The organism is Achromobacter aloeverae (genome assembly GCF_004121055.1).
Lineage (GTDB): Bacteria > Pseudomonadota > Gammaproteobacteria > Burkholderiales > Burkholderiaceae_B > Bordetella_C > Bordetella_C aloeverae.
In genome coordinates this window covers 458,361-502,904 of sequence record NZ_PYAL01000006.1, presented here as the reverse complement: position 1 = coordinate 502,904, position 44,544 = coordinate 458,361, and the positions used below count along the sequence as shown (strand labels likewise).

The window sequence follows — 44,544 nt, the reverse complement described above, 5'->3', positions numbered from 1 at the left end:
CTGCAATACCTGCCCGGACAAGGCCGGCGTGTACTGGAAATTCAGCGTCGAGCCACCAAAGAATCGCGGATCTTGCGACGAAACCGGTTGGCCGAGCGCGTTGTGCGCTTGCGCGTCGACATACTGCGTCGCCACGGCGCCTTCGGCGTTGCGGTTGTACCGCAGCGTGCGCACGTCCAGCCCGCGATTATCTCGGACAGTAATCTTCGGGGTGCCGACACAAAGATTCGCCATGGGACTCCACGTTCGCTCAAGGCGATTCCAGGATGGACCCTTGCGTTATATCCCTGTGTGGCCAGGGACGCTTTCCAAAGAACGCATTACCGTTTTGAAATTCCGTACAGGCTTGCCGGTGCAAACCCGCGAGACAGGATCCTTACCACTCCCGGCGTAGCGACGCGTCAACGGTTCACCAGGCGTCGGGGCAAGCGATACGCCAGGACCGCCCCCACCACGGCAACGCCGGCGATGAAGTAGATACCGCCCGCCGTGGATTGGGTCGCGTCCTTCACCATCCCCATGAGATATGGGCTGACGAAGCCGCCCAGGCCGCCGAGCGAGTTGATGATGCCGATCGCCGCGGCCATGCCGACGCCGCCAAGGAAGATGCTGGGCAGCATCCACATCATGGTGGTGGCCATGTAGACACCGGCGGTACCCACCGTCAAGGCAGCCAGCGCGAGCATCGGACTCGCGTGCAGCAGCGCGCTGGCGGTCAAGCCCGTGGCCGATACGAGGAAGCCCCCTATCAAGTGCCAGCGCCTTTCAAGACGCCGGTCCGACGAACGCGCGACCAGGTTCAATGCGATCGCGCCGGCCAGAAATGGGATCGCCGATAGCAGGCCGATGATCAAGGGATCCTGATATCCAAGGTCCTTCACCAGGGTCGGCAGCCAGAAGCTGACCCCGTAGTTGCCGATAGCCTGGCAGATGCACAGCGCGACCATGGCCCACACGCGCGCGTCGCCCAGCATCGCCAGGATGGAAGGATGAAAGCCCCCCATGGCGTCCTTGGCCTTCGCGTCGGCATCCAGGTCCGCGTGCACCTGCCTTTTCTCGTCATCGGTCAGCCAGCTGGCCTGCGCCGGCACATCGGTCAGCATCCACGGCACCAGCAAGGCCAGCACCACGGACGGGCAGCCTTCCATCAGGAACAGCCACTGCCACCCCGCGAACCCCGATTGATCGTGCATGCTGTGCATGATCCAGCCGGACAGCGGCGCGCCGATGACGCCCGACAAGGGTATCGCCGCCATGAACAAGCCCAGCATGCGTCCGCGCACGCGCGACGGAAACCAGAACGTCAGGTACAGGACGATGCCGGGAAAGAAACCGGCTTCGGCCGCGCCCAGCAGGAAACGCAACACGTAGAACTGCACGGGCGTCTGCACGAAGGCGAAGGCCATCGACAACAAGCCCCACAGCAGCATGATGCGCATGATGGTCTTGCGCGCGCCCACCTTCATCATCCAGACATTGCTGGGCGCCTCGAAGATCAGGTACCCGATGAAGAACAACCCGGCGCCAAAGCCATAAGCCGTCTCCGAGAACTTCAGGTCCTCCAGCATGCGCAGCTTGGCGAAACCCACGTTGACCCGATCGAGGTACGCGAAGAGGTAACAGATGATGAGAAACGGCAGCACCTTCCACGCGATCTTGCGATACACGGCATGGGAGGTCTGTCCCAATGCATCGGCGTGCGTAGCGGCGGCCGGCTGCGCAATGGCCGCGGGTTCGGGAGACAGGATGGAATTTCTCATCGGGCGCCTCCAATCCGCCGGGACCTCGATCGCGCGAAGGCTCGCACGGGACGTGAATTTCCGTGTGGCATGTCATTCCCCTAATGACGATCCGTGACCGCCGGCCCGCCACCGATGACGAGACGCGACCCGATCCGGATATTGATCCGACGCCGCGGGGTGCTTTGCCGCGCGGCGCATAACTGACGATGCGTGTTCGATTATGCCGCGCGAGGAGACGCGGCACCGACTGTCATTTTTTATCGAATGGATCAAAAAACTGGATCGCGTCACCGCTGTGGTGGCATCGACGCATCAGCCCGGACCAGCGCGGACGGGCATCGCCCCGGCGAGGCGCTCAGCCCGCCGTGGCCCCGCCGCAATGGCGCGCCGCGGCCTCCTGCGCCAGGACGCAGATCGAACGCTTCAATGCGTTGTTGGACGTGCCGTCCAGGTAGACGGCGTAGTAATCCAGCCGCGGCAGCGCCACGGAGGTATCGAGCACGCGCAAGGCGCCGCTATCGATGGCGCCCTGCACCAGCACGGACGACAGGGCCGCGATGCCACGGCCGGCATGCACCATGTCGATGATGGTCTGCACGGAAGAAACGCCCCAGATACGTATATCGGACAAGCCGAGGGCTTCCCGTATGCGCGCCAGGACATTGGTGCTCAGCAGCGTATACGCCGGCCACGTGATGATGGGATAACGCGAGAACAGCTCGTCGTCCGGCCGTTGCGCATGGTCGCCCTCGCCCCCGTGGCAGGACGCCGCATCGCCGGGTGGGGGCGTCACCGGCGGCAGGCCGCGCGCGACCACGAAGCACACTTCGTAGTCGCAAAGCTTGACGCCGTGCACGCCATCATTCGGGATGGTCTCCGTCATCAAGGCCAGGTCGATATCCTGCGCAAGCAAGCGCTGGCGCAACTCCGGCGAATTGTCGACGGCGATGTCGATGATGAGGTTGGGATAGCGTGCGTTGATGTCCTCGATCAGGCTGGATAGCCAGGTCCGCACCAAGGTCTCGGACGTCCCTATCGTGAACTTGCCGCGCAGGGCGGCGGGCTGCGCCACCGCCGCCAGCAATTCATCGCGCACCTTGAGCAGCCGCTCGGCATACTCGACCAGCAAGGCGCCGCGCGCCGTCAGCGTGGCACGGCGGCGATTGGCGTCGAACAGATCCACGCCCAGTTCCTGCTCCAGCTGGGCGATGCGAGCGGAAACCGCGGGCTGGGTGGTGTGCAACTTGGCCGCCGCCGCGCGAAAGCCGCCCAGCTTCGCGACCCAGTAGAAGGTTTCGAAAGTCCGCAAATCCCGCATATCGCCCACAACCCCCAATAAGTGCGCGCCGCCGGCACGCAGAGGCATGCCGGCGGCGCGCACTCATTCTAGGCAATAGCCGCGCGGGGCTACAACACGGCGAAGTCCGAATTGCGTAAATCGGTAACCAGCATATGGGCCGGCGCATGCGTGATGCAGAAGTCCAGCCGCGCCGCCTCGACCACGGCCTGCGGCGTGACGCCGCAGGCCCAGAACACGGGCAACTCGCCGTCTTCCATGGGCACGGCGCTGCCATAGTCCGGCTTGTCGATGTCCGCGATGCCTATGCTTTCCGGCAGGCCGATGTGCACGGGGGCCCCATGGACCGCCGGCATGCGGGAAGTGATCTGGATCGCCCGTATGGCGTCGGCGGGCTTGAACGAACGCATGGACACCACCAGGGGACCGGAAAAAGGTCCCGCCGGCGTTGTCGGCACCGACGTGCGGTAGACCGGGACGTCACAGCCGCGCTCGTGGTGATGCAGGGTCAGGCCAGCCCGCAGCAATTCATCCTCGAAGGAAAAGGAACAGCCCAGCAGGAAGGCCACGAGATCATCACGCCAGTAATCCTTGATATCGGGCACTTCCCGCTCCAGCGCGCCCTTGCGCCAGATCCGGTACTTGGGCAGGTCGGTACGGATATCGATGTCCTTGCCCAAGGTCGGCAAGCGCCAGTCGCCGGCGTCGGAGCTGGCCAGCAAGGGACACGGCTTGGGATTCAGGGAGCAGAACCGCAGGAAGTCGGCAGCCTGCGCGGACGGCAGGATGGCCAGGTTGGCCTGGACATAGCCAGGCGCCAGCGTCGACGTCTGCGTGGCGTGCTTGCCCGCGCGTATCAGTTGGCGTGCCTCGTATCCCGTGCTTGCGGCGGTGCTCAAGTCGTTCCCCTTTGCTTGAATGGAGAAATGATTATGAGCAAGCCTCCATCCCCTGGGCCAACTGTGATTTTGGATCGCGGCAATTGGAAAAAATGATCAGGCGCGCGACCCGCTCTGTCGCATAGCGCCGCCAGCCGCGACGCACCGGCGTGGCGCAGAACCCTGGGCATGACCGCACCACGATGCAGCGGGGCGCCGCCGGACCCGCGCACCCGCCAAGACCGAAAGAAATTTTCCGTCGCAAAAACAATAACTTATGGCCGACCCAGCAGCGCCGCAAAAGTTGGCATATCGATTGCTTTAGCCAGGAGGACGGCCCACTCATCTTGATCCACGACAGGCCGTCGCCGCCATCGACGATCGCGGCACATGGAACAAAGGCGTTCCGCGGCACCAGGCCCTGTCCTGGCGCGCGGGACGTTTTTTTTTTGCCCGGCCCGTGGCCCTCAAGCCCCTAGCCCCTTTGCCGCCCTGCCCCTGGAGCCCTGGAATGAAGCCCGTAGACTCGAAGACATCCCCGACGACCTCCACCCCGGCCGCCGCTGCCATCGACCTAGGCCGCCGCGACTGGCTGGGCAAGGGCGCGCGCGGCCTCGCCGGCGCCGGCCTGCTGACGCTGGTCGATCCGCTGGTGCGCGCGGGAGCCTGGGCCGCCGGCTCCGACGCGCCGGAAAAAACCGAGGTCAAGATCGGTTTCATTCCTCTCACGGACTGTGCGTCCGTGGTCATGGCGTCCGTGCTGGGCCTGGACAAGAAATACGGTGTCAAGATCACGCCTTCCAAGGAAGCCTCCTGGGCCGGCGTCCGCGACAAGCTCGTCAACGGCGAACTCGACTTCTCCCATGTGCTGTATGGCCTGGTCTATGGCGTGCACCTGGGCATCGGCGGTCCCAGGAAGGACATGGCCGTGCTCATGGGCCTGAACCGCAATGGCCAGGCCATCACGCTGTCCGAAAAACTGAAGGAAGCGGGCGCCACGGACGGCGCGTCCCTCGCCAAGGTCATGCAGAGCCAGAAGCGCGAGTACACCTTCGCGCAGACCTTCCCCACGGGCACCCACGCCATGTGGCTCTATTACTGGATGGCGGCCTACGGCATCAACCCCATGCGCGACGCCAAGGTGATCACCGTCCCGCCCCCGCAGATGGTCGCCAACATGCGGGTCGGCAATATGGACGGCTTCTGCGTCGGCGAACCCTGGGGCGCCCGCGCCATCGCCGACAAGATAGGCTTTACCGCCGTTACCACCCAGCAGATCTGGACCGACCATCCGGAAAAGGTGCTGGGCACCACCGCCGACTTCGTCAAGGCCAACCCCAACACCGCGCGCGCCGTGACGGCGGCCGTGCTGGAAGCGGGCAAGTGGATAGACGCGTCGGCCTCCAACCGCCGCCAGACCGCCGAGACCGTCGCGGCGAAGTCCTATATCAATACCGACATGAACATCATCGTCGACCGCATGCTGGGCCGCTACAGCGACGGCCTGGGCAAGACCTGGGACGATCCGCACGCCATGCATTTCTACCAGGACGGCGAGGTCAACTTTCCTTACCTCAGCGACGGCATGTGGTTCCTCACCCAGCACAAGCGCTGGGGCTTGCTGAAGGAGCATCCCGACTACGCAGGCGTGGCCACGCAGATCAACCGCATGGACATCTACAAGCAGGCCGCCACCGCCGCCGGCGCAACCCTGCCCAAATCGGAGAACCGCTCGTCCACGCTCATCGATGGCGTGGTCTGGGACGGCAGCAACCCGGCCGCCTATGCGGACGGCTTCAAGGTCAAGGCCTGAACCTGGAGATCGCGCATGGACACGCCCGTCACCCCCATCATGGCCGCCGCCGCGCCCCTGCGGCGCGTGCGCGCGCGCATCGACGCCGCCTGCGGCGCCCTGCTGCGCGCGCTGGTCGGCCCCGCCGCCGGCTTCGCCATCTTCGTGCTGGTCTGGCAGGGAATCGCCCTGCTGGCCCCGGCCATTCCCACACCCGGCAAGACATGGGATGCCGCGCGCGAACTGTTCGCCCATCCCTTCTACGACAACGGCCCCAACGACCAGGGCATAGGCTGGAACATCCTGGCGTCGCTGCAGCGCGTGGCCACCGGCTTCGGCCTGGCCGCCGTGATCGGCATCCCGGTCGGTTTCGCCATCGGCCGCTTCAAGGCCTTGAATGCCATGATGTCGCCCATCATCAGCCTGTTGCGGCCGGTCTCCCCGCTGGCGTGGCTGCCCCTGGGACTGCTCCTCTTCAAGGCCGCCAATCCCGCCGCGATCTGGGCCATCTTCATCTGCTCGATCTGGCCCATGATCGTCAACACCGCCGTCGGCGTATCGCGCGTGCCCCAGGACTACCTGAATGTGGCGCGGGTGCTGGACCTGTCGGAATGGAAAGTCCTGACCCGCGTCCTGCTGCCGGCCGTGCTGCCCTACGTCCTGACGGGCGTGCGCCTGTCCATCGGCACCGCCTGGCTGGTCATCGTCGCGGCGGAAATGCTGACGGGCGGGACCGGCATCGGCTTCTGGCTCTGGGACGAATGGAACAACCTCAAGGTCGAGCACATCGTCATCGCCATCTTCGTCATCGGCATCGTCGGCCTGTTGCTCGAAGTCCTGCTGATGCAGCTCGCGCGCCGCTACACCTATACCGAGGAATAAGACCATGCAGAAATTCGTACGCATCGAACGCGTGGGCCAGGTTTTCGAGACCCGCAACGGGCCATTCGTGGCGCTGCGCGACATCGACCTGACGGTGGCGCAGGGCGAGTTCATCAGCCTGATCGGCCATTCCGGCTGCGGCAAGTCCACGCTGCTCAATCTCGTGGCCGGCCTGGCGCGCCCCACCTCGGGCGTGCTGATCTGCGCGGAGAAGGAAATCGCCGGTCCGGGTCCGGAACGCGCGGTGGTCTTCCAGAACCATTCCCTGCTGCCGTGGATGACCTGCTACCAGAACGTCTACCTGGGCGTGGAGCGCGTGTTCGCCAAGACCGAGGGCAAGGCGCGGTTGCAGGCCCGCACCCTTGCGGCCCTGGAACTGGTGGGCCTGGCGCACGCGCAGGCGAAACTGCCCCGCGAGATCTCCGGGGGCATGAAGCAGCGGGTGGGCATCGCCCGCGCCCTGGCCATGGAGCCCAAGGTGTTGCTGATGGACGAGCCCTTCGGCGCGCTGGACGCGCTGACCCGGGCGCACCTGCAGGACGAGCTGCTGAAGATCGTGGCCCAGACCCGCAGCACCACCATCATGGTCACCCATGACGTGGACGAGGCCGTACTGCTGTCGGACCGCATCGTCATGCTGACCAATGGCCCGGCGGCCACCATAGGCCAGGTCCTGGACGTGCCGCTGGCCCGTCCGCGCGACCGGGTCGCGCTGGCCAATGACCCGCGCTACCTGGCCTGCCGGGCCGCGGTCGTCGACTTCCTGCATCGGCGCCACGGCAATCCGGCCGCGTCGGCGGCGCTGGAATCCGCCGCGCCGGCGCGCGCCGCCGCGCGCGAGGAGCAGGCCGTCCCAGCCGGCCTGCACGTGGTGGCCAGCACGCCCGCCATCGGATCGCCCGCCGCCGGCGCCTTGCGCCGTGTCGGCTAGCCCTCACGGAGACACGCAGCGATGGACAAGCCGAAACTGGTGCTCGTCGGCAACGGCATGGCGGGCGCGCGGGCACTGGAAGAATTGCTGAAGATCGCGCCCGATCTTTATGAGATCACGGTGTTCGGCGCCGAGCCCCATCCCAACTACAACCGCATCATGCTGTCGCCCGTGCTCACGGGCGAGCAGACGGTGGATGACATTGTGCTGCATGACGTCGGCTGGTACGCGGCCCACGGCATCCGCCTGCTGCTGAACCGCACCGTGACCCGCATCGACCGGGCGCGCCGCCTGGTCCACGCCGACGACGGCACGGTCGCGCACTACGACCGCCTGCTGTTGGCCACGGGTTCCACGCCCTTCATCCTGCCGGTGCCGGGGCATGGGCTGGACGGCGTGATCGGCTTTCGCGACATCCAGGACGTGCAGCGCATGATCGCGGCCGCTGCCCAGGGCGGCCACGCCGTCGTCATCGGCGGCGGGCTGCTGGGGCTGGAAGCCGCCAGCGGCCTGGCCGCGCGCGGCATGCGGGTCAGCGTGGCGCACCTGGGCGCGACCCTGCTGGACCGCCAGCTGGATGACGCGGCGGCCAACCTGCTGCGCGCCACGCTGGAAGCACGCGGCCTGCGATTCCTGATGGCGCGCCAGACCGACGCCATCCTGGACGACGGCCACGGCCGCGTCCGCGCCGTACGCTTCCAGGACGGCGCCGAAATACCCGCCGACCTCGTGGTGATGGCGGTGGGCATACGCCCGAACGTGGCGCTGGCGCGGTCCTGCGGCCTGCACGTCGACCGCGGCATCGTGGTCAGCGATACCCTGCAGACCTACGACCCCTGTATCTACGCGGTGGGCGAATGCGTCAGCCATCGCGGCGTGGCCTATGGCCTGGTCGCGCCCCTCTACGAACAGGCGCGCGTGGCCGCGAACCACCTGGCGCGGGTCGGCGTCGGCCGCTATCCCGGCAGCGTGCTGTCGACCAAGCTCAAGATCACCGGCATCGACGTTTTCTCGGCCGGGGATTTCATCGGTGGCGCGGACACCGAGACCATTACGCTGACCGATCCCCTGGCCGGCATCTACAAGAAACTGGTGCTCAAGGCCGACCGCCTGGTGGGTGCCTGCCTGTATGGCGACACCGCCGACGGCGCCTGGTACTTGCGCCTGATCCGCGAGGGCCGCGACGTGGCGGCCCTGCGCGACCGCCTGATGTGCGGCGAGGACGCCGCCAACGATGCCGGCGCTGCGAGCGATGCCGGCCACGAGCCCGGCCACGCCCATGCCGCGCGGCAGGCTGCATGACAAAAGACGGGACGATGAACATGGACAGCCCGTTATTCCGCCATCCGGCGCCGCCGGCCGCCACCACGGCATCGATCTGCTGCTACTGCGGCACCGGCTGCGGCGTGCGGGTGCACACCGAGGGCGGCCGCGTCACCGGCGTCAGCGGCGACGCCAGCCACCCGTCCAGCCTGGGCAAGCTGTGCAGCAAGGGCCGCGCCCTGGCCGATACCGTGCGCGACGACGGCGCCCGCGTCCTGCGCGCGCAGTGGCGCGACAGCCGCGCGGCGCCCCGCCGCGACATCGCGCTGGACGCCGCCCTGGACCTGGCCGCCGACCGGCTGGCCGACATCATCGGCCGCCACGGCCCGGATGCCGTCGCCTTCTATCTTTCCGGCCAGTTGCTGACGGAGGACTACGCGGTTTTCAACAAACTGGCCCGCGGCCTGGTCGGCACCAACAACATCGACACCAATTCGCGCCTGTGCATGTCCAGCGCCGTGGCCGGCTACAAGCTGACCCTGGGCGCCGATGCGCCGCCCGCGTGCTACGACGATATCGGCCTGGCCGACACGGTGCTGATCGCGGGTTCCAATGCCGCTCATGCGCACCCCATCCTGTTCCGCCGCCTGGAGGCCGCGAAACAGGCCCGGCCGGACATGAGGATCATCCTGGTCGACCCGCGCCGTACCGACACCGCCGAGCTGGCCGACCTGCACCTGCCCATCCTGCCCGGCAGCGACGTCGCGCTGTTCCACGCCATGCTGCACGTGATGCAGGACGAAGGGCTGCTCGACCACGCCCATATCGCGCGCCACACCACCGGCTTCGCCGCCCTGCGCGAACGGATCGCCGCCTGCCCGCCCGCCCTGGCGCAGGATATCTGCGGCGTCCCGGCCGCCGACATCGCCACGGCCGCACGCTGGTTCGGCCGCGCCGGCGCGGCGCTGTCGCTCTATACGATGGGCTTGAACCAGTCCAGCAGCGGCACGGCCAAGAACGCCGCGCTGATACACCTGCACCTGGCGACGGGGCAGATCGGCAAACCCGGCGCCGGGCCGTTTTCGTTGACCGGCCAGCCCAACGCCATGGGCGGCCGCGAAGCCGGCGGCATGGCTACCCTGCTGCCGGGCCACCGCGACCCGGCCGACGCAGGCCACCGCGCCGAGGTGGCCGCGCTGTGGGGCGTCGAACAGTTGCCGGTGCGGCCTGGCCTGCCCGCCCTGGAGATGTTCGAGGCCCTGCACGACGGGCGCATCAAGGCCATCTGGATCGCGGCCACCAATCCGGCGCAGTCCCTGCCCGACCAGGCGCGGGTGCGGGCCGCGCTGGCGCGCGCCGAGCTGGTCATCGTGCAGGAAGCCTACACGGGCGGTGAAACCCTGGACTATGCCGACCTGGTCCTGCCCGCCGCCACCTGGCCGGAAAAGGAAGGCACGGTCACCAATTCCGAACGCCGCATCAGCCGCGTGCGCGCCGCCATCGTCGCGCCCGGCGACGCCCGGTCCGACTGGCGGCTGGCCGCGGGGGTGGCGCAACGCCTGGCCGCGCGCATCGCGCCGGCGCGGGCGGCGCTGTTCGCGTATCCGGACGAAGCCGCGGTCTTCGCCGAGCATGCGGCCAGCACGGCAGGCCGCGACCTGGACTACAGCGCGCTGACGTACCGCATCCTGGACGAGCTGGGTCCGCAGCAATGGCCCTACCGCCCCGGCCAGCCGCCGTCGCGTCGCCTGTACGCCGACGGCATCTACGCCACGGCCGACGGCCGGGCGCGTTTCGTCGCCGTGGATCATGCGCCGGTGGCCGAGCCCGTGACGGCGGACTACCCGCTGCGCCTGACCACCGGCCGGCTGCGCGACCATTGGCACAGCCTGGCGCGCACCGCGCTGTCGCCGTCCCTGGTGCGCCACGTGGAAGCGCCGTGGCTGTCCCTGCACCCGGACGACATGCGCGAACTGGGCGTGGCGGAAGATGCCCTGGCCGTACTGCGTTCCCGGCGCGGCGAAGTCGTCCTGCCGGCGCGCGCGGACGCCAGCCTGCGGCGCGGCCAGGCCTGGTTGCCCATGCATTGGGGCAGCGCATTCATGGCGGGCGACGGCATCAATGCCTTGACCAATCCGGCGCGCGACCCCGTTTCGCGCCAGCCCGAACTGAAGCATTGCGCGATCGCCGTGACGCCGGCCGCCCTGCCCTGGCGAGCCGCCGGCTGGGTGCGCGGCGACGCCGCGACCCTGCGCCGCGCGCTGGCGTCCTGGCTGCGCCGCTTTCCTTACGCGGTGCTACTGCCCAGCGCCATCGCCGGCGGCGGGCTGTGCGTGGCCATCGGGGCCGCGCGGGCGCCGGCGGCGACGGAGCTGGCGGCGCTGTACGACGCGCTGGGGCTGGGTGCCGGCGCGACGGGCGCCGTCGCCGTCTACGACGATCCCGCGCGCGGCAAGCTGCGCCGCGCGGCATTGGACCAGGGCCGGCCGCGCGCTTTCTTCCTGGCCGGCGACCTGCTGGCCCACGACACCCTGGCCGCCTGGGCCGACGGCGGCGCCGCGCCCGCCAGCCTGGCGCGGCTGCTGATGGGGCAGGACGCCGGAACGCCGCGGGCACGCACGATCTGCGTGTGCGTGGGCGTGACCGACCGGGCCATCGCGGCGGGCATCGCCGACGGGCTGGACCTGGACGGCTTGAAGCAGACCCTGGGCTGCGCCACCGGCTGCGGCTCCTGCGCTCCCGAAATCTCGCGCATGATCTCGTGCGCACGTACCACGAAGGCCACTCATGACGATTCCGCACGCATCCAATGAAACCGGCGCCGCGCCCGGCAAGGTCTGGCTGGTGGGCGCCGGTCCTGGCGATCCCGACCTGTTGACGGTCAAGGCGGCCCGCGTCCTCGGACAGGCCCAGGTCTGGTTGATCGACGACCTGGTGGGGGCCGGCATCCTGGCGCTGGCCGCCCCGGGCACCCGCATGATCAAGGTCGGCAAGCGCGGCGGCTGCCGCTCTACGCCGCAGGATTTCATCTTGAGGCTGATGGCGCGCCATGCCCGCCAGGGCCGCGTCGTCGCGCGCGTCAAGGGCGGCGATCCTTTCATCTTCGGGCGCGGCGGCGAGGAAATGGCCTGGCTGGCGGCCCGCGGCATCGCGGCGGAAGCCGTCGGCGGGCAGACCGCGGGCCTGGCGGTGGGCGCTGCGCTGGGCTTGCCCCTGACCCACCGCGGCGTCAGTCGCGGCGTGGCGCTGGTCACCGCGCACACCATGGACGGCTCGCGTCCCGATTGGCGCGGCCTGGCCGCCAGCGGCCTGACGGTCGTGTGCTACATGGGCATGAGCGACGCCGGCAGCCTGGCGCGGGAATGCATGGCGGCGGGGTTCGCCCCGACGCTGCCGGTCGCCGTCGTGCACCGCGTGTCCTGCCCCTACCAGCGCCACATCGTCACGACCCTGGCCGTGATGGCCGAGGCCATCGCGCGCACGGGGCTGGAGAGCCCCGCGGTGATCGTCATGGGCGAAGTCGTCACGCTGATGGCGGCGGCGCACCTGCCGGCCGACGCGGAGCGCCCGCGAGCGCGCGCTTGCGCGGCGGCATAGGGCATGCCGTGCATCGGCGCCTCGGCCGCCGATGCGCGCATACCGCGGGAAGTGCGCAAACCCCTTGTACAGAGGCTTTTTTCAACATGTCGCCACCGTTCGAACGCAACGGCACGCACGCGAAGCCGACCCGGATTGCATTGTGCGGTAGCTCGACGCAGAGCATTACATCACGTAAAAATCCCGTATTTTTAGGGCTCGCGGAGACCAGAACCGTTGTTCCTGCGCCTCTCCGCGCGATTTATGCCGCAATAGCGCGCAAATCATGTACATAGTCGCGTCGCTTCCGCTATCATCGCGTTCAGCCGGCGCATGGCGTGCGGCACGTATATATCAACCTTAACTTTCATCGACCATGGCCACTAAAAAAGCTCCTGCTAAGAAAGTTTCCACCGTTGCCAAGAAGGCTCCGGCCAAGGCCCCGGCCAAGAAGGCCGTTGCCACCAAGGCGGCTCCCGCCAAGAAAGCGGCCGCTCCCGTGTCCGTGATCAAGACCGCTCTGAACAAGAGCCAACTGGTGACCCACCTGGTCGAGCAGACTGGCGTCGAAGCCAAGTCGGTCAAGCTGGTCCTGGCCAGCCTGGAAGGCGCCGTGCTGGCGTCCGTGAACAAGAAGGGTGCTGGCGAATTCGCGCTGCCCGGCCTGTTCAAGGTGTCGGTGCAGAAGGTTCCCGCCAAGCCCAAGCGCTTCGGCAAGGATCCGTTCTCCGGCGAAGAGCGCTGGTTCCCGGCCAAGCCGGCTTCGGTCAAGGTCAAGGTCCGTCCGCTGAAGAAGCTGAAGGACGCCGCCCAGTAAAGCGGCCAGGCTGGCGGCGCGCTTCGTTCGCGGAACGCGCCTGCTGCCCGATCTTGCAAAACCCGCCGTCAGGCGGGTTTTTTACGTTCAGGGCACGCCCGCCAGATCCCGTTTGTTGCCTCGCAGCAGAATTTCCATATAAATCCAGGCCTTAAGCAAATAACCCAGCCAGGGGGTCGGCCGACACAAGCGCGCAAGATTCGCTACGATTGCGTTTTTGGCTTTTTTTGCGGCCGCTGTCGGGCCCTGCCATGCGTATCGAGGCGCAGCATCATGTATGTGTATGACCCCATAGACCAACGCCTGGTCGAAGAGCGCGTCGCCCAGTTCCGCGACCAGACGCAACGCTTCCTGGCGGGCCAGCTGACGGAGGACGACTTCCGCGTCCTGCGCCTGCAAAACGGCCTGTACATCCAGCGCCACGCCCCCATGCTGCGCGTCGCCATCCCCTATGGCATGCTGGCCTCGCGCCAGTTGCGCATGCTGGCCCACATCGCCCGCAAGTACGACCGCGGCTACGGCCATTTCAGCACCCGCCAGAACATGCAGTTCAACTGGCCCAAGCTGGAAGAAGTGCCCGACATCCTGGCGGACCTGGCGACGGTGCAGATGCACGCCATCCAGACCAGCGGCAACTGCATACGCAACACCACCACCGACCATTTCGCCGGCGTGGCCGCCGACGAAGTGACCAATCCGCTGGTGTGGTGCGAGATCATCCGCCAGTGGTCCATGCTGCACCCGGAATTCGCCTTCCTGCCCCGCAAGTTCAAGATCGCCGTCAGCGGCGCGCTGGAAGACCGCGCGGCCGTCGGCGTGCACGACATCGGCCTGCAGGCCGTCGAGCAGGACGGCGTCATCGGTTTTCGGGTCTGGGTGGGCGGCGGCATGGGCCGCACGCCCATCATCGGCAAGCTGATCCGCCCCTTCGTCGCCTGGTATGACCTGCTGACCTATCTGCAGGCCGCCCTGCGGGTCTACAACCTGCACGGCCGCCGCGACAACAAGTACAAGGCCCGCATCAAGATCCTGGTCAAGGACCTGACGCCCGAGGTATACGCACGGCAGGTCGAGGAAGAATGGGCCATCATCAAGGACGGCCCCAACCGACTCAAGCAGGAAGACCTGGACCGTATCGCCGGCCGCTTCACCTGGCCGCAATACGACGCCGATGCCGCGTCCGCCGCCGACCCGACGGCCGGGCAGGCGGCCGCGGACCCGGCCTTCGCGCGCTGGCTGCGCAAGAACACCCATCCGCACCGCGTGGCCGGCTATGCGTCGGTCACGCTGTCGCTGAAGGCTACCGGGGTGCCGCCGGGCGACGTGACCGACGCCCAGATGGACGCCATCGCCGACCTGGCCGACGACTATTCGCACGGCGAACTGCGCGTGTCGCACGAGCAGAACCTGATCCTGCCGGACGTCCGCCGGGACCGTCTGCATGCCCTGTGGGAGGCGATCAAGCCGCTGGGGCTGGCCACGCCCAACATCGGCCTGCTGACCAATATCATCGCCTGTCCGGGCGGCGACTTCTGCGCCCTGGCCAACGCCGTCTCCATCCCCGTGGCGCAGGCCATCCAGGCCCGTTTCGACGACCTGGACTATCTGTTCGAGATCGGCGAGCTGGACCTGAATATTTCTGGCTGCATCAACGCCTGTGGCCACCATCACGTCGGCCACATCGGCATCCTGGGCGTGGACAAGGCCGGCGAGGAGTGGTACCAGGTCACCATCGGCGGCCGCCAGCACGGCGGCGCGGACGACCTGAACGTGGTCGACCCGTCGCGCGCCGGCGGCGCCGCCATCGGCCGCATCATCGGGCCGTCGTTCGCCCGGGAGGAAGTGCCGAACGTCGTCGAGAAGCTCATCCAGACCTACCTGCGCCTGCGCGACAGCGAGGTGGAACGCTTCGTCGACGTGGTCACGCGCGTCGGCATCGACCCCTTCAAGGCCGACGTGTACAACGAACCCGCCAAGGACAAAGCCGGCGAGCCGGCGCATGCCTGATACCCCGACCATCATGAACAACCTGATCCGCTACGGCGAACTCATCGCCAATACCACCCAGCGCTTCGTTCCGCCCGAGGGCGATGCCGCCGCCCTGCCGGCCGACGAGCCGGGTTGGGAAGTGCCGCTGGCAACCTGGCTGGCCGGACGCGACGCCTTGCGCGCCCGCCGGCATCCGGTCGCCGTGCTGCTGGGGCCGGATGCCGACCCCGCCGCCCTGGCGCAAGATGACGGGCGCCACATCGACCCCACGGGGATCGCCTATATCGCCATCGACTTCCCGGCCTACACCGACGGCCGCGGCTACTCCATCGCCCAGCAGCTGCGGTCGCGCTACGGCTGGGAAGGCGAATTGCGCGCGGTGGGCGACATCCTGATCGACACCATCCACTACCAGGCCCGCTGCGGTTTCGACAGCTTCGTCGTCAAGGAGGGGCATGATCCGCTGAAGGCCCTGCAAGCCCTGGGAACGTTCACGGTGCATTACCAGCGCGAGTACCTGCGCCCGATGGCGGCCTAGGCCTCGGACGCCCGGACACCCCCGAGCACCCCTGGACACCCCCGGACGCCCCCGGACGTCACCCAGTCCCGCCCTGCCACGCCGCCCCCTCGGGCGGCGTTTTGCTTTGGTATGCTTGATTGCTTGCTTGCCTCGCATCCAACCCGCACAAGACTATGCACCTGCTCAAGCAAGAGAAGTTCGTGGTACTGGCCCTGGTCATTGCCTTCGCCGCGCACTCGGCCGTCCTGGAACAGATGGTCGCGGGCGGCTGGCCGGCGGCGCTGATCGTGTCCGTCGTGCTGGTCGCCACCATCCTGACCGTTTCGATGAGCGTGGCGCACCATGCCGAACAGCTCGCGCACAAGGTGGGCGACCCCTACGGCAGCATGCTGCTGACCCTCTCCGCGGTAGTCGTGGAGGTGATCGTGCTGGCCATCGTCCTGATCAAGAACGGATCGCCCACGCTGGCGCGCGACAGCATCTACGCGGCGGTCATGCTGGACATCAACGGCACGCTGGGCCTGGCCGCCCTGATCGGCGGCTTCAAGCACGGCGAGCAGTCCTATAACGACGACTCCGGCCGCACCTATACCGTGATGATCCTCACCGCCATGGGCATCGCCATGGTGGTGCCGGAATTCGTGCCGCCGCCATCCTGGGCGCTCTACGATGTCTTCACCATGGTCGCCCTGGTGCTGCTGTACAGCGTTTTCCTGCGCATGCAGGTGGGACCGCACAGCTACTTCTTCAGCTACAGCTACCCCGACAAACGGCGCCCCCCGCCACGGGCGGACACGGAAGCGGCGCCCGAGAGCCGCACCGCCGTGTCCATCGTGATCATGCTGGTCGGCGTGGCGGTGGTGGGCATGCTGGCCGAGTCGCTGTCGGTCTCGATGCCGATCGCGCTGGAAGGCACTCACGCCCCCCTCGCCCTGCTGGCCCTGGTCGTGGCGATCATCTCGGCCGGCCCCGAAATCATCACCGCCCTGCGCGCGGCCCTGCGCAACCGTATGCAGTCCACGGTCAATATCGCCATGGGCGCATCGCTGTCGACCGTCACGCTGACCATCCCCATCATCACCCTGCTCGCCATGTGCCTGGGCCTGCCGTTGCAGATGGCGATGACGCCGGCGCAGGCGGTGATGACCGTCATCACGCTGGTGGTGGCGGCGATCAACCTCAACGACGGACAGACCAACGCCATCGAGGGCATGACCCACCTGGTGCTGTTCCTGACCTTCCTGATGCTGACCGCGATCGGTCTTTGATCCCCAAGGGCCCCCGCGCCGACGGCCCAGGCGCCCTGCTCCGCTATCTCGGCGCCATGGACGACGGCGGCACGGCTGTCGTGGCAGCCATCGGCGTGGAGACCGGATCCGGCTCGCGCTCCGGCGGCCGCAGGGGATCGAAATCCACCCAATGCCCATCCTGCCACCGGCCATTGGCGCGTTCGACGTCGACGCCGCCCGCGCCGCGCAGCAGCCGGCAGGCCTCCTGTTCCCGCATGGGATCGGTGTGCAGGGCCAGCAGCACGCCGGCATGGCGGGCTTCCGGATGGTGGGGCTGGCCGCTGGCGCGCGGCGCCGAACCCGGCTTGCTTCTTCCCACCACGAACATGGCGCCCAGGAAGGACCCGATGTAGGCGCCCACCCCCGCCACGGCCAGCACCGCCAGGGGCGTCAGGGTCAATGCCGCGCCGATCAGGCCGCCGGCGACGGCGCCGATCAGGCCCAGGCCCGCCCCGCCCAGCAATGCGCCGTATTGCGCCGGCCCCGCATCGGGATCCGCCGGGCGGTCCCCGCCTATCGGATAGGTGGCGTGGGCCCCGGCCATATTGACGTAAAAGATATGCACGTCCTCCTCGGCGAAACCGCCGGCGAACAGCGCGCGGGCGGCTTCGCGCGCCTGGTCGAACGTGGTGTAGCGTGCCGCAACGATCAAAGCCATGATGGTCTCCTCTTCGAATTGCGTCAGCGCCGGGTCGTCCCCGCGTCCCGCTGGCGCGGCAAGGTGCTCGCTGGCTTGCGCAGGCAGACCTCCCGGAAAACAACACCAGGCGGAGCAATTAGCATTCCTATCGAGGAGTTTTCAGCAAGGGGCACGGAAAAATGACATGATTGCGGTCTTTGCCTCAGATCTGTCAGCGATCGGCCCGGGAAATCCCGCCATGCCGACCTCGGGAACCAGGACACGCGGGTAGACGTATCCTCGCCTTTTGACACGGCGGCGCCCGGGCCGGACCGGGCGCCGCCGTGCACGACCCTCTCTCGACTGGCATAAGCGGTACTAGCCGTAGGAGATTGTCGATGCTATCCGGTAGCTACAACACACCGCTGGTGTTGTGCTCGATCCTGGTCGCGCTACTGGCGTCCTACACCGCACTCGATCTGGTCGGCCGCATCCATAGCGCCGGCCCCGTCGCCGCCCGGTGGTGGCTGCTGGGCGGTGGCACCGCGCTGGGCATAGGCATCTGGTCCATGCACTTCATCGGCATGATCGCGTTCAGCCTGCCCATCCCGCTGGCCTACGACGTGCCCCAGACCGTGCTGTCCCTCCTAGTCGCCATCGGCGCCTCCATGCTGGCGCTATGGCTGGCGAGCCGCGACCGCCTGCCCTGGCCCCGGCTGGCGGCCGGTGCGCTGCTGATGGGGGCGGGCATTTCCGTCATGCACTACACGGGCATGGCTTCGCTGCGCATGCTGCCGGGCATCGACTACTCGCCGGGGCTCGTCGCCGCATCCGTCGCCATCGCCGTGCTGGCGGCCGGCGCGGCGCTCTGGATCGCCCACGAACTTCGGCTGTACAGCAAGCGCGTGCGCCACCTGCGCATGGGCGCTGCCGTGCTGATGGCGCTGGCCATCGTCGCCATGCACTACACAGGCATGGCGGCGGCGAGCTTCCCGCTGGGCGCCATCTGCGGCGCGGTCGCCGATGGCGGCCTGAACACCAGCGGGCTGTCCTTGCCTATCGTCGTGGCCACGGTGGCGGTGCTCAGCGTGGCCCTCATCACGTCGGTGCTGGACTTGCGCCTGGAAATGAGCACGGCGCAGTTGTCGCGTTCCCTGGCCGAAGCCAACCAGGAACTGTCGCACCTGGTGCTGCACGACAATCTCACCAAGCTGCCCAACCGCTTGCTGCTGGGCGACCGGCTGAACCAGGCGGTGGAACTTGCGGAGGCAAGCCGGAACCAGGTGGCGGTCATGTTCCTGGACCTGGACGGTTTCAAGGGCGTCAACGATTCCTTCGGCCACCAGACCGGCGACCAGCTGCTGGTGCAGGTGGCCGGGCGCATCCGGCATGGGGTGCGCGCCCAGGATACCGTGGCCCGGGTGGGCGGCGACGAGTTCGTGCTGGTCGCCACGATCAACGAACCGCAGGACGCCGCCGCGCTCGCCGACGCGCTGGTGCGCATCATCGACGAGCCGGTGGTCATCCAGGGCCATGACCTGCTGGTGACGGTCAGCATCGGCATCGCGATCTACCCGGACGACGGGCGCACCCCGGATGACCTGCTCAAGTTCGCGGATACGGCGATGTATCATGCCAAGTCGCTCGGGCGCAATCAGTATTGCTTCTTCGAAACGTCCATGAAGACCCATGGCGCCAGCCATCTGGCCCTGCTGCAGGATCTGCGGCTGGCGCTCAAGCGCCAGGAATTCGAGCTGCATTACCAACCGAAATTCCGTGCGCCCGATGGCCCGCTGACCGGCGTCGAAGCCCTGCTGCGGTGGCGCCATCCCAAGCGCGGCATGATCATGCCCGACGACTTCATCCCCCTTGCCGAACGCACCGGCCAGATCGTGACGATAGGGGAATGGGTGATCGACGAAGCCTGCCGCCAACTGGCGGACTGGCGCGCCCGCGGCCGCACCGACCTGACCATGGCCGTGAACATCTCGCCGGTCCAGTTTGCCCACGCCAATTTCATCGCCGCCGTGCGCGGCGCCATGGAACGCCACCGCATCGGCGCCGACCTGCTGGTGCTCGAAATCACGGAAACCACCGCCATGCGCGACGTGGAGGCCAGCCTCGCCACCCTGCGGCAACTGCGCGAGCTGGGCGTGCGCATTTCCATCGATGACTTCGGCACCGGCTACTCCAGCCTGCTCTACCTGAAGCGCCTGCCCGCCAGCGAACTGAAAATCGACCGCGGCTTCATCAGCGACCTGACGGCCGATAGCGAGGACGCGGCCATCGTATCGTCCATCATCGCGCTGGGCGAGACCTTGAACCTGAACATCGTCGCCGAGGGGGTGGAGACCGACGACCAGCAGGCCCTGCTGACGCAACTCGGCTGCGATTCGCTGCAAGGCTACCTGCTGGGCCGACCGGCGCCCGCGCGGGATATCGAGGATATGGTGATCGGCCGCGCGGCGCCCCGGTCGTAGACTGGCAACAGCGGCGCGGGCAGGCAAAAAGGCGAGAAACCGGGGACACCGACCGGGCACGCCACTTGCGACAGCCAGGCCCCGTGCCTGGCTCCAGGCGCGTCTGCCATGGATTCCCGCTTATGCCCAACCAGCCCCGAATCACTGAAGGTTCGCCCTTCCCCCTGGGCGCGACCCTGGATGACGACGGCGTGAATTTCGCGCTGTTCTCCGCTCACGCCACCAAGGTCGAGCTCTGCCTGTTCGATGAATTGGGCGAACAGGAAACGGAACGCATCGTGCTGCCCGAATTCACCGACGAGATCTGGCACGTCCACGTCGCCGGCCTGAACGCCGGCACGGTCTACGGCTACCGCGTGCATGGGCCTTACGAGCCCGAGAACGGCCATCGCTTCAACCCCAACAAGCTGCTGCTGGACCCCTATGCCAAGGCCTACGTCGGCGAGTTGAAATGGGACCCCGCCGTCTTCGGCTACCCCATCGGCGACGAACAGGCCGACCTGGGCTTCGACGAGCGCGACAGCGCCGCCTTCGTGCCCAAGTGCCGCGTGGTCGACCAGCGCTTCACCTGGACCCACGCCACGCGCGTGCGCGTGCCCTGGGAACGCACCATTTTCTACGAGACCCACGTGCGGGGCTACACCATGCGCCATCCCGCCGTGCCGGAGGCGCTGCGCGGCAGCTTCGCCGGCCTGGCGCGCGATGCGGTGATCGACCATATCAAGAGCCTGGGCGTCACGTCCGTGGAGCTCTTGCCCATCCACGCCTTCGTCAACGACAGCCACCTGCTGGAACAGGGACTGACCAATTACTGGGGCTACAACACCATAGGTTTCTTCGCGCCCGACCCACGCTATTTCTCGCAGGTGCCCGGCGCCATCACGGAACTGAAGCAGATGATAGACCGCTTCCACGAGGCGGGCCTGGAGATCATCCTGGACGTGGTCTACAACCATACGGCCGAAGGCAGCGAACTGGGGCCGACGCTGTCGTTCCGCGGCATAGACAACGCCTCGTACTACCGCCTGCTGCCGGACCAGAAGCGCTACTACATCAACGACACCGGCACCGGGAATACGCTGAACCTGTCGCACCCGCGGGTACTGCAGATGGTGATGGACAGCCTGCGCTACTGGGTCACGGAAATGAAGGTCGACGGCTTTCGCTTCGACCTCGCCACCATCCTGGCGCGCGAGCCGGACGGCTTCGACTACAACAGCGGCTTTCTCAAGGCTTGCCGCCAGGACCCCATCCTGTCCAGCGTCAAGCTGATCGCCGAACCCTGGGACTGTGGCCCCGGCGGCTACCAGGTGGGCAACTTCCCACCCGGCTGGGCCGAGTGGAACGACCGCTATCGCGATACGGTGCGCGCCTTCTGGAAAGGCGACGAAGGCATGGCTCCGGAACTGGCCGGACGCATCACGGGATCAGGCGGCGATTTCAACCATGGCGGCCGGCGCCCGTGGGCCAGCGTCAACTTCCTGACCGCGCATGACGGCTACACCCTGAACGACCTGGTCTCGTACAACGACAAGCACAACGAAGCCAACGGCGAGGACAACCGCGACGGCCATTCCGACAACCGTTCCTGGAATTGCGGCGCGGAAGGCCCGACCGACGATCCGGACATCCGCGCGCTGCGCGAGCGGCAGAAGCGCAATATGCTCGCCACGCTGCTCTTCTCGCAGGGCACGCCGATGATCGTGGCGGGCGACGAGTTCGGGCGCACCCAGCAAGGCAACAACAATGCCTACTGCCAGGACAACGAGATCAGCTGGGTCGATTGGGAAATCAACGAGGATGGCGCGGCCCTGATCGAATTCCTGCGCAAGCTCACCACCCTGCGCCATACCTTGCCGGTGCTGCGGCGGGGCCGCTTCCTGACCGGGGATTACGACGAAAGCATGGACGTGGCCGACGTCAAGTGGCTGAGTTCGTCCGGCGAGGCGCTCACGCCCGAGCAATGGGCGGATACCAATATGCGTTGCTTCGGGCTGATCATCGACGGCCGCGCACGCGCCACGGGCATACGGCGGCCGGCATCCGACGCCACCTTGCTGCTGATCTTCAATGCCTATCACGACGTGGTGGATTTCACCCTGCCGGAGATTCCGGGCAATGACCGCTGGACCTGCCTGATAGACACCAACGCGCCGGTGCGGGCCGAACTGCCGCAGTTCGCATCGGGCGATGTCTACCAGGTGACTGGACGGTCGCTGCTGCTGTTCTCCCTGCAGGCCAAGGGCCCCACCCAACGCGTCTTCGATAAGCTGGAGGAAGCATTGACCGACGAGGAAACGCCGGAGCCGGCGCGCGAAGCGGCGGCCATCGTGAAGAAGAGCGTGAAGAAGGAAAAACCGTCGAAATAGGCGAAACCGGGGCCGGAGCCGGTCGACGCCGCCCCATCGTCGAACCGGCAAGCCAAATCCTCCAGCGCCACGCAAAAAAGCGCCCCGCCGACATCGTCGCGCGGGGCGCTTTCCCTATCGACGGTGGGGCTCCGAAGCGGAGCCGCTCACCCTCCGTCCAGGATGCACAGGAATTAGTGCGGCTTGCGAGCCTCGTTCTTGGCTTCGTCCTTGGCATCTTCCTTCGCGTCGCCCCAGGCCTTGCGGGCCTGGCCGGCCGCCTGCTGGACGTCGCCCTTCAACTCCTGGGAGGTGTCGCCCGTGGCCTTGCCGACGGTTTCGTTGATCTTGCCCTTGACCTGTTCGCCCACACCCTTCACTTGGTCCTTGTTCATGATGAACGCTCCTTCCGTTGCCACCGGGGATCGGCGGCTTCCGCAGGCGCCGTCGCAAGGTCCGTGCCCGGGGCCGGCGCCGGGCGTCCGCCCTGCCCGGTCGCAATACAATCACCCATCCCGGTTTCCGGTTTCCTTGTCATTGCCGCCGTGGTCACGGGCCCGGCGGCCAGCCTTACCTGCAGGACAGCATGAGCGAGATATTCCACTTCGAACGCGGCACGGCGCCGCTGCTGGTTTCCATTCCCCACCTGGGCAGCCTGATCGCCGACGAGCAGAAGCCCCATATGACCGAAGCCGGCCTGCGCTCGGGCGATACGGACTGGCACCTGGACACCCTTTATGCCTTCGCGCGCGCCATCGGCGCATCCTTCCTGTGGGCGCGCTACTCACGCTACGTGGTGGACCTGAACCGGTCGCCCGATGACGGCAACCTCTACCCCGGCCAGACCAAGACCGGGCTGTGCCCCACGCTCACGTTCGACGGCGTGCCGCTGTACAAGGACGAGTCGGTGCTGACCGACGCCGAGCGCGCCCGGCGGCTGCATACTTACTGGCAGCCGTATCACGACCAATTGCGCGCCGAAATCGATCGCCTGCGCGCCCAGCATGGCAAGGTCATGGTATGGGAAGGACACTCCATCGCCAGCGTGCTGCCGCGCCTTTTCGACGGCAAGCTGCCCGACCTGAACATCGGCACCGCCGCCGGCGACAGCTGCGCCCCGGCCATGGAACAGGCCATCCGCGCGCGCCTGGAACAGGGCTGCCCTTATACCTGGGCCATCAACGGCCGCTTCAAGGGGGGCTATATCACGCGCCAATACGGCGATCCGGCAAGCAATGTGCACGTCATCCAGCTGGAGATGTGCCAGTCCACCTACATGAACGAAACCTATCCCTACGCCCTGCGCGAGGACCTGGCCAGCGGCGTGACGCCGGTGGTGGAGAGCCTGGTGCGCGCGGCCTACGACTGCCTGTAGGCGCCAGGCGTGAACCGCCCCGACGTCGCTGCATCCCCACCGGGCAAGGCCCTGGCTCGCCGCCTGCCCGAGCTGTCCCTGGTCGGCGTAACCATGATCTGGGGCGTCACCTTCCTGACGGTGCAGCATGCACTGTCCTACAGCTCGCCGCTATTCTTCGTCGGCTGCCGCTTCGCGGCGGCGGCCCTGGCGGTGGGGCTGGTCTCGCGCCACGCGCTGCGGTCCATCGCCTGGCGCGATGTCCGGGCCGGCGCCGTCATCGGCGCCTGCATCGTCACGGGCTACGGCTTGCAGACCATGGGCCTGCAACACGTGGCCAGCAGCGAGTCGGGCTTTCTCACCGCGCTGTACGTGCCGCTGGTGCCTTTGCTGCAATGGGTGTTCTGGCGGCGGCCGCCCCACATCATGTGCCTGGCTGGCGTGGCATGCGCCTTCGCCGGCATGCTGTGCTTCGCCGACGGCGGCCAGGGACTGGCCCTGTCCTTCACCACGGGGCAGACGCTGACGCTGGTGGCGGCGGTGGCATTCGCGCTGGAGATCTGCGCCATCGGCCATTACGCCGCGCGCGTGAACGTGCGCTGCGTGACCGTGGCGCAACTTGCCTTCACGGCGCTGTTCGCCTTCGCGCTGCGCCCCTTGGTGGGCGAGCACGAGACGCCCGCGCTGTCCTGGGAGCTGGCGGCATTCGCGGGCGGCATGGGGTGCGCCAGCGCGCTGATCCAGGTGGCGATGAATTGGGCCCAGAAGACGGTCGACGCCTCGCGCGCGGCCATCATCTATGCGGGAGAGCCCATCTGGGCCGGCCTCTTCGGCCGCCTGGCCGGCGAGCGCCTGCCGGGACTGGCACTGATCGGCGGGGCCTTGATCGTGCTGGCCATCCTCGTCAGCGAATGGCGCCCGCGCCGGCTGCGCGCGCGCGGGACCTGAAGCGCCCGCGCCCTGCGCCTGTCAGGCCTGCTCGCGCGCGACCCGCGCGGATGGCGCCGGGCGCTTTTCTTCCCGCTTTTCTTCCCACCTCGCGATGACGGCGGTGGCAATGCTGTTGCCGATCACGTTGGTCATCGTGCGGCCCATGTCGAGCAACTGGTCGATGGCGAGCACCAGTGCCACGCCCGCGGCGGGCAGGCCGAACATGGGCGCGATCGCGGCGACGACCACGACGGAGCCGCGCGGCACGCTGGCCATGCCCTTGCTGCTCAGCATGAGGATCAACAACATGACCACCTGCTGCGATGCCGACATGTCGATGCCGTAGGCCTGGGCGATGAAGATCGCGGCAAAGGCCTGGTAGACCATCGAACCGTCCAGGTTGAAGGCATAGCCCAGCGGCAGCGTGAAGCCCACCACTTTCTTGTCGACGCCGAATTCTTCCAGTTTCTCCGTCAGGCGGGGAAACGCGGCTTCGCTGCTGGCGGTCGAGAAGGCGATCATCGCCGGCTCGCGCACCGCCTTGAGCAGGGTGCCGATGCGGCGGCCAAGGAAGGCATAGCCCACCGCCACGAGCACTACCCACAGGATCGCCAGCGCCAGGTAGAAGGAACCCAGCAGCTTGCCGTACGTGAACAGGACGTCGAGACCGCGCAAGGTCACGACGGACGCGATCGCGCCGAACACGCCCAGCGGGGCGAAGCGCATGACGTAGTCCGTCAGGCGCAGCATCACGGGCACCAGGCCATCCACCGCCTGGATAACGAACGCGGCCTTGGGGTCGCGCTTGAGCGCGCTCAAGGCCAGCCCGAAAAACACCGAGAACACCAGGATCTGCAGGATGTCGTTGCGCGCCATGGCGTCCAGCACGCTGGTCGGGAACGCATGGGTGACCACGTCCTTGACGTTCAGGCCGGCCGTGTTCAGGCCCGTGTTCACCTCGGCGGTGCCCGCTGACAGGTGCAGCCCGGCGCCCGGTCCCGTCACGTTGGCCATGACCAGGCCGATGGCCAGCGAAATAAGCGAGGCGCAGAGGAACCAGGCCACCGACCGCAGGCCGATCCGGCCGACGTCGCTGCCGCTGTCCAGGCCGGCCAGGCCGGACACCAACGTAGCGAAGACCAGCGGCGCCAGGATCATCTTGATCAACCGCAGGAAGATGTTGGTGACGATGGAGAAATACCCCGCCACTTCCTTGAGCTCCGCGGCGTCGGTAATGCGGGTATGGCAGGCGTAGCCTACGACGACTCCCAGGATCATCGCGATGGCGATGCCCAGGGTTAGACGGTTTTTCATGTCTGTCCTTCTCTTGACTGCGGGTTCAGCCTGACGTTTTGCTGAATTGATGGCTTGATGCGGCGGGGAAAGTCGCCTTCCGAGGGGGGGCAGGAAGGGAAATCGGCCGTCGGGGTCGGGGGCGCAGGGATCCTGCGCGGCCGAGCCCAGGCGGCATCATACGGGAAAACCCTGGCCCCCACAGACTGCGAGGTTACGGTAGAGCAGCCTGGCCGCTGGCTGGAATGGGAAAAATCGCGCCGCCGGCCTCACGCGCCGCCATGATTTATCATGCCGTCCACGTCGCCCGCGAACTGGAACCTTGGCGATAACACATCGGCCATCCCTCGGATGGGTGGCACATTAGGAATGCCGTGGCATGAAACCCATAGAGAAGTCGTCCAAACTCAACGCTGTCGCCTATGACATCCGGGGCCCCGTCCTCGACCGCGCCCGCGAGATGGAAGAAGCGGGCCAGCGCATCATCAAGCTGAACATCGGCAACGTCGCGGCCTTCGGCATACAGCCGCCCGACGAGATCATCCAGGACATCATCCGCAACGTCGCCGACGTGGCCGGCTATACCGACAGCAAGGGACTCTTCGCGCCGCGCAAGGCGGTGGTGCACTACATGCAGAGCAAGGGCGTGCATGGCGTGGACGTCAACGACGTCTACCTGGGCAATGGCGCGTCGGAACTGATCTCGATGAGCATCAACGCGCTGCTGAACGATGGCGACGAACTACTCATTCCTTCCCCCGACTTCCCGCTGTACACCGCCGTGACAGGGCTTTCCGGCGGGCGTCCGGTCCACTACCTGTGCGACGAAGCCTCCGACTGGATGCCGGACATCGCCGACATCCGCGCGAAGATCACGCCGCGTACGCGCGGCATCGTGGTGATCAATCCCAACAACCCGACCGGCGCGCTCTATTCGCGCGAGGTGCTGCTGGAAATCCTGCAGGTCGCCCGCGAACACAACCTCGTGGTGCTGGCCGACGAAATCTACGACAAGACGCTGTTCGAGGAGCACACCCACGTCAGCATGGCTTCGCTGGCCGACGACGTTCTCATCCTGACCTTCAACGGCCTGTCCAAGAACTATCGTTCCTGCGGCTACCGCGCCGGCTGGATGGTGGTCTCCGGAGACAAGCGGAACGCGCAGAGCTATATCGAAGGCCTGAACATGCTGGCGTCGCTGCGCCTGTGCTCGAACACGCCGGGGCAACTGGCGATCCAGACCGCGCTGGGCGGCTACCAGAGCATCAACGAACTGGTCGGGCCCGCCGGCCGGCTGCGCAAGCAGCGCGACCTGGCGTACGACCTGCTCACCCAGATTCCCGGCGTGCATGTGATGAAGCCCAAGGGCGCGCTATACCTGTTTCCCAGGCTGGATCCCAAGATCTATCCCATCCAGGACGACCAGCAATTCGCCTACGACCTGCTGGACCAGGAACGGGTGCTCATAGTCCAAGGCACCGGCTTCAACTGGCCCCGGCACGACCACTTCCGCATGGTGTTCCTGCCGCACGTGGACGACCTGACGGAAGCCATCGGCCGTATCGACCGGTTCCTGGCGGGGATGCGCAAGGGCACGGCCTGAGCTGCGGGCCTGGGCCGTGGGTCTAAGCCGCGGATCTAACCCGAGATCCGCGGCTACGGCCTCAGGCCGTAGCCGTCCTTCAACTTCAAGATCCGTCCCTGCGGCCCAGCAGGGCGCAGAGGTTCAGCAGGCAACTCACGGTCACGTGCGTGCCGGCGCGGGAAGGCACGGAAATGTCCGCGCCATCGTGCCGCCGCACCAGCCAGGCGGCCTGCAGGCCGGCATTCGTGGCGCCGACGACATCGAGATCGAAGTCATCGCCCACGTGGAGCATGTCCGACGGCAAGACGGAGGCCATTCTTGCCGCGGCGTGGAAAATCGCCGCGTCCGGCTTGGCCGCGCCGAACTGCCGCGCGGACAAGGCGCCCATGAAGAATTCCCCGCCCCCCGTCAATGCCAGGTCGGCATTGCCATTCGTGACCGCGACCAGGGGAAAGCGCGCCCCGAGCCACGTCAACGCGGGCAGTACGTCCTCGAAGAACTCCACGTCGTTGCGCGCGGCGTAGAACGCATCGTAGGCGGGCTGGGTGAGCGCGGTGTCTTCCCCGACCGACGCCAGCACCTCGGTAATCGAACCCAACCGCAGCGCCCGGTAATCGCCGACCAGTTCGGGATGGGCCGCTTCATACTCGTCGCGCAGCAGCGCCAGCGCACGGGGCGCCGACAGCCGGGCGGCGGTCTTCGGCGCATGCGCCACCAGCCATGCTTGCAACGCCGACTCGGCGCGGGCCACGGAAGGCGCGAACGGCCACAGGGTATCGTCCAGATCGAGCGAAATGGCCGCAACGGCATTCAGGGACATACGTGGAAATCGTGTCGGGAAAGCTCGCCGATCGAGCGTGGATCGGCTGCGTACAGGTGTAAGGGGGCCATGCGGGGATGGCCAGGCGGAGAAGAAAAAGTATAGCGTCTCCCTGGCTTGCGGCCCTTGCCGGACAACTTCCCTCGCCCCTACCCCGCCGTGGACTCCCTTTCGATGATGCGAAAGCCCACATCGATGACGCCAGGGCTGGGGGTCTCGCCCCGGCATCGCTCCAGCAGGATCCGGCCGGCCTCGGCGCCTATGCGGGCGCCGTCCACGTGCACGGTCGTGAGCGTGGGGGCAAGGTAACCGGAGAAATGCGTGCCCCCAAAGCCGCATACGGCCAGGTCTTCGGGGACGCGCAAGCCCCGCGCGCGCGCTTCCGTCAGCACGCCTTCCGCGAGCGTATCCGAGCTGCAGAAAATCGCCCGGATCGCGGGGTCCTTGCGCAATAGCTCGGCGCCGGCCTGCCGCCCCGAGCCCAGGCTGCTGGGCGCCGGCACGACGGCGGTGGCGACTTCATGGCCGATGTGTTCGACGAAACCCTGCCTGCGTATCAAGGCCCGCTGGTCGTCGCCGGTCGCCGCGCCGACGCGCGTCCACCCTTTCGACAGGAAGTACTCCGCGACCGCGCGGCCGACGTCGAGATGGGAGAAACCGACCAGCATATCGAATGGCTGCTCCGTGGTATCCCAGGTCTCCACCAGCGGGATTCCGGCCGCCCGGATCCGGGCCCTGGCCGGCGTGTCGCCCAGCAGGCCGGCCATGACGATGCCGTCGACCTGGCGCCCCACCATCGAATTGAGCAGATCCGTCTCGCGCGCCCTGTCATAGCCCGTCTGCCCCAGCAGCAACTGGTAGCCGGCCCGGTCGAGCTGTTCGGTCAATGCCTGTATGGTGGGCAGGAACTGCTGTACCGAGATAATGGGCACCAAGGCGGCCACCATGCGACTGCGGCGCGACTTCAGGCCGCCTGCCAACAGGTTGGGGATATAGCCCACGGCGTCGGCGGCGGCCTGCACGCGCGCCACCGTCCTGGCGGAGACACGATCGGGGTTCCCCAACGCGCGCGATGCAGTGATGAGGGAGACGCCCGCCTCGCGGGCCACGTCATGCAGGGTGATCGATTTCTGCTTGATGGACGCCATACGCTTCTGTCAGGGTAAACCCCGGTAAAAAATTCCGTTCCCCGGTCCAATTTTTCGTTGCCGGGACAGTTGGACAACGTTATCATTTTTCCCGGTGCAGCACTGCTCATTCGGGGCGCCGGTGGAAAATTTTCCTTTTCCGTCTCGTCGACCCGCCAGTGCTGATTTTTTCCCGCAAAAATGACAACGTTGTCCATCAGCGTTCCGGCGTTTCCGGCGTTGAGGATCCAGACTTCCGGAGGAGTCCAATGAGCCAGGCCCACACATCCGACAGCATCAGCTGGATGCGCATTTCTTCCGTCTACCTGCCGCTGGCGACGCCCATCAGCGACGCCAAGGTATTGACGGGTCGCCAGAAGCCCATGACCGAGGTCGCGCTGCTGTTCGTCGAAGTGCAGACCAAGGACGGGCACGAAGGCCTGGGCCTCAGTTATTCGAAGCGGGCGGGCGGGCCGGGGCAATTTGCCCACGCAAAGGAAATCGCGCCGGTCCTGCTGGGCGAGGACCCCAGCGACATCGGCCGTCTTTGGGTGAAGCTGGCCTGGGCCGGCGCCTCCGTGGGTCGCAGCGGCCTGTCGACCCAGGCCATCGCGGCCTTTGATGTGGCGCTCTACGACCTGAAGGCGCGCCGTGCCGGCCTGCCCCTGGCCAAGCTGCTCGGCGCCTACCGCGACTCCGTGGCTTGCTACAACACGTCCGGCGGTTTCCTGCATACGCCGACCGAACAGCTCTTGGTGAACGCATCGGCGTCCCGGGAAAAAGGCATAGGCGGCATCAAGCTCAAGGTTGGCCAGCCGGACCGCCAACTGGATATCCGTCGCGTCGAAGCCGTGCGCAAGCACCTCGGCGACCATGTTCCCCTGATGGTCGACGCCAACCAGCAATGGGACCGTCCGACCGCCCAGCGCATGTGCCGCATTTTCGAGCAGTTCGACCTGGTCTGGATCGAAGAGCCGCTGGATGCCTATGACCATGAAGGCCACGCCGCCCTTGCCGCGTCCTTCGATACGCCGATCGCCACCGGCGAGATGCTGACCAGCGCGGCTGAACACGGCGACCTCATACGCCATCGCGGCGCCGACTATATCCAGCCCGATGCGCCGCGCGTCGGCGGCATCACGCCCTTCCTCCGGATCCTCTCGCAAGCCGACCAGGCCGGCCTGATGCTCGCGCCCCACTTCGCGATGGAATTGCATGTCCACCTGGCGGCGATCTACCCGACCGAACCGTGGGTCGAGCATTTCGATTGGCTGGAACCCTTGTTCCACGAGCGCCTGGAAACGCGCGACGGCCGCATGCTGGTGCCCAACCGTCCGGGCCTGGGGCTGACCTTGACGGACCAGGCACGCGCCTGGACACGCGAGCAAGTCGAGGTGGGCAAACGCGCCTGAGCGCCTGGCGGCCTATCCGCGGCCCCCGCATCCAGCGGGGAGCCATGCATCACACGCCATATTTAATACCTCCATACCTCCGTACTTCCGTACTTCGGTACCTCCATACCTATACGGGCGCACTGACGCCCGCCGACATCATCGTTCGAGGAGACACCTGCATGAAGAGCCGCATACTCGCCGCCCTGCTCGCCCTGGGCATTACCGTCGGGGCCCCGGCTGTCGCCACCGCGGCGGACGCTTCCGCCAACTGGCCCAGCAAGCCGGTCACCTTCCTGGTGCCGTTCCCCCCGGGCGGATCGACGGATTTCATCGCCCGCGCCGTGGCCCAGAAAGTCGGGGAGAAACTGGGCGGCACGTTCCTGACGGAGAACAAGCCGGGCGCCGGCGGCACCACCGGGGCGGCCTATGCGAAGCGGGCGGCGCCTGACGGCTCGACCATCCTCGTATCGTCGCTGGGCCCGTTCGTGATCTCGCCGCACCTGGTGTCGAATCCGGGCTACGACGCGCGCAAGGATTTCGACTACATCACCGTGGCGGTGCAGGCGCCCAACGTCCTGGTCGTCAATGCGAAATCGAACTTCCATTCATTGAAAGATGTGATGGATTACCTCAAGGCCAACCCGGGCAAGATGACCTTCGCGTCGGCGGGCAATGGCACGTCGGATCATTTGACCGCCGCATTGTTCTGGCAGGAAACGCATACCGAAGGGACGCATGTGCCCTATAAGGGCGGCGCGCCCGCCATCGTCGACCTGCTGGGCGGCCAGGTGGATGCCTCATTCTCGAACATCAACACGTGCCTGACGCACGTCCAGGCCGGCAAGCTGCGCGCGCTGGCCGTGACCAGCGCCAAGCGCTCTCCCCTGCTTCCCGACGTGCCGACCATGGAAGAGCTGGGCTTCAAGGGAGTCACGGTGACCTCCTGGCAAGCCTTCGCCGCGCCGAAGGGCCTGCCCACGACCATCCGCGACAAGCTGCGGACCGCGATCGTCGAAAGCCTCAACGATCCGTCCATCAAGCCCAAGCTGTTGGAACTGGGCTTTGAAATCGTCGGCAACACGCCCGCGGAATTCACCAAGTTCCAGGCCGAGGAATACGATCGCTGGAAGCGCGTGATCGAAGTCGGCCATATCACCACGAACTAGATAGGCCATGGATGGCCGAGGCCCGGGCGCGGATGGGGTATCCGCGTCTCGGGCCTTGCTCCTGCCGCGGAGGTCGGATAGGAAGGCTCATGACACTGGGGGTCGCGTGCGGGTCACGTCACTGCATCCGACAACCAGGCGCGTAAGGTGGCGATCTTGGGCTCCGCGTGGCGCGCGAGAGGACAAACGAAGAAATAGCCATACCGGGTCGGCAAGGCCATGTCGAACAGGGCAATGATCGTCCCCGCCTCCAGCGCGTCCGACACCAGTGTCTCCCGCACCAGCCCAACTCCAGCCCGGTTGATGACGGCCATCGCGACGAACGAGGGATCGTCGGCGACGATTTCCCGCATCGCGGGAAACGCGAGATCGAAATGCTCGAACCAGTCGCGTGGGGAGTCATGGCTATCGCGTATCAGGCGCAGGCCCGCCAGGTCGGCGGGCGAACGGGGGATGGCGCCCCCTGCGAACGCGGGGCTGCATGCCAATATCAGGCGATCCTGGAGCAGGGGCGTCGTATGCAGGCCGGGCCAGCCCCCGGCGCCGTAGCGGATGGCCGCGTCGACGCCGTCGTCCATGCTGAAATGCGTAAGCGCCTGGGTCAGTCGCAGGTCGAGCAGCAAATCGGGATGAGCCTCGCAGAACAGGCCGAGACGGGGAGCCAGCCAGCGCGACCCGAACGACGGATGCACGCTGACGGTCAATTTGTGCCGCGGCAGGCTGGGCGCGGCGCTGCGCAAGACCGTGTCCAGGCTGTTGAGCAGCCCGCTCAAGTTGACCGCGATGCCGCGGCCCGCGTCCGTCAGCGTGATGCCGTTGCGGCTGCCGTTGAACAGCGATATGCCCAGATGCCGTTCAAGGTCCTTCAGCCTGTGGCTGATCGCACTCGGCGTAAGGTTCAGTTCCTCAGCCGCCCGCGCCACCTGCCCCAGCCGCGCCACGGCCTCGAATGCCCTTAGCGACGCGAACGATGGAAAGGAACGGGGCGGCGTTTGCATGGTGATTTGTACAGATCATTGATCTTTGGTCATTTTACGCGGCGGCATCGGCTTCCCGAAGATAGCGGTCTTACCGGGAGAAGCCGCATGAAACTGCGCGATCTGTTGTTGGCGGTGGTCGTCACCGCCCTGTGGGGCATCAATTTTTCCATCATCAAGATAGGCCTGGGCGCCTTCGACCCGTTCGTCCTCGCGGCACTGCGCTTCCTGTTTTGCGCGCTGCCCTGGGTATTCGTGATCAAGCGGCCCCGTACGCCGTTCCGTCACGTGTTCTGGTACGGACTGGTGCTGGGCGTCATGCAGTTCGGCCTGCTGTTTCTCGCCATACGGCTGGGGCTGTCCGCCGGGATGGCGTCCGTGGTGCTGCAATTACAGGTCTTCTTCACGATCGGTTTCGGCGCCCTGTCCCTGGGTGAGCGGATAAAGCCGCGCCAGTTCGCGGGCATGCTGCTGGCGTTTGCCGGTGTCGTGGCCGTGACACGAACCGACGGCGCGGGCAGCACCCTTGCGATCGCGCTCGTCGTGGGGGCCGCCGCGTCATGGGGCATCGCCAACATCATCGTCAAGCGATCCGGGGCGTCCGACATGCTGGGATTCACGGTCTGGTCCAGCCTGGTGCCTCCCCTGCCGCTGCTGGGTATCGCGCTGGCGATAAGCGGCCCGGCCCGCGTGGCGGCCGACCTGTCGAACGTCGGTTGGCATGGGGCCCTGGCAGTCGGCTACCTGGTCTATCCCACCACGATACTGGGCTATTCCGCCTGGAATTACCTGTTGCGCAAATATCCGACGCCGCTGGTCGCGCCGCTGAGCCTGCTGGTGCCCATCTTCGGTATGTTTGGATCGATGCTGATCTTCCACGAGGAACTGACCGCGCGCAAACTGCTGGCGGCCGGCCTGGTGCTGGGGGGGCTTTTGATAAATATGGTGGGGTGGCCAGTGCGGCGGGGAAAAGCGCGCGTCTCGTCAGCCGGCACCTTCAAAAGCTGATGCAAGGTCATAACGCCCGCGGGATTCCGGAAGCTATCGGGCCATTCGGCGTGGCCAGGGAGGAAATTATTGGCCCGCCCTACACGATTCGAACGTGTGACCGCTCGCTTAGAAGGCGAGTGCTCTATCCAACTGAGCTAAGGGCGGCGCGAGGACGCTGGGGCGCCGGAACCGGACCGGGGGAAGCCGATGCGCAAGCGCCATCGCTTCATCGTTCGGCGGTTCGATTCGGAGCCGCATTTTACATGGCTTGCAGGGCGCCCTCCAAAGCGGCGGCAGCAGCAGCGAAAGGCGTCCCATAAACATTGCATTACAGACCGTTTCAGTCGTCGTAACTTGCGGTGATACAGTGCCTGTCCCCCTACTGCTTCCGACGCCATGAACCGTTCGTCCCGCGCGCGCGACATCCTTCTTTTGGGCGCACTGGCCGTCCTGGCCCGACCTGCCGACGCCGGCATCAGCTATACCCTGGACCGCGCCGCCGCCGCACCAGGAACCACCGTCCAGGTGCAGGCGGTGTACTTCAATGACGGAACCGCCGGAGCGCGCTGGCAGCCGCCCCGCGATCTGATCCTGCAATGGCGCTCGCCCGACGGCGCCATCATCCGCACGCCGGCGCGGGCCCAGGCCGATGCGCTGGACATGAACGTACCGGTCAACAATTTCGCCCGCATGTCCTGGACCGCCGTCGTGCCGGCGCAGGCGCGGGGACTGCAGGCCGTCTCCATCGAAGGCGAGCCCGCGCTGATGGCGCTGGACACCGGCGCCGGCGGCGGCGCCATCGTCGCATCCAGGCCCGCCGATGTCCCTGTCGTCGATCCGGCCACGGGCCGCCCCGTGCCGGCGCCGGAAGTCGCCGCCGCCGGCGCGTCTCCCGCCGCGGGCCCGGCACCGATCCAGGCGGCGCCCACCGTCGTGCCGGCCGAGCCCAACCGCCTGAGCGGCGTGCTGGCGGGACTGTCGGAGTACCAGCCCATGTATTTCGACATCCGCACGCGGGACCGCACCACCGCCCGCTTCCAGCTGAGCTTCAAGTACCGCCTGTTCCGGCCCGACCCTGCCGACCCCAGCTTCTGGGACAAGCTTTACCTGGGCTATACCCAGACATCGCTGTGGGACTTGCAAGGCGACTCGCGGCCCTTCATCGACACGACCTTCAATCCCAGCCTGTTCTGGCTGAACGACAACATGTGGACGTCGAAGAACCAGAACTGGCGGATGGGCCTGCAGGGGGGCGTGGAGCACAATTCCAACGGCAAGGGCGGCGACGACTCACGCTCGGTCAACGATGTGTTCGTCCAGCCGGCGGTGAATTACCGCTTCGATGGCGGCAGCACCTTGACCTTCGCGCCCCGCATCAAGGCCTACTTCGGCGTGGCCGACGAGAACTCGGACTACGCCGACTACGCCGGCCATGTCGACTGGAACCTGCGCTGGGCGCAAGACAACGGCCTGATCGCCTCCATGATGTATCGCCAGGGCGCCAGTTCGCGCCGCACCACGCAGCTGGATTTCGCGTGGCCGCTGAAACGCACGTGGCTCAACATGAACGGCTACGTGCATTTGCAGTACTTCAACGGCTACGGCGAGACCCTGCTGGGCTACGACCAGCGGCACAGGTCGCAGATCGGGATCGGGTTCTCGCTGGTGCAGTAGACGCCTCTCGCCGCAGGGGCGGCGGTCACTCGCCGATAGGCAGGTGCTGGTGCCCCGTCGAGCCGCGCAACTCCAGGTCCGGCATGCGCCGCACGATGATCAGCGAGACCAGCGTGATCGCCGCCCCGAACGCGAAAATCATGCGGAACGTGGACGCAACGCCATCCATCAGCGCCAGCTTGGCGGCCGGCGCCAGCTGCGACAGGACGTCGCTGCCATGGCGCAAGGCGCCCAGGTCGATCTCCTGGACGATGCCGGCCTTCGCCAGCGACGCCGCGAACCCCAAGGCCAGCAGGCTGCCCGCCAGCGCGCTGCCGAAGGCGCTGCCCACGGAGCGCAGCACCAGCACCGACCCCGTGCCCGCGCCGATGTCGCGCGGTTCAAGGGCATTCTGGACCACCATGATCGTGCCCACCATGCATTGGCCCAGGCCCACGCCGGCCAGCAGCGTCACGGTCAGCACCAGCGCCAACGGCGTCGAAGGTCCCATGAAGGCCAGCGCGCACAGGCCGACCACGGCCACCGCCAACCCCACCGACAGGATGCCGCGCAGCTTGCCGACCCGCCGGGCCAGATTGCTGCTCAACACATTGCCCGCCACGTTGGACAGCAGGAAGGGCACCACGAACAGGCCCGACTCCGACGCGCTGGTGCCGCGCACCAGCTGGAAATACAGCGGCAACGAGAAAATGCAGAGAAAAATCGCCAGTGCGCCGGTGGAGGACACCGCCACGCCGCAGGTGAAGGTCCGGTTGGCGAACATGCGCGGCGGCAGCAAGGGATCGTGCGCGCGCTTTTCTTGCCATACCAGCCCGATGAGCGCCAGCACGGTCACCAGCACCAGGCCCATGATCTCCGGCGACAGCCAGGAATAGGCGGCGCCCCCCCAGCTCAACGCCAGCAGGCAGCTGACGATGGTCAGCGCCAGCAGCAGGGACCCCATCAGGTCCAGCCGCGCCTTGCCGCCCTTGGGCTTGAGCGTGCGCAGGCCGCGGTTGCAGGAATACATGGCGATCAGGCCCAGCGGCAGGTTCATCCAGAACAGCCAGCGCCAGGACAAATGCTCCGAGACGTAACCGCCGACCAGCGGGCCCGCGATCGAGGCCACGCCCCAGACCGCCGCCAGGTAGCCTTGGTAGCGGCCACGCTGGCGCGGGGCCACGACATCCGCGATGGCCGCCTGGGCCAGGGACATCAACCCGCCGCCGCCCAGGCCTTGCAAGGCGCGGAACCAGATCAGCTGGTCCAGCGTCTGCGCCATGGCGCACATCACCGAGGTCACCACGAAGACGCCGATCGAGACCGTCAACATCCCGCGCCGGCCGTAAATGTCGGACAACTTGCCGTAGATCGGTGTCGTCACCGTGGCGGCGATCAGGTAGGCCGCCACGATCCATGACAGATGGCCGAAGCCGTTCAGGTCGGAAGCGATGGCCGGCACCGCCGGGATCACCACCGTCTGGTCCAGCGAGGCCAGCAGGATGCAAAGAATAATGCCGCCGATCACGCGCATGATTTCGCGGTGACTCAGGGCGGCAGGGGCGGAAGTAACCTGGGGGGAACGGGAGGATGCGTCTAGGGTGCCTGATGGCGTGGACATGATGCGGGCGCTGCGTACGGCGTAGGAACGGGGCGGATACAGGGAGGCGGATACAGGCCTATAGATGTCAAACATCTATAAGTTATATATATATTAGACCAAAGACCTGACCTTCGCTTTAAACGCGGCGGCCAGGCTTGCCTTGATCCCCGGCTTGCCTTGACCAGGAACTGCTCCTACCCTGGAACACGTCTTGCATACCGCCGCCATGTCATGGCACAAGGGGCGGCCTGCCAGATACAGGGAGACCACCCTATGAGCGAACGATTCAAGATTGGCGATCGTGTGCATTGGAATTCTGAAGCAGGCTGGGTGAGCGGCACCATCACGGCGGTCCACCACGGCGACTTCGACTACAAGGGTCACAGGCGGCGCGCCACCCCTGACGATCCCCAGTATGAAATCAAGAGCGACAAGACAGACCACATCGCGGCGCACAAGGGGTCGGCGCTGCATCGCCGCCCGCCCGGGAAAGGCACATGAACCTGCCTTTTTATACGGTTGGCCATTCGACTCGCAGCCTGGAGGCGCTCGCGGCCCTGCTCGCGACGGCGGACGTGCAATTGCTGGTGGACATCCGCACGGTGCGGAAGTCGCGCACCAATCCCCAGTACGGGCAGGACGTGCTGCCCACGGGACTGGCGGCATATGGCCTGGCATACGAAGCCATCGAGGAACTGGGCGGCCTGCGCGGCAAGAGCAAGACGGTGGCGCCCGAGGTGAATGGACTCTGGCACAACCAGAGTTTCCACAACTACGCCGACCATGCGCTGACCGAGAATTTCCAGCGGGGACTGGCCCGCTTGATCGCGCTGGGACGGGAGCGGCGCGCCGCGGTGATGTGTTCCGAAGCGGTGTGGTGGCGCTGCCACCGGCGTATCGTCGCCGATTACCTGCTGGCGCGCGGCGAGACGGTTTTCCACCTGATGGGCGAGCACCGGCTGGAACCGGCACGGCTGACGGAGGGCGCCGTGGTACGGAAGGACGGCATGGTGGCGTATCCGGTTCCGGGGCCGGGGCCGGGGCCGGAGCCGGCGTAATGCGCGCGTGTAATCCGGGGGGCCGGCGTGGGTCCGCGCGCCCCTGAAACATCCATTCGTGGGCGTCCATTCGTGGGCGTCCATTCAGGGGCGTCCATTCGGGATTTCCATCCGGAGGCGCCGTCAACGGCAACCCTCAGGACCGCCGCGCGCTACCGAGCGCTATCCCCGCCAGGACCATGACCATCCCCGCCAGCAAGGCCGCGTCCGGCCGTTCGCCCAGGAACAGCATCGACCCCGCGATCCCGGCCACCGGCGTGGCCAGCATCCCCAGCGCGGTGGTGGTGGCCGGCAAGCTGCGGTTGATCGTCGCCATGGCCCAATAGCCTAGCGCCGTGCCGCAGACGCCCGCATAGGCAAAGGCGGCCACCAGCCCGGCGCCCCAAGGGAAAACCGGCGCCCCTTCCGTGCCCAAGGCCATGGCGCCCAGCACGACCGCCGCCAGCAGGGCCTCCCAGAACACCAGTTGGAAGGGCGTCGCCAGCCACTTGTGTTTACGCACGTACAGGATGCTCGCCGCCCAGCACCAGGAGGCCAGCAGGATCATGCCGTTGCCGGCCAGCTGGTCCGTGTCGCGCCAATCGACGACGAACGGGTTGAACAGGACCAGCAGGCCCGCCAGGCCCAGCGCGATGCCCGCCAGCCTCCGCCGGTCCAGGCGCTCGCCCAGCAGCAGCCAGGCGCAAGGCGCCACCCAGAGCGGCGTCGCATAGCCAAGAACGATGGAGCGGCCCACCGTGACGTGACGCAAGCCGGCCGCAACCAGCGTGGAGAAAGCGACCATGTGCAGGAGTCCGATGGCCAGGATCACCGGCACGTCGTCCCGCTTGGGCACGATGAAGTCGCGCCGTGCCAGTTGCAGGGCCAGCAGGACGACGCACGCGATCGCCGAGCGGATGGCGGTGGTCCACAGTGGCGGCACGCCCTGGACGATGGACTTCGTCACGACCCAGTTCATGCCCCAGGTGAGGATGACGAGGGCAAAAAGGAAAAGGGCCTGGCGGCGGGAAAGCGCGGGAGACATGACGGAATGCCTGGAGGGAGCCGGGAGTCGGGACGCAGATATTTCGGCGATGAGCGGCAATGTAGCGACGACTGGATCATTGAATAAGGTAAAGTTTTTAAAAATTGATTGAGCCAGTTGAACAACGCCCAGGACGTGCCGCGGAAGCATTCCAACGCACTGAGGAAGCGCCGTGATCCATTTGTTATCCCGCCCCGGCGGTCCGCTGGGACTCACGCTCACCCGCGCTGGCGGGATTTCCCTGCAGCGGCAGATCTGCGATCAGCTCCGCGACGCGGCCCTGCAGGGACGGCTGCAATCCGGCCAGCAACTGCCTTCCACCCGCGAACTGGCCGCCGCCCTGGGCGTCGCGCGCAATACGGTGGCGGACGCCCTGGCGCAACTTGCCATGGAGGGCTTCCTGGATATCCGCCAGGGCAGGCGCCCCATGGTCACGGCGTTGCGGACGCTGGGGGACGATACGCACGGCGCGCCCGGCGGACGGCCACCCACAGGAAGCCGCGCCGCGCGGGCATCGGGGTCGGCACTCGCACCGACAGCGGCGGCATCGGCGTCGTCATCGCCTTCCACGTCGCCCCGCCCTTCCCGCTGGGCCGCGGCCCTGGCAAGCAGCGACTGGCCTTTCCGGCAGGAACCGTCAGGGGTCCCCCTGGCGCCCGGCATGGCCGATCCGCGCGAATTCCCGCACGACCTCTGGGCCCGTTGCCTGCGCGGCGGCGCGCGCCGGGCCGATGCCCGCGATACCGCCGACCTCAACCGGCAGCCGCTGCGGCAAGCCCTGCTGGCGCATCTGGTGCGCGAACGCGGCGTGCGGGCCCAGGCGCACCAGCTGTTCTTCACCCCCTCCGCCCAGGCGGCGCTGGACCTCTGCGCGCGCCTTGTCCTCGACCGCGGCGACGCTGCATGGATGGAAAGCCCCGGCTACGGCGGCGCCCGCGCCGCCCTGCTCAATGCCGGCGCGGCGCTGCGCGGCATGGCGGTCGACGGAGAAGGCATGGTGCTGCCCGACGGCGCGTGGCAAGAAGACGGCCTGCCGTTCACGGAAGACGGCGGCCCATCCAAGAAAACCGGCGCCCCACCCGGGAAAGACAGCAGGCCCCCCAAGGCCATCTTCGTCACGCCATCGCACCAGTACCCCACGGGCGTGCTGATGTCGGCGGCCCGGCGGCAAGCCCTCCTCGACCTGGCCCGGCGCGCCGGCGCGGCCATACTGGAAGACGACTACGACAGCGAGTTCCACTACGACGGCCGCCCGGTGGCGGCCTTGCAGGGCCTGGATGCGGACGGCCGTGTTTTCTATGTCGGCACCTTCGCGAAAGCCATGATCAGCGATATCCGGGTCGGCTACGCCGTCGTGCCCCAGGCCTACGCCGCGTCCTTCGTCCTGGCGCAGCGCCAGACCGGCCAGATCGTCGCGCCAAGCTTGCAGGCGGGACTGGCCATGTTCATCGAACGCGGCCACTTTTCCGCCCATATCCGCCGCATGAACCGCGTGTATCGCGAAAGACGCGATCACCTGGTCGATCTGCTGCGGCGTCGCCTGGGCAAGCTCCTGCAGGTCGAAACGCCGCCTGGCGGCATGCAGGTGCTGGCCACTTTCACCGGCGGCCAGGACGACACCGACGTAGTACGGCGCCTGGCGGCGGCCGGGGTATCCGCGCGCCCGTTATCGCGGCATTATGTGGGAACGCCCATCCGCCACGGCCTCTTCCTGGGGTTCGCGGCGTGGCGGGCGGAAGAAATGGCAGCGGCCGTGGACAGGCTGGAAGCGGCATTGCACGAGTAACCGGCAAGGAAAACCGGCCAGCCAGGGCGGATTCCATGACGGTGGCGCCGGCGTGAACCGGCCCCGGCTGGCGGGTCCTGGCCGTACCCCCGGCAAGCGCCGCGCCCCCGGGCGGGGAAAAATTTTCGCCACCCGGGGAATAAAACCACCCGTCCCCGTGTTCACTCCCATGCAACCCACCCTCAGGAGGTCACATGGTTCGCACTTTCTCGTTCTCCGCCCTCGGCCTGGCCGCGGTTCTCATGACCGGTACCGCCTTCGCCGCGCCTCCCGCCAAAGTCAGCAACGGCGTGCTGGTTGGTGACAAAGGCATGACGCTGTACACCTTCGACAACGACAAGGACGGCAAAAGCGCCTGCAACGGCGGCTGCGCCACGAACTGGCCGCCCTTCGCCGCGCCCGCCAGCGCCAAGGCCGAAGGGGACTGGTCCGTGATCACTCGCGATGACGGCTCGAAGCAATGGGCCATCAAGGGCAAGCCGCTCTACTACTGGACCAAGGACAAGGCCCCCGGCGACAAGACCGGCGACGGCTTCAAGGACGTCTGGCACGCCGCCAAGCCGTGACCGCGGGCGCAGCCACGGATGTGGCCCAGGTTTTGGGCCACATCCCGGCCCTGCGCCGCTATGCCCGCCTGCTGGCGGGCGACGCCGCCACCGCCGACGACCTGGTGCAGGACACGCTCGAGCGCGCCTGCGCGAAGTGGTCGCTATGGCGGCCGGGCACCGACCTGCGCGCGTGGTTGATGACCCTGATGCACAACCTCTATCTCAACCGCGTGCGCGACTGGCGTCACGACGATGGCCATGCCGCCCTCGATGAGGGCCCCGAGCCTTCCCACCAGCCGCTGGCGCATGCGCCGGAAATGCTGGACCTGCAGCGCGCGCTGGAACGCCTGACGCCGCCGCTACGATCGGTTTTGCTCCTGGTCACGGTCGAGGAATACACCTACGCCGAGGCCGCTGAAATCCTGCAAGTCCCCGTCGGCACCATCATGTCGCGCCTGCATCGCGCGCGGGAAACCGTACGCTTGTCGATGGACGCGCCGGGCGATGCGCAAAGAACCCACCCCTTGCACCTGGTGAAGCGATGATGGAAAAGGACGCCGCGGTCAGTGACGACGACCTGCACGCCTTCGTCGATGGACAACTGGACGCCGACCGCGTGCCGGCGGTGTTGCGCCATCTTCAGGCCAACCCGGATGCCGCGGTGCGCGCCGCGTCCTGGCAGGCCCAGCGTGCGCAACTGCGGCGCGCGTATCGCGATACCGCCACCGAACCCATACCGGCGACCCTCGCGTCCGTCGTGCAGCGACATGCGCGGCGGCAGCGCTGGCGCCCTTGGGGCCAGGCCGTCGCGGCCTTGCTGCTGGTGGCCGCGGGCGCGGCCGGAGGCACGCTCTGGACCACGTTGGGGGCCCGCCAGCCAGGCTTGTCGGCTTCCCAGGCGGCGGCCACCGCAACGCTATCCTCGGGCGCGGCCACGGCGCCCCAATTCGTGCGTGATGCCGCCACGGCCTATGCCGTCTTCGCGCCCGAAGTCCGCCATGCCGTGGAAGTGCCCGCGCAGGAAGAGGCGCATCTGGTGCAATGGCTCAGCCGCCGCCTGGGCCGGCCGCTGACGGCGCCGGCCTTGCAGGCGCAGGGCTATCGGCTGCTGGGCGGCCGCCTGCTGACGGGCGATGGCGACGACGCCACCGCGCCGCGCGCGCAGTTCATGTACGAGGACGCGCGTGGCCGCCGCGTGACGCTTTACGTCGCGGTGTTTCCGGCACGTACCCAACCTCGCGAGACCGCCTTCCGGTCCGTGCGCAATGGCGATACGGAATCCTTCTATTGGATCGAGAACGGCTACGGCTATGCCCTCAGCGCCGCCCTGCCCTCGTCCGAGGTGCAAGCGCTGGCGGGCGTGATCTACGACCAGCTCTATCCGCGCTGAGCCTGTCATCGGCCCCTGTCGTCGGGGCCGCTCACACCAGCCGGGCGGAGGACCTCGCCGGCATTGCGGCGCCTGTTCCAAGCACGCCAGGCCGGCAGTTCCGCGCCGGATCGGGGCCACTTCGCGCGCCCTGCTGGAGCCAATGATATGTGCGCTGCAACAAGACGCCGCGCCGCTGACAGCTTTGGGTAAGATGCCTGCTCGCCTATGTATCCCGTCAACCAGCCGAGGTTCAGCATGACCGTTACCGTCCGCCCCGTCGCCAGCGCAGACCGCGCGCGCTGGCAGGAATTGTTCGATGCCTACATGCGCTTCTACAAGCGCGAACCCAGCGATGAGGTCAACGAGCGGGCCTGGACCCGCATCATGGATCCCGCCTCGCCCGTGAACGCGATCGTCGCCGAAACCGACGAGAACGGCGAGAAGAAGGTCGTGGGCATCGCCAACTACATCCTGCACGACAATACCTGGACCTTGACGCAGGTGTGCTATCTGCAAGACCTCTTCGTCGATCCCACGATCCGCGCCCAAGGGGTGGGGCAGCAGCTGATCGATTGGCTGGTCGCGAAGATGAAGTCCGAGAATTGGTCGCGCTTGTACTGGAACACCGCCGAGAACAACTACCGCGCGCGTGGCCTGTACGACAAGTACACGCCGCACAGTGGTTTCCTGCGTTATGTGGTCAACAACGCCTGAAGTGGCGCGGGCGTTCAGCGCAGATCGGGCGGGTTCATGCTCGCATCGCGCACGTAAGGATCATCCTTCGCCACCGTCAGCGTGGCGGCGATATCGGCCGGCCACCGCGGAATGCGGCTGGTGCGCATCGCCAGCATGCGCGCCCAGGCATGTAGTGTGTTGAACGGCCACATGATCAACCACATCGCGCCCGACATGCCGGCATCGTTGACGAATATCCGTTCGCGGCCCGCGGCGGCCGGCTCGCGCTGGCCGTCCACCGGCATGCAGAACCTGATCGCATCGATGACGGCGGCCGGCCCTTCTTCCATGTAGCGACGCAAGAACTCCCAGTGGGCGATGACCGCCTTCTCCTGGTCGATGACGATGCTGAAGGCGAATGTCTCCCGCACGGTCTTGCGGTCCTTGTCGAGCACCAGGCCACGCAAATCCCAGTTCAGCGCGCCGAAGATACCCTTGCCTCGCCCCAGCGTGAAGAAGACCTCGTCCCAGGGAACGCTGAGCACGGTCCCGTTCAAGCGGAACACATGCACCATGCGATGCTTCCGGTCGAGCGCAATGGGATAGTAGGTCCAGCGGAACAATTCCTTTCCCGCCATCGACAATCCGAGCACGGCGATTATCGCCAACACGCCGCAACCCACGAAAATGACGGGCCAAAGCCCATTCTCGTTCGGCACCTTTCCGGTCGCGACCATCCACAGGAAATCAACGACCCAGTACAGGC

The 44,544-nt window shown here is 66.9% G+C and carries 38 protein-coding genes, 1 tRNA gene and 1 pseudogene (1 of these 40 cut by a window edge); 26 read left to right on the top strand and 14 right to left on the bottom strand.

The annotated features are described in order from the left end of the window. The 4 genes from C7R54_RS21435 to C7R54_RS21420 form a co-directional block, all read right to left on the bottom strand. A partial coding sequence (locus tag C7R54_RS21435; RefSeq protein WP_204524366.1) for a hypothetical protein occupies positions 1-234 on the bottom strand: 234 nt, incomplete at its 3' end. Between the two features lie 167 nt (positions 235-401). Next, on the bottom strand, positions 402-1,760 hold the full coding sequence (locus tag C7R54_RS21430) for an MFS transporter (protein WP_192903716.1): 1,359 nt from the start codon (positions 1,758-1,760) through the stop codon (positions 402-404). 337 nt (positions 1,761-2,097) lie between these two features. Beyond that, entirely contained in the window at positions 2,098-3,108 is a 1,011-nt protein-coding gene (locus tag C7R54_RS21425) for a LysR family transcriptional regulator (protein ID WP_129152437.1), read from the bottom strand. 41 nt (positions 3,109-3,149) lie between these two features. Then, the gene (locus tag C7R54_RS21420; protein WP_129152436.1) at positions 3,150-3,938 is read right to left on the bottom strand and encodes a putative hydro-lyase; all 789 of its coding nucleotides are present in this window, start codon (positions 3,936-3,938) and stop codon (positions 3,150-3,152) included. A 490-nt stretch (positions 3,939-4,428) separates the two neighbouring features. On the opposite strand from C7R54_RS21420, the gene C7R54_RS21415 reads away from it, so the two are divergent. The 10 genes and pseudogenes from C7R54_RS21415 (at position 4,429) to C7R54_RS21370 (ending at position 16,955) form a co-directional block, all read left to right on the top strand. Then, positions 4,429-5,730: a CmpA/NrtA family ABC transporter substrate-binding protein gene (locus C7R54_RS21415; RefSeq protein WP_129152435.1), complete on the top strand. Its 1,302-nt coding sequence runs from the start codon at positions 4,429-4,431 to the stop codon at positions 5,728-5,730. Between the two features lie 15 nt (positions 5,731-5,745). Beyond that, positions 5,746-6,591, top strand: coding sequence for a nitrate ABC transporter permease (gene ntrB, locus C7R54_RS21410; protein WP_192903715.1), 846 nt, complete (start codon positions 5,746-5,748; stop codon positions 6,589-6,591). A 4-nt stretch (positions 6,592-6,595) separates the two neighbouring features. Next, complete coding sequence (locus tag C7R54_RS21405) at positions 6,596-7,522, top strand: ABC transporter ATP-binding protein (RefSeq protein ID WP_129152434.1); 927 nt, start codon at positions 6,596-6,598, stop codon at positions 7,520-7,522. A gap of 21 nt (positions 7,523-7,543) precedes the next feature. After that, positions 7,544-8,764, top strand: a pseudogene (locus C7R54_RS21400) (NAD(P)/FAD-dependent oxidoreductase); the annotation flags it as partial. Positions 8,765-8,844: 80 nt separating this feature from the next. Next, on the top strand, positions 8,845-11,598 hold the full coding sequence (locus C7R54_RS21395; RefSeq protein ID WP_377815268.1) for a nitrate reductase: 2,754 nt from the start codon (positions 8,845-8,847) through the stop codon (positions 11,596-11,598). Then, on the top strand, positions 11,573-12,382 hold the full coding sequence (cobA, locus tag C7R54_RS21390; protein ID WP_129152432.1) for a uroporphyrinogen-III C-methyltransferase: 810 nt from the start codon (positions 11,573-11,575) through the stop codon (positions 12,380-12,382). The genes C7R54_RS21395 and cobA overlap by 26 nt, the downstream gene beginning before the upstream one ends. 355 nt (positions 12,383-12,737) lie before the next feature. Continuing rightward, entirely contained in the window at positions 12,738-13,178 is a 441-nt protein-coding gene (locus C7R54_RS21385; protein WP_094855066.1) for an HU family DNA-binding protein, read from the top strand. Between the two features lie 273 nt (positions 13,179-13,451). Further along, positions 13,452-15,185, top strand: coding sequence for a nitrite/sulfite reductase (locus C7R54_RS21380; protein WP_129152431.1), 1,734 nt, complete (start codon positions 13,452-13,454; stop codon positions 15,183-15,185). Continuing rightward, positions 15,178-15,705 carry a DUF934 domain-containing protein gene (locus C7R54_RS21375; protein ID WP_129152430.1) on the top strand — a complete coding sequence of 176 codons (528 nt, stop codon included), beginning with the start codon at positions 15,178-15,180 and terminating at the stop codon, positions 15,703-15,705. The genes C7R54_RS21380 and C7R54_RS21375 overlap by 8 nt, the downstream gene beginning before the upstream one ends. Positions 15,706-15,860: 155 nt before the next feature. After that, the gene (locus tag C7R54_RS21370; protein ID WP_129152429.1) at positions 15,861-16,955 is read left to right on the top strand and encodes a calcium:cation antiporter; all 1,095 of its coding nucleotides are present in this window, start codon (positions 15,861-15,863) and stop codon (positions 16,953-16,955) included. A gap of 43 nt (positions 16,956-16,998) precedes the next feature. Here C7R54_RS21370 and C7R54_RS21365 read toward each other — a convergent pair whose 3' ends face one another. Continuing rightward, positions 16,999-17,634 (bottom strand): hypothetical protein, encoded by a 636-nt coding sequence (locus C7R54_RS21365; protein ID WP_129152428.1) that lies wholly within the window; start codon positions 17,632-17,634, stop codon positions 16,999-17,001. A 359-nt stretch (positions 17,635-17,993) separates the two neighbouring features. Here C7R54_RS21365 and C7R54_RS21360 point away from each other — a divergent pair, with 359 nt between their 5' ends. Then, positions 17,994-20,075 (top strand): putative bifunctional diguanylate cyclase/phosphodiesterase, encoded by a 2,082-nt coding sequence (locus tag C7R54_RS21360; RefSeq protein WP_129152427.1) that lies wholly within the window; start codon positions 17,994-17,996, stop codon positions 20,073-20,075. 122 nt (positions 20,076-20,197) lie between these two features. Next, positions 20,198-22,444 carry a glycogen debranching protein GlgX gene (gene glgX / locus C7R54_RS21355; RefSeq protein WP_129152426.1) on the top strand — a complete coding sequence of 749 codons (2,247 nt, stop codon included), beginning with the start codon at positions 20,198-20,200 and terminating at the stop codon, positions 22,442-22,444. Positions 22,445-22,617: 173 nt separating this feature from the next. On the opposite strand, the gene C7R54_RS21350 is transcribed toward glgX, so the two are convergent. After that, positions 22,618-22,818, bottom strand: coding sequence for a CsbD family protein (locus C7R54_RS21350; RefSeq protein WP_129152425.1), 201 nt, complete (start codon positions 22,816-22,818; stop codon positions 22,618-22,620). 191 nt (positions 22,819-23,009) lie between these two features. On the opposite strand from C7R54_RS21350, the gene hutG reads away from it, so the two are divergent. Together hutG and C7R54_RS21340 are read left to right on the top strand one after the other, a co-directional pair. Beyond that, complete coding sequence (gene hutG / locus C7R54_RS21345) at positions 23,010-23,798, top strand: N-formylglutamate deformylase (RefSeq protein WP_129152424.1); 789 nt, start codon at positions 23,010-23,012, stop codon at positions 23,796-23,798. A gap of 9 nt (positions 23,799-23,807) precedes the next feature. Next, on the top strand, positions 23,808-24,725 hold the full coding sequence (locus tag C7R54_RS21340) for a DMT family transporter (RefSeq protein WP_338026222.1): 918 nt from the start codon (positions 23,808-23,810) through the stop codon (positions 24,723-24,725). A 21-nt stretch (positions 24,726-24,746) separates the two neighbouring features. Here C7R54_RS21340 and C7R54_RS21335 read toward each other — a convergent pair whose 3' ends face one another. After that, complete coding sequence (locus C7R54_RS21335) at positions 24,747-26,021, bottom strand: dicarboxylate/amino acid:cation symporter (protein ID WP_129152423.1); 1,275 nt, start codon at positions 26,019-26,021, stop codon at positions 24,747-24,749. 358 nt (positions 26,022-26,379) lie between these two features. Here C7R54_RS21335 and C7R54_RS21330 point away from each other — a divergent pair, with 358 nt between their 5' ends. Further along, positions 26,380-27,603, top strand: coding sequence for a pyridoxal phosphate-dependent aminotransferase (locus tag C7R54_RS21330; RefSeq protein WP_129152422.1), 1,224 nt, complete (start codon positions 26,380-26,382; stop codon positions 27,601-27,603). 85 nt (positions 27,604-27,688) lie between these two features. On the opposite strand, the gene C7R54_RS21325 is transcribed toward C7R54_RS21330, so the two are convergent. Continuing rightward, a complete protein-coding gene (locus tag C7R54_RS21325; protein ID WP_129152421.1) occupies positions 27,689-28,405 on the bottom strand; it encodes an HAD family hydrolase in 717 nt (238 codons plus the stop codon). A 149-nt stretch (positions 28,406-28,554) separates the two neighbouring features. After that, positions 28,555-29,553, bottom strand: a complete 999-nt coding sequence (locus C7R54_RS21320) for a LacI family DNA-binding transcriptional regulator (protein WP_129152420.1) — start codon at positions 29,551-29,553, stop codon at positions 28,555-28,557. 248 nt (positions 29,554-29,801) lie between these two features. On the opposite strand from C7R54_RS21320, the gene C7R54_RS21315 reads away from it, so the two are divergent. Both C7R54_RS21315 and C7R54_RS21310 read left to right on the top strand, forming a co-directional pair. After that, entirely contained in the window at positions 29,802-30,944 is a 1,143-nt protein-coding gene (locus tag C7R54_RS21315; protein ID WP_129152419.1) for an L-talarate/galactarate dehydratase, read from the top strand. 161 nt (positions 30,945-31,105) lie between these two features. Further along, entirely contained in the window at positions 31,106-32,092 is a 987-nt protein-coding gene (locus tag C7R54_RS21310) for a Bug family tripartite tricarboxylate transporter substrate binding protein (RefSeq protein WP_129152418.1), read from the top strand. Positions 32,093-32,205: 113 nt separating this feature from the next. Here the strand turns inward: C7R54_RS21310 and C7R54_RS21305 are convergent, their stop codons facing one another. Further along, a complete protein-coding gene (locus C7R54_RS21305) occupies positions 32,206-33,090 on the bottom strand; it encodes a LysR substrate-binding domain-containing protein (RefSeq protein ID WP_129152417.1) in 885 nt (294 codons plus the stop codon). Between the two features lie 87 nt (positions 33,091-33,177). On the opposite strand from C7R54_RS21305, the gene C7R54_RS21300 reads away from it, so the two are divergent. Next, a complete protein-coding gene (locus C7R54_RS21300) occupies positions 33,178-34,077 on the top strand; it encodes an EamA family transporter (RefSeq protein ID WP_129152416.1) in 900 nt (299 codons plus the stop codon). Between the two features lie 70 nt (positions 34,078-34,147). Here the strand turns inward: C7R54_RS21300 and C7R54_RS21295 are convergent. Then, positions 34,148-34,224 (bottom strand) — tRNA-Arg (locus C7R54_RS21295). 231 nt (positions 34,225-34,455) lie between these two features. Between C7R54_RS21295 and C7R54_RS21290 the strand changes: the two genes are divergently transcribed. Continuing rightward, complete coding sequence (locus C7R54_RS21290) at positions 34,456-35,733, top strand: phospholipase A (protein WP_129152415.1); 1,278 nt, start codon at positions 34,456-34,458, stop codon at positions 35,731-35,733. Positions 35,734-35,758: 25 nt separating this feature from the next. Here C7R54_RS21290 and C7R54_RS21285 read toward each other — a convergent pair whose 3' ends face one another. After that, positions 35,759-37,246 (bottom strand): MDR family MFS transporter, encoded by a 1,488-nt coding sequence (locus tag C7R54_RS21285; protein ID WP_129152414.1) that lies wholly within the window; start codon positions 37,244-37,246, stop codon positions 35,759-35,761. 342 nt (positions 37,247-37,588) lie between these two features. Between C7R54_RS21285 and C7R54_RS21280 the strand changes: the two genes are divergently transcribed. Together C7R54_RS21280 and C7R54_RS21275 are read left to right on the top strand one after the other, a co-directional pair. Then, complete coding sequence (locus C7R54_RS21280) at positions 37,589-37,816, top strand: hypervirulence associated TUDOR domain-containing protein (RefSeq protein ID WP_129152413.1); 228 nt, start codon at positions 37,589-37,591, stop codon at positions 37,814-37,816. Then, the gene (locus tag C7R54_RS21275; RefSeq protein WP_129152412.1) at positions 37,813-38,373 is read left to right on the top strand and encodes a DUF488 domain-containing protein; all 561 of its coding nucleotides are present in this window, start codon (positions 37,813-37,815) and stop codon (positions 38,371-38,373) included. Before C7R54_RS21280 ends, C7R54_RS21275 begins: the two co-directional genes overlap by 4 nt. A gap of 136 nt (positions 38,374-38,509) precedes the next feature. Here the strand turns inward: C7R54_RS21275 and C7R54_RS21270 are convergent, their stop codons facing one another. Beyond that, positions 38,510-39,397 carry a DMT family transporter gene (locus C7R54_RS21270; protein WP_129152411.1) on the bottom strand — a complete coding sequence of 296 codons (888 nt, stop codon included), beginning with the start codon at positions 39,395-39,397 and terminating at the stop codon, positions 38,510-38,512. A gap of 172 nt (positions 39,398-39,569) precedes the next feature. Between C7R54_RS21270 and pdxR the strand changes: the two genes are divergently transcribed. From pdxR to C7R54_RS21245, 5 genes are all read left to right on the top strand, one after another. Then, a complete protein-coding gene (gene pdxR / locus C7R54_RS21265) occupies positions 39,570-41,183 on the top strand; it encodes a MocR-like pyridoxine biosynthesis transcription factor PdxR (protein WP_204524365.1) in 1,614 nt (537 codons plus the stop codon). Positions 41,184-41,377: 194 nt separating this feature from the next. Next, entirely contained in the window at positions 41,378-41,749 is a 372-nt protein-coding gene (locus C7R54_RS21260) for a COG4315 family predicted lipoprotein (RefSeq protein ID WP_129152410.1), read from the top strand. Between the two features lie 20 nt (positions 41,750-41,769). Further along, entirely contained in the window at positions 41,770-42,276 is a 507-nt protein-coding gene (locus C7R54_RS21255) for an RNA polymerase sigma factor (protein ID WP_240039641.1), read from the top strand. Further along, positions 42,273-43,121 (top strand): anti-sigma factor family protein, encoded by an 849-nt coding sequence (locus C7R54_RS21250; protein WP_129152408.1) that lies wholly within the window; start codon positions 42,273-42,275, stop codon positions 43,119-43,121. Before C7R54_RS21255 ends, C7R54_RS21250 begins: the two co-directional genes overlap by 4 nt. Before the next feature lie 237 nt (positions 43,122-43,358). After that, on the top strand, positions 43,359-43,817 hold the full coding sequence (locus C7R54_RS21245) for a GNAT family N-acetyltransferase (RefSeq protein ID WP_129152407.1): 459 nt from the start codon (positions 43,359-43,361) through the stop codon (positions 43,815-43,817). 14 nt (positions 43,818-43,831) lie between these two features. Here C7R54_RS21245 and C7R54_RS21240 read toward each other — a convergent pair whose 3' ends face one another. Continuing rightward, positions 43,832-44,544, bottom strand: partial view of a DUF6708 domain-containing protein gene (locus C7R54_RS21240; RefSeq protein ID WP_129152406.1) — the 3' portion only. It continues 217 nt past the right edge of the window; the window shows 713 of its 930 coding nt (coding positions 218-930); its start codon lies off the right edge, out of view — the gene reads right to left on this strand; it ends in the stop codon at positions 43,832-43,834.

Coding starts and splice junctions, on each gene's coding strand:
- C7R54_RS21290 (WP_129152415.1), top strand. CDS start 34,456: ATGAACCGTTCGTCCCGCGCGCGCGACATCCTTCTTTTGGGCGCACTG.
- hutG (WP_129152424.1), top strand. CDS start 23,010: ATGAGCGAGATATTCCACTTCGAACGCGGCACGGCGCCGCTGCTGGTT.
- cobA (WP_129152432.1), top strand. CDS start 11,573: ATGACGATTCCGCACGCATCCAATGAAACCGGCGCCGCGCCCGGCAAG.
- C7R54_RS21260 (WP_129152410.1), top strand. CDS start 41,378: ATGGTTCGCACTTTCTCGTTCTCCGCCCTCGGCCTGGCCGCGGTTCTC.
- glgX (WP_129152426.1), top strand. CDS start 20,198: ATGCCCAACCAGCCCCGAATCACTGAAGGTTCGCCCTTCCCCCTGGGC.
- C7R54_RS21430 (WP_192903716.1), bottom strand. CDS start 1,760: ATGAGAAATTCCATCCTGTCTCCCGAACCCGCGGCCATTGCGCAGCCG.
- C7R54_RS21315 (WP_129152419.1), top strand. CDS start 29,802: ATGAGCCAGGCCCACACATCCGACAGCATCAGCTGGATGCGCATTTCT.
- C7R54_RS21305 (WP_129152417.1), bottom strand. CDS start 33,090: ATGCAAACGCCGCCCCGTTCCTTTCCATCGTTCGCGTCGCTAAGGGCA.
- C7R54_RS21380 (WP_129152431.1), top strand. CDS start 13,452: ATGTATGTGTATGACCCCATAGACCAACGCCTGGTCGAAGAGCGCGTC.
- C7R54_RS21300 (WP_129152416.1), top strand. CDS start 33,178: ATGAAACTGCGCGATCTGTTGTTGGCGGTGGTCGTCACCGCCCTGTGG.
- C7R54_RS21320 (WP_129152420.1), bottom strand. CDS start 29,553: ATGGCGTCCATCAAGCAGAAATCGATCACCCTGCATGACGTGGCCCGC.
- C7R54_RS21395 (WP_377815268.1), top strand. CDS start 8,845: ATGGACAGCCCGTTATTCCGCCATCCGGCGCCGCCGGCCGCCACCACG.
- C7R54_RS21350 (WP_129152425.1), bottom strand. CDS start 22,818: ATGAACAAGGACCAAGTGAAGGGTGTGGGCGAACAGGTCAAGGGCAAG.
- C7R54_RS21310 (WP_129152418.1), top strand. CDS start 31,106: ATGAAGAGCCGCATACTCGCCGCCCTGCTCGCCCTGGGCATTACCGTC.
- C7R54_RS21405 (WP_129152434.1), top strand. CDS start 6,596: ATGCAGAAATTCGTACGCATCGAACGCGTGGGCCAGGTTTTCGAGACC.
- C7R54_RS21285 (WP_129152414.1), bottom strand. CDS start 37,246: ATGCGCGTGATCGGCGGCATTATTCTTTGCATCCTGCTGGCCTCGCTG.
- ntrB (WP_192903715.1), top strand. CDS start 5,746: ATGGACACGCCCGTCACCCCCATCATGGCCGCCGCCGCGCCCCTGCGG.
- C7R54_RS21270 (WP_129152411.1), bottom strand. CDS start 39,397: ATGTCTCCCGCGCTTTCCCGCCGCCAGGCCCTTTTCCTTTTTGCCCTC.
- C7R54_RS21280 (WP_129152413.1), top strand. CDS start 37,589: ATGAGCGAACGATTCAAGATTGGCGATCGTGTGCATTGGAATTCTGAA.
- C7R54_RS21360 (WP_129152427.1), top strand. CDS start 17,994: ATGCTATCCGGTAGCTACAACACACCGCTGGTGTTGTGCTCGATCCTG.
- C7R54_RS21325 (WP_129152421.1), bottom strand. CDS start 28,405: ATGTCCCTGAATGCCGTTGCGGCCATTTCGCTCGATCTGGACGATACC.
- C7R54_RS21275 (WP_129152412.1), top strand. CDS start 37,813: ATGAACCTGCCTTTTTATACGGTTGGCCATTCGACTCGCAGCCTGGAG.
- C7R54_RS21250 (WP_129152408.1), top strand. CDS start 42,273: ATGATGGAAAAGGACGCCGCGGTCAGTGACGACGACCTGCACGCCTTC.
- C7R54_RS21370 (WP_129152429.1), top strand. CDS start 15,861: ATGCACCTGCTCAAGCAAGAGAAGTTCGTGGTACTGGCCCTGGTCATT.
- C7R54_RS21245 (WP_129152407.1), top strand. CDS start 43,359: ATGACCGTTACCGTCCGCCCCGTCGCCAGCGCAGACCGCGCGCGCTGG.
- C7R54_RS21330 (WP_129152422.1), top strand. CDS start 26,380: ATGAAACCCATAGAGAAGTCGTCCAAACTCAACGCTGTCGCCTATGAC.
- C7R54_RS21335 (WP_129152423.1), bottom strand. CDS start 26,021: ATGAAAAACCGTCTAACCCTGGGCATCGCCATCGCGATGATCCTGGGA.
- C7R54_RS21425 (WP_129152437.1), bottom strand. CDS start 3,108: ATGCCTCTGCGTGCCGGCGGCGCGCACTTATTGGGGGTTGTGGGCGAT.
- C7R54_RS21385 (WP_094855066.1), top strand. CDS start 12,738: ATGGCCACTAAAAAAGCTCCTGCTAAGAAAGTTTCCACCGTTGCCAAG.
- C7R54_RS21415 (WP_129152435.1), top strand. CDS start 4,429: ATGAAGCCCGTAGACTCGAAGACATCCCCGACGACCTCCACCCCGGCC.
- C7R54_RS21365 (WP_129152428.1), bottom strand. CDS start 17,634: ATGGCTTTGATCGTTGCGGCACGCTACACCACGTTCGACCAGGCGCGC.
- C7R54_RS21375 (WP_129152430.1), top strand. CDS start 15,178: ATGCCTGATACCCCGACCATCATGAACAACCTGATCCGCTACGGCGAA.